The sequence below is a fragment of the Rudanella lutea DSM 19387 genome (assembly GCF_000383955.1).
GTDB lineage: Bacteria > Bacteroidota > Bacteroidia > Cytophagales > Spirosomataceae > Rudanella > Rudanella lutea.
Genome location: NZ_KB913013.1, coordinates 3,359,037 through 3,416,707, shown reverse-complemented (window position 1 = coordinate 3,416,707; position 57,671 = coordinate 3,359,037). Strand labels below are relative to the sequence as shown.

Genomic DNA, 57,671 nt, shown 5'->3' with positions numbered 1-57,671 from the left:
TTGCCGACAAGTGGTCGAAGGAGATTCTGGATAAGAACGCCGAAATTGAAAAATTACAGCGCGCTTATCAGGCCGAAGAGATTCTGCTAACCGACGATATGAAACGCGAGCGGCAGCGCGTCATCAGCGATAAGGAGCGGGAAGCCCGAGATTATAACAATAAGATTTTCGGGCACGAAGGCCTGTTGTTTCAGAAGAAAAAAGAGCTGATTAAGGTACCCATGGAACGGGTCAACCGGGCGCTGGAAAAGGTAGCCATTCAGAAAAAACTTGACTTCCTGTTCGACAAAGCAAGTGACTTTGTCATGCTGTACACGAACCCCAAACACGACTACACCGATTACGTGATGGAAGAAATGGGGCTCGATACCGATAGTAAACCTAAAAACAACGCAGCCGCGCCGAATCCGGCTGTTCCCGCAACGCAATCAACCGCAAAACCTAAATAAATTACAAACAAACAGTCCAATGAAGAAAAACATTGTCATGGCGTTCGTAGCCGCTCTCTTGTTTGGTGGTATCAGCGCTCAGGCACAAGCCCAGGCCTCTACGCCGGTAACTACAGCCACGGCTGCAGGCCCGTTGAAGCTGGGGTATACAAGCATGGATTACCTTTTGTCGCAGGTACCTGAAGCAAAGGACATCCAGAACCAGTTGACCATCCAGCGTACGCAACTCGAAAACGAAGCGAAGCGGCTCGAGAAGGAGTTTCAGGACAAACTGCAGGCTTACGAAAAAGGAGCCGCTCAGATGTCGGAAGTAATCCGTGCCGACCGTGAGAAGGAGTTGCAGGGTCTGCAAACCCGCTATCAGGAGTTTCAGCGCAACGCCGAGTCACAGCTGCAAAACAAGTATCAGCAGCTGGTGAACCCCGTACTCCAGAAAATTCAGAAGAACGTAGACGCCGTAGCGAAAGAAAATGGCTACAGCTACGTATTCAACCTTGATGCGGGTGCAGGTACAGCCGTTATTCTGCTGGTAGCGCCTGAAGAAAACAACATCACTGACATCGTTCTGAAGAAAATGGGCGTAACGCCAGCTCCGTCAACACCCGCCAAAGCAGGTGCTGGCGCTGGTACGGCTACTCCGCCGGCCAACACACCGGCTCCCAAGAAGAACTAAGCTTAAGGAATACATACACAACGCCCCGACCAGCATCTGGTCGGGGCGTTGTGCGTTTGAGGGATTTAGTTATAGATCGCGCTCCACGATTTTTCCGCTCGTTTTCTCTTTCAGGATTACCTTGTGCCGCCCGTCATGGGTCACTTCTTCTTTGATCAGGTAGTGGTCGGCATCGTATTCTGTCAGGGTTTGCTGCTGGGTGAGGCCCTCTTTGCCACGCCATACGGGCAGTTGCACCGGTTCCCATTGCTTTGTTTCGGCTGATCGGTAGGCCGCATCCAGAATAGCGTTGACCACGTATCCGTCGTAAAAGGTTTCGGCTGGCTCGCGGCCCTCTTCCACAGCCCTAAACATATCGGTAAACATGTGATTGTACCCCAGGTCATTCACCTCGTCGCCCACCGGGAACAACCACCCTGCGGTCGATTCGGCTTTTTCGGCTACGTAATCGGAGGCCTTGCCAGAGGTAAACATTTCAAAGCCTGTTCGCAGAAAATTATTGATCCAGATGGTACCCTCAGTGCCCATCACCTCGTCGCGCAGGTCCATACCGCCCCTGAACGTCCAGCTTACTTCAAACTGCCCGATGGCCCCGTTCTCATATTTCACGAGGGCAATGGCATGGTCTTCGGCATCAATCGGTTTTACCTGCGTAGCGGCCCAGCACATCACCTCAACCGGGCGTACATCTTTGCCGATGAAGTTGCGGGCAATCTCAACGCAATGACACCCAAGGTCGAGCATGCAACCGCCACCGGCCTGCTCTTTATCCCAGAACCAGTCGGAGTGCGGACCGGGGTGCGTCTCGCGCGACTTAGCCCACAGAATACGACCCAAAGCTCCGTTTTTGACGGTTTCGAGCGCTTTCAGAAATTTGGGCGAGTAACATAAGTCTTCGAGATAGCCACCGAAAATACCGGCTTCCTCTACCAGTTGCATCATGCGCAGCGCTTCGGCGGCCGTGCGGCCGAGGGGCTTGGTACAGATTACGTTTTTCTTGTGTTTGGCGCACAACTCAACAGCGGGTGCGTGCAGATTATTCGGGAGAGCAATGCACACCATGTTCACATCGGGGTGGGCAATCACTTCCTCCATATTCGTCGACCAGAACGAACAGCCATAATCATCGGCAAATTTGCGGGCCGTTTCTTCCCGACGGGCGTAGATAGCCACCACCTGGTCGCGGCTGCGTTGGCCGTGCAGTGAGTCGGCATAGAAGCGGCCGATAAAGCCACCCCCCAACATGGCAATTTTTTGCATCATGGTTTATGTAATTTGCACCCATAAAAGGCTTACCTCCGTCTGGTTCTTACGTTTCATGCCCAATATTTTCGACATCAGCAGTATTTTCTTCACCGTTTGGGGGTATCCAATGAGCTACCTCGAATTTTTTGGGGTTGTGACCGGCGGAGTGGCCGTTTGGCTTTCGACCCAGGCCAGTGTCTGGAGCTGGCCCGTTGGGGCGATAAGCGTAGTGCTGTTTTTCTTCCTTTTTTACCAGATTCAGCTCTACCCCGACATGTTTTTGCAGGTTTTCTTTCTGGTTACCAACATACAGGGCTGGTGGCGCTGGACCCACCCCAAGCCCGACGAAGCCATTCGGGAAGGGACAGCGCACGTAGGCGAGCTGAAAATAAGCCGCACACCCACCCGGCAACTGGTCATCTGGTCGTCGGCAGGGTTGCTGGCCACGGGGCTGCTGGGCACGTTTGCCAACAACCTGCACACCTTGTTTCCGGTACTGTTTAGCCAACCGAGTGCCTTCCCGTACATCGACTCATTTACGACCACCATGAGCGTTGTAGCTACGTTTCTGATGATTCAGAAACGGGTAGAGTGCTGGTATGTATGGCTCGTCGTCGACATTGTGCTCACGTACATCTACTTCGTGAAAGATGTAAAGCTGGTGGCGGCCGAGTACCTGATTTTTTGTTTTGTAGCCTTGCAGGGTGCCTGGCTCTGGACCCGCGAGTATCAGGCTTACAGACAGTTAGATGACGTGCCACATTAAGCTCCAGATAAGGATATAAGTTTGATAGAATTTATAAATTAACAAAAAACTATTTGTATAATAAAAAGAATATACGTCTCTAATAAGCTAATAATTAGGTTATTAGTTTGCGAGGTATATAATTTTGCATTGAACCAAACAACCGATTCGTATGGCATTGGCCAAACAATTTCTCAAGAGTAAGCCTGTAGCTAAAGTAACGTTTGAACTGCCTGCTGAGGCTGTCAACGGCGCTAAAGTTGTGTCTCTGGTGGGTGATTTCAATGATTGGGACGTAGCTGCCCAGCCCCTCAAGAAACAGAAGGATGGTTCTTACAAAACAACCGTTGAATTGCCCGTGGGCAAAGAGTACCAGTATCGTTTTGTGATCGATGGCGAAAAGTGGGAGAACGACTGGGCCGCCGACAAGTACGTGGCAAGCGGTGTTTCGACCGATGATAACTCTGTTGTAGTTCTGTAAAAATAGAGAGAAGGGAAAAAGGAGAAAGGGCTTATTCCTTTCTCCTTTTTCCCTTCTCTCCCTTACACCGTAAAGCTATCCGATTCGATGTAGGCCTGAATCAGGGCTTGCTCGCCTTCCTTACCGGGTCGGGCGTTGCCGTGCTCCATACCCCAGATAAACTCTTTGTTTTCGGCCTTGGCCTTCTGGTACACGTGCTTGAAAATATTCTTGTAATTTATTTCGCCCGTGGTTGGCTCCTTGCGGCCGGGGTTGTCGCCGATCTGAAAATACGCAATCTCGTTCCAGGCCCAGTTGATGTGCGGAATAATATGCCCTTCGTTTTTCTGCATGTGGTACACATCAAACAGAATTTTGCAGGCCGGGCTGTTTACCCCCCGGCAAATCTCGTAGGTCTGATCGGAAGTACGCAGGAATAAATTGGGCGTATCGCTCAGGGGTTCAAGTACCATCACGAGCCCGTGCGGCTCCAGAATTTCAGCCCCCCGACGCAGGGCATCGATTACGTTGCCGGTCTGAATACCGATGGGCAGGTTACGCTCAAAATCGCCGGGGACTACGGTCATGTATTTGGCGTTGCACCGCTTAGCCACCTCAACGGCCCGGCGGCAGCCGTTCAGGAAAATATCAATGTACTCCTGTTTGCCGGCCGCCAGCGAGTTTTGCGAATTACCACCCTTATCGACCACAAACACGCCCATTTTCATACCCAGGCGGTTTAGCTCTTTGCCGATTTTCTCCTGTAACTCCACCGGGCGGCCCATCATGCCGTTGTCTTCCAGCGCCGTAAAACCCTGATCGGCCATGAACTTAAGCTGATCTATGGGGTCTTTACCTGCGCTGTTTTCGAACATCCCGAAGTGCGGGGCGTAGTGAAGTTTGAACTTGTTTTTGGTTGGATTGGCGGCCAAAGCGGCTCCCGACAGCGTGGTGCCTGTAGCAGCCGAAGCCGTGGCCAGGGCAGCCGATTTGATAAAATTGCGACGAATCATTCAGGTAAAGGTTTATTTCTTTTTCAAACTCGCCAGATACTCGACAAGGTCGACGAGTTCCTGCGTACTCATGTTGTCCTGCAAACCCGACGGCATCATCGACGAATCCATTTTCTTCATCGACGTTACGTCGGCCATTTTGTAGTTCTGCACCACCCCACCGGGGAATTTCAGTTGCAGATCGGTTTCGGTCTTGCTCGATACCACGCCCGAGGCCGTGCTACCATCCTTGAATTTCACCTCGTAGCCCTCGTAGCCGAAGCTGATGCCCGCATCGGGGTGCAGAATAGCCAGATATTGCCCTTCCTTTGGCAGTTTGCTACCAATTTCGGAGAGCTTAGGGCCGAAATCCATCCCCTCGCCATTGACCTGATGGCAAATAGAGCAGTTCGTTTTGAACACAGTCAGGCCGTTGGCCGAATTTCCTTTCATGGCCAGCAACTCGGGCATGGGCGGCAGTTTTTTGGTGGCGGCTGCTGTGCCACCGTCCAGATAGCTGGCGGCTTCCTGCCGAATGCTCTTGCGCCACGCACCCGACACACCCTGCACGGCCGCGGCTTTCAGGTCACCTTTCAGCTCACCCGATTTTAGCATCGCCACCACCATCTCTTCGCCATCCCAGCTACCCCCGATAGCCCGGGTTGCATCGCGCCGGAGACCCAGGGGCCGCTTTTCGTCGAGGGCAACTGTTTTCAAAATTGCCAATGAGGGTTTGCTGCCCACCCAGCGCAGGGCCGTCAGCATCCGCGATGCCGACTCCGTATCTGCCCCATTGATGGTTTCCCAAACCATCGGCTCACCACCCTGCTTCATGAGCTGCCGGGTAGCATCGCGGGCAATGGCATCCGTGTATTTATCGAGAATAAGCGTACGCAGACGGGTGTTCTCAGACTTGGGCTCGTACCGTTGCACCAGCTCCATGTACTCCTTAGTTCCGTAGGTTTCGTCCATCAGCTTTTGTAAAGCCGCCAGAGCCGGTTGGCTCGATTGCACAAAAGCGGGGTCGAGGTGACGTAAGGCCAGCTTCGTAATATCGGCGGAGTTGGCATTGGCTTGCAGAATACCCAGCAGGGCTGTCGATTTTTCAGTAGCACCGGGGTTAAAATCGAACGCCCGGAAATAGCGCAACCGTTGTTTGAGGTCGACGCTATTGTCGCCCGCAAGTTTGGCCAGCATGGGCACAGCATCTTTGGTGCGCGACCGCCACACAATATCGCGGCCACCCGCATTAGCGAGCGGGTCGTTGTTCATTTGCTTGACGTAAGCCGCATAAAACGAGTCCCATTGGCCGTGTGCACCAATCCCCAGAGCCTCCAGATACCAGCGATCCTTACCATCGTGTCGGCTTGCCAGTTGCGCCCACAAGCCCGGAGCCTCAGGCGACTTGTTCAGGTGCAGGGCCAACGCGCACTCCCGGCGTACCTGCGGGTCGGCATCGTTGACCAACTGCCGAACAGCCGCAATGGCTTGGTCGTTACCCAGCTGCCGGGCCGCACGCAGGGCCGTCATGCGGAGGTTCGCATCGGGGCTCTTCAGGCCTTCGTTCACATATTTTACCCCTTTACCATCGGGCAGCTTAGTGAGCAGCCAGAGCGCACGGGCTTTCATCCGCGGATCGGGCGCCGATTTATAAAAGGCCGCCAGTGCTTTTTCGGCTTTGGTACCCTCGCCGTGAAGTTTGTTCCAGGCCTGATACCGGATATTCATGTTGGGGTTCTGCAAAGCCTCCAGCGCACCCGCCGTCGTGCTCAAATCCACTTTGGGCAGTTTGTACGGCGTTTGGGGTGGAGCTACCCGGTAAATACGGCCACGCTGCTGATCGCCAGCCTGATGCCCACCCACGCCGGGGTCGTACCAATCGGCAACAATGAGCGAGCCATCGGGGGCTACGCATACATCGGCCGGCCGGAACCACTGATCGCGGGCACCTTCGAGCAGGTTCAGGATCGACGCTTTATAGCCCGCACCGTCGTTCTGCACGGGGTAAGCCCGCACCACGTTGGGGCCAGCATCGCAGTGAATCACCTGATTACGGAACGGTTCGGGCAGTAACTTTCCTTCGTACACGATAATACCCGTGGGTGAGCCGGCCCCTGTTTGCAGGAGGTTCGGGATGGAGCCGGGGTCGTTCTGATGCCAGTGACGGACCGGAATTTCGGGTTCAATGTTGGTTCGGTTCGCCTGCCAGCCAGCCCCGGTCAGCTCATCGGTATAGCCATAATTGCCATACTCCATCACGTAGTTGATCCGAACGCCCTTGTTGCCATCGTCGTCGTTGTCGGATTGCCAGAGCGTACCGTACGAGTCGGGAGCGATTTCGTAGTTGTTGCGGAAATTATGCCCGAGTACCTCCACGTTTTTGCCATCGGGGTCGCAACGAAACGCCATACCCTGCCGGAAATTGGTGTGATGCACCGGTAGCCCGGTCACTTTGTCAATGACGGGCTTACCATCTTTATCGAGCAGTTTGCTACCGGAGTTCCCGAAGTTGAAATACCATTTTCCGTCGGGGCCAAACACAAACGTGTGCATGCCGTGGTCGTGCTGCTCCCCTTCGATACCCTGAAACAGAATCTCTTTTTTATCGGCTTTATCGTCGCCATTTTCGTCCGTCAACACCCAGACGTACGGGCTTTGCGACACAATTACCTTGTTGCCCTGCGCCCAGATACCGAGCGGAGCGTTGAGCGAGGGGTCCTGATAAAACACCTTGCTGACATCGGCTTTACCGTCGCCATTCTGATCTTCCAGAATCACAATCCGATCACCCTCGGTATGGGTTGGGTTGCCGTTGATACCGGGCCGATAGTTGTACGCTTCGCACACCCACACCCGCCCTTTGGCATCTACATCGATATTGGTCGGGTTGGTGAGCATAGGCTCGGCCGCAAACAGCGTAGCTTCGAGCCCCGGCGCAATGTTCAGGCTTCCGACGGCATACTTCGGATCGTGTTTGTCGTCGTCAGGCAGAGAAGCAAACAGCTTTGTCAGATAAGGCCGCGAGGCCTGCCCCAGATTGGTGTTTTGATAGGCACCGATCAAGGCTCCGGTAGCGAGCAAACCGGCCGCCGAGAACGCAAGTGCACGGTAACGAAGAGAAAGTAAACAATTCATGAGCAGTCGAATCAGGGATACGTGAAGAGTGTGCCAGGCCCTAAAGCCTCTCTTCGGGCCCCGGCTGCTCTACCGCTATAGAAACGATTTAGAGGCCCAGCTCTACCTACCGTTTAGAGTAAGAATTTCATCATCTGCTGTTTAGGACAGCTTTGGCAGGCGAATGAAGCCGGGTTGCCCCAAACAAGCGGTACTTTTTGGCCGGAGCGTAGGGGTAACGGGCGGCTCGGTTGTCATGGGTTCGATTGCTATAAACACAAAGACAATGAAACGCCTTTTTCTGTATGTTCTCGCTCTGGGGCTTTTTGCCCCCCTATTCACCAGCTGTATTATCGACCTCGGCCCCAACGGCGTACTGGGAGACTACGACGAAGAAACCACCACATTCGCCTTGAGCGACTTCGACCGGCTCAATATGGGCAGCGCATTTATCATCAATGTAACACAGGGGCCAACCTTCTCGATTACCGCCCGGGGCGACGATGATGCCATCGACGATCTGGAGGTTTATACCCGCAGCGGCACTCTGTACGCTCGGTATCGCAACAATCGGATTCGGCGGCACCAAACCCGTTTTACCATCACGATGCCCACCCTGCGCGAGGTGGTATTTACGGGAGCCAGCAAGTCAGACGTATCGGGATTTCGGGGGCTGAGTGCGCTTGATGTTGACCTGTCGGGAGCCTCAAAAGGAAATTTCAGCGTACAGGCCGACCGGCTTGACGTGAACCTCTCGGGCGCATCGAAAGCTCAGTTTTCGGGGAATGGCAACAGCCTGCGGGCCGACGTATCGGGGGCGTCGGAGCTGGAATCGTTCAACTACTCGTTTGCCAATGCCGTACTCGATGTATCGGGGGCGAGCCATGTTTACGTCACGGCGACCAACTCGCTCGACGTAACAGCCAGCGGAGCCAGCAAAGTGCGTTACCGGGGCAACCCATCACTTCAGCAGCGGGTCACGGGCGCGAGTAAAGTGGAGCGCGACTGATTTTTATACGCCCTTGCGAACACCGCCTACCGGAATGTTCGCAAGGGCGTATGAGCCGCTATCAGATCAAAATCACTATCGTTGTGAACGAGCAGAACGTCGTAATGAAGTGCCGTCTGAGCAATAAGGCAATCCGTGCTTTTGCGAACGGTTACACCTTTTTTACGAAGGCTAAAATACAACCAGGCAGCCTGTACTGAGATTTCGGCCCGGTCGGGAGCCAATATCGGAAAGGCTTGCAGAATGGCACGAGTACGGTTAAAATCCGTTTCTGTACGTAGCCCTTGTAGTATTTCCTGCCAAATCGTGGGAGTCAATAACACAAAATCCGCCTGTTGGCGGATCGTGTGTTCGAGCCGTTGTGTCTGTCGACTATCAACGCCCTTTATGAAGTCTACCCAGACGGTTGTGTCGAATAACGTAGGTTCCATTAATCCCGACGCATTTCGTCCAGATTTCCTTCCCAGATGTTTGTTCCTTTTAAGCGTAAGGCCTGTTGCTGCCGGAGTTGACGCAAATAGCTGCCCAACGCTTCGTTCACAGCTTCTTTTTTACTCTTGAACCGCTTCATCTCCATGATTTCGGCCAGAGTTCTATTATCGATATCGATATTCGTTGCCATCGTTTGCAGCTCTTCTGCACAAAAATAATTCATTTTTTGCACAAAAAGAGCAACTCAATTAAAACACAATCTCGTAGCTCACAGCCCCTTTCACGGGCAACCGGAGCTCCTGCTGGCCGTTGATCGTGCTTAGCTGGGGCTTGAGTTTCGGGTCAATGCGGATGTAGTAGGCCCGATCGTTCACGGCGTAGAGCCCTTTTTCCACTTCCTCAATCCGGCTGCCAGCCGCCAGTCGGCACACAACCGGGTTTTGGGTTGTCCCCGACAGGGTAAGTGTGCGGGTCAGGCCGTCGGTACTCGCCCGTACGGCATCAGTCACGGTAGCCCCCGACAGGCCATACTCAATGGTAGGCATCCCCTGCTTGTCGATCACCGTGCCCCGATACTGCAAAATCGTTTCGCTCACGCTATCGGGCCAGGCAGCCTGCGGGTCGCTCAGGGGCATCAGGGCCGTTTGGGGGGACAACCGCACATTTACGCCCATCGGCTTGAGCAACTGAGGCTCGCCACGCTCGTACCACATCTCGGTCACATCGGCAAACGGACCTTTCCAAACCTGCAACAGGGCCATCTGGTTCAGGTCGAGCGTAAAATGCTTACCCGCCGGGGTTCCGACCGACAGGCTGTGGGTACGCTTGAGTTTTTCGCCGGGCAACTGCACAAATGATCGAATCAGCTCCGGCCGACCGTTGGGCTGGATGGCGATTGTCCCGATCGGATCGGGCTCGGGCAACGACACCAGCGTGTGCAATGCCTGCGGGCGGGTATCGGGCAATGAGATAAATAAGCCCAAACCGGGGCGTTGCCAGGCACGGGCATACAACACCTCAATGTCATGCGTACCGGCCGTGAGGGGCACCTGTGCCGTTACGTAGGCTCCCAAGTCCTTGTAGTCGGCTTTGGCCACTTCTTTTCCATCGATACGAAGGTCGGCACGGCCGCCGTAATCCAGATCAAACTGGTACGTAGCCGCTTCGGGAATATTTAGCTTACCCTGAAACAACATGGTAAACCCGCGCGGCTTAGTGCCATACGACGATTCGTAGCTGATTGCCGATGTCGTATCTTTTTTCAGCACCTTGAGTTTTGGCAGGTTGGCGCGGTCAATGGTTTCACCATCGTACACGGCATAAGTGAGCGGCCCCGCCCACCGGGCTATAGTGCGGTTAGCCAGTGCCCGATAGCCAATGTTTCGCAGGGCTACGGTGCCATTGGTTACGGTGAGCAACAACGGCCCCTTTGTGTTGGAGCGCGACAAGGTTTGTCCCTCCCGAACCGTAACTCCGTTGATGGCCAGCAAGTCGATACTCGCCGGGCGGGCAATTGTAGCCGCGCGGTATCGGAGGCTCATCGTTTGCCACAAACCTGGCATTTTGCTCAGTTGGGGCTCTACCAGCGGAATAGTCTGCCCCGAAGGCAGGGTAAGCTGGGCCGTAGCACCGGCCGACAGCAGCAATTCCGTTTGCAAGGCAAAATCGGTTGGGTTTGCCACCAGCGTCAGCGCATCGCCCGCCTTTCCAACCAGTACGGTGGTACCCGCAACCGCTTTCAGGCTTGCTTCACTCGGTGAAGCCATGACTCCCCCCGCCCGCTGCCAGTTGGCAGGCAAAGCCAGTTTGTCGGTAGGAAGGCCGGGCAGGCCTCCCGAAGCCGTTTGTGCACGCCCGGTCGACGAGAGAAGGATACCGGTCAGCAGAACGGGTAACCCGCAGCGAAATACCGGATGAGACTTAGTCAGCATATCAGGATAAACGAGAATCCGTATTTTATTGGGGTAAAAGTACGGGTTTGTGCTTTTCTCACGGTATCGCTCCGATATTTCGCCTGATCTCTGGTTGTGCTGTTTCTGTTTGCATCACCCTTGCGCGGGCTGTTTTGTCTGCCATATATGGCCAAAAGTAGATGTAGTTGCATAGAAACTTGTTTGAGATGATGTATCTTTGATACACTCGACGGCAACCTCTTTCCTTGTTTGAAACAAGTTTTTATCGACACTTCCTCACATGCTGTTCAACAGCTTTCCTTTTGTACTATTGGTACTGGTCACATTCGGCCTTTACTACACCCCGGCTCTCCGGCGCTGGCAGGTACCGCTGCTCAGCATTGCGAGTTTAGTCTTCTACGCGTACAATCAGCTCAACCTCTTGTGGCTGTTGCTGTTATCGGTTAGTATTAATATCGTTGCCAGTTATCTGGTGGTGTACGGAAACCCCCAAAACCGAAAATTTCATGCTACCTGGGGAGTAGTGGCCAACCTGCTCATCCTGTGTTTTTTCAAATACGGCCCACTTTTGGGGCGCACGTTTCTACCGGCCGATGGGTCGGTGGGGGCCTGGCTGGTGAGTTTGCCGCTGCCTATTGGCATCTCATTTTTTACGTTTCAGGGTATCAGTCTCGTGGTCGATACGTACCGGAACCGCGACGTAGCGGCTTACCGTTCGCTAATTGCCCGGAATCTGGCCAAGCATACCCAAACAGTGTTCTTCTTCAAGGCTTTTTTCCCGCAGCTGGTGTCGGGCCCGATTGTGAAGGCTCACGATTTTCTGCCGCAGATTTCGGCCAAGTTTTACCGCGACATTCGGTGGGAGTACTGTTTCCGAACGCTGGTGCTGGGGTATTTCCTCAAAATGGTCGTGGCCGACAACCTAAAGGACCACACCCTGATGATTACGTACCCGTACTTCGAAAACCTGTCGTCGTTTACCCTGCTGGTATTACTATTTGGGTACTCCATGCAAATCTTCGCCGACTTTGCCGGGTATTCGCTTATTGCGCTTGGGCTGGCGGCTTTGTTTGGCTACCAGTTTCCAATCAACTTCAACTTCCCGTACATCGCCAGTTCGTTTTCCGACTTCTGGCGTCGCTGGCACATTTCGCTGTCGAGCTTTTTGCGGGAGTATCTCTACATTCCGCTTGGAGGCAACCGCAAAGGCCCGTTTCGAACGTACGTCAATCTGATGCTCACCATGATTCTGGGCGGCTTATGGCACGGGGCCGCCTGGAGCTACGCGGTTTGGGGGTTTGCCCACGGATTAGCGCTGGCCGTTGAGCGGCTTCTGAGCGATTACGGTCTTTTCCGGGTTAAATCGTCGGCCGCCGTTTTGCTTAAATCGATCCTGGTGTTTGCGTACGTCACGGCCGCCTGGCTCCTGTTCAAATTACCGGAGTTTCACCACGCCCTGGCTTACGTAAAAGCCATTGCAACCAACCTGAACAAGCCCCACGACTCACTCTCGATCAGCTTTATTGCACTGTACTCGGTACCGGTTGTTGGGTACCATTTATTTGAACTGGCCCGGCAATTGCGTACCACCGAGCTGGGAACTACCGAGCCTTTTTTACCCCGACTGCATACGGCTTTATACAGCCTCATGCTATTTCTGATTATTACCAATAGCGGTTCTGGCGGGGAGTTTATTTATTTTCAGTTCTGATGATCAAGCGCGTTTTACTAAGCACTCTGGCGTTGCTGTTGGTATATAGCTGGTTTATCAGCCAGTACGGGGCGGGTATCAGCCGCACGGGCCAAACCACCGAACAGCGTAATATGGTGAAGGCCGAAGAGTTTCTGTTCGAAGCCAGCACCCGGTACGATACCATCATCGTGGGGTCGTCGATGAGCGACCGGCTCAATACGGATAGCCTGTCGGCGGCCTACTACAATCTGTCGCTCGCAGGTATGTCAGCCCAAGACGGCCTGCAACTGATTGAAATGAGCGGCCACCTGCCCCATGTGCTGTTTGTTGAAACCAATACCCTCACCCGCGACGAGCCCTCTCCGCTCATGGAATCGCTCAACGACCCGACCTGGATCTGGCTAAAGCGGCACCTGCCTTTCACGCGGCAGAAATTCCAGCCCGCCGGGGTTTTTAAAGCCATGCTACGCGACTGGTCGCACGGAAAAGGGCAGCCCGTTGTTCCCGAAACCGCCATGTACGTCGATACGGCTTTTCTGAACAAAGCCGTAGCCGACCGGATTCAGGCCGCCATTCCCCCACCCGACTCGGTGCTGCATGCGTCGCTCGGTAAGGTTCGCAACCGGCTGGACCAATGGCGTCGGCAGGGTGTTCGGGTTGTCTTTTTTGAGATACCGATGGACCCGCGCCTGCAAGCCATGCCGATTCAGGGTCAGGTTCGGCAACTGGTTCGGCGGTACTTTCCCAGTCCCGATTATGCCCACCTTGCGCTCCCGGAAGGTGCGTATCAAACCACCGATGGCGTTCACCTCACTTATGGCGAGTCTAATCGGTTTACAGGGTACCTACGGCAACAGATTCAGGGTTACATAGGCGGTCCCTATCTGGTCAAAAAAGAATAGCCAACGACTGGCTTTATCCTCTATGCGCCCAACTGCATTCTTCGCTTCGGAACATAGCGCCATTCGGTCGGTGGCCTGCATAGGTACCGATCCCGAAAAAGGTGTTACGTACCTCGACGACCGGCACTTTACCGCCCTCAAGCAATTGGCAGGGTTGCCCGAAGCCGAAAGTGTACTGTCGTTTTTTTACCAGAAAGGGCTCGAAACCATCCGAACCGGCTCGTATGCAGGCCTGATTGGGCTACCGGGCGGAGCCATTCTTGAAATACTACCCCGGTTTAGCACCATCGACCCCGCCGGTACCGACCCGGCCCACGCCCGGAAAGCCTTGCTGCGTATGCTTCGGCATTTGCCCGGTAGCCCCTTCCGTACCCTCACCGAGGCCCATTTGGGAGCCACTCAAATGCCGATCTGGAACGTGTTTGTACAGGCCTTTCTGGACGCCCTCTCGGTAGTGAGTCGGCAGGGGCTGCAAACAGCCTATCAAAGTGTTGAAGCCAATCAGCCGGTTATACGGGGGCAGTTTCAGCCCGCCCGAAACCTGCGCCAAAATCTGGCTCATGCCGAACGGCTGGCCATCCGGTACGATACCCTTTCGCTCGACATTCCGCCCAATCGGGTTCTGAAAACGGCCCTGGTACACGTCCTGCCCCGCGTTGGAACGGGTACCCTCGAAACCCGGCTGTATCAAATGCTGGCTATACTGCACGATGTGCCGACCTCGGCCGACCTGCATGCCGACCTCCGGGCGGTTCGGTCGCTCAACCGGCTCTTCGACCGGTACACGCTTGCCCTGCAATGGGCCGAGTTGCTACTCACAGGTCGGGCACTGGGGCCCCGGTCGGGCTCAGTATCGGCCTTATCGTTGCTGTTTCCGATGCAGCGCGTGTTTGAAGAATACGTAGCCCACGGCTTTCGGGCGTTCTGGCCCACGGGCGAGGTAAGCACCCAGGAGTCGTCGGCACATCTTGTAGAGGAACATGGCGGCACCCCGAAGTTCCGGTTACGGCCCGACGTCCTTGTCCGGCAACCTGACCGGACGCTGGTGTTCGACACGAAATGGAAGCGCATTGATGGGCAAAACCGGCAGGGACAGTACGGGATTGATTCGGGTGATCTGTACCAGCTTTTCGCCTATGGCAAAAAATACGAAGCCAACGACGTATTTCTCATTTACCCGGCCACGCCCACGTTTACGGCCCCGCTCGACGTGTTTGGGTACGACCCCGCCATGCGCCTACACGTGCTGCCGTTCGACGTAAGCCAGCCCCTGCGGCATGAAGTAGAAAAACTATACAACTACGTTTCCCCGTAGAGACCTGTTTTGCTATTCCTTTATTCCGAACCCCCGACCACCCACTATGCCCCTGATTCTGACCCTGCTCGGTATTTTAGGCCTGATTGTGCTCATTGCTTTTGTCAAGCTCGATGCGTTTATCTCATTTGTGCTGATTTCGCTGGCCATCGGGCTGGCTTCAGGGATGGAGGTAGTGGCCGTTGGCAAGTCAATCCAAACAGGTATTGGCGGTACCCTGGGTGATCTGGTACTCATTATCGGCTTCGGGGCTATGCTGGGTCGGCTGGTGGCCGAGAGCGGGGCCGCCCGGCAAATTACCAACGTACTGATTGGCTGGTTTGGGGTCAAAAACATCCGCTGGGGACTGGCGTTGGCCGGGTTTATTATTGGTATCCCGTTGTTCTACAATGCCGGGTTCATCATTGTTGCCCCGCTTATTTTCACCATCACGCTGTCGTCGGGGTTGCCGTTGCTGACCCTGGCCATCCCGATGCTATCGGCCCTGTCGGTGGCGCACGGGTACCTCCCCCCGCACCCATCGCCAGCCGCCATTGCCGGACAGCTGAACGCCAACATTGGGCTGACGTTGTTTTACGGAATCCTGGTCTCGATTCCGGCCATTATTATCGCCGGGCCAATTTTTGGCAAAACACTGGGGCGCTTCCGGCCCAAGATTGACCGGGAGTTGTTCAACATCAAGGATGTACCCACCACCGACCTGCCGAGTGTAGGCATCAGCTTTTTTGTGGCCTTGTTACCGGTGGTGTTGCTCACTTTATTTGGTCCGCTGAAGGCGTATCTGCTCACAGCCCCAACCGGACAAATTCCCCTGCTCGATAAGACCTCTGTAGCGGGCAAACTCATCACGCTCATTGCCGAACCCTACATGGGAATGCTGCTGTCGGTGCTGGTGGCTGTCTGGACACTGGGATTACGACGCCGGGCCGACGGTACCCGTCCCACCATGAAGTCGGTCATGAAAGAGCTGGAGGAATCAATCAAAGCGGCTTCGCCTATTTTGCTGGTCATTGCGGGGGCTGGTGCTCTGAAACAGGTATTTGCCGATAGCGGCACGAGCACGTATCTGGGCAGTTTGCTCACCGGCGTGTCGTTACCTCCGCTCATTCTGGCGTGGGGGATTGCCGGGTTTATCCGAATCTGCGTGGGGTCGGCTACCATTGCCGGGCTCACCACGGTCGGTATTATTTTGCCGGTTATTCAGGCGCAGCATGTAAGCCCGGAGTTGATGGTGCTCGCTATTGGAGCCGGGAGCCTGATGTGCTCGCACATCAACGATGCGGGTTTCTGGCTCTTCAAAGAGTATTTTAACCTCACTATCCCCGAAACCCTCAAAACCTGGACCGTCATGGAAACGCTTGTTTCGATCATTGGTCTGGCGGGGGTTCTGGTGCTCGACGCTATTCTGTAGAACTGGCGCTCACAGCAGGTTTTTCAACGCGTCGAGGTTGGCGGCTTTATCAAAAACAGCGCGTACCGGAATGGTGAACTGAGCCACCGAAAAACTCCGAATCTGGTCTTTCACCGTGCATTTAGAGACCAGTTCATAGGCCGTTGTATCGGGGTCAATGCGATATTGTTCAATGTGTTGGCGGGTAGGGTCCACAATCCAGTATTCGGCAACACCGTGGGCGGCATAATCCTCAAACTTCACTTCCCGGTCGGTCTTCTCCGTGCTTTTCGACAGCACCTCAACCACTAAATCGGGTGCGGGATAATACAACTGATCCGGTTGGATGGTAGCCGCTTTGGCTGTGCCCCAAAAGCAAACATCGGGTTCGTAGCTATTCCGGGTAAGCTCAACCAGGGCCTTCTCTGCACGCACTATACCCAAACCACGGCTAGTGACATACACATTTAGCAATAAGCTCAAGTGCATCACCGCTTCAGTATGCCGGTCTAGGGCGGGCGAATGAACAACAACCTCGCCGTTGATAAACTCGGCTTTCATTTCATCGTCGAGCCACTCATAAAACGCCTGTCGTTTTTGCAATTCGTTATTGAGTATAGCCACGGCTTGCTGAATAATGAGCGGAGCGCGGGGGGTATCGAGCAATTGATAAAGTAGTTCAGACATGGCGCTGCGTTTATCTACCATCAAATATAACTAATTGGGGTCTGTTTTCCAGACAGGCCCAGTATTCGCTAACACCCCTTTTTATCGGCATGTTTATTCGTCTTTCGTTTGTAGCCGCGCTCCTGATTGGGCTGGCTTTTGCCCCGGCCAAACCCCGGCGGGTTATTTTCTTTGGTGACTCCATCACACAGGCTGGTGTGAAACCCGGCGGGTATATCAGCCGCCTGACCGAGATGCTGGGCAAACAAAATAAAGGGGCCGATTACGAGCTAATCGGCGCAGGTATTGGTGGCAACAAAGTGTACGATCTGTTTTTGCGCATGGACGACGATGTGCTCGCCAAGAAGCCCGACCTGGTCTTTGTCTATATCGGCGTCAACGATGTGTGGCACAAACGCACCCACGGCACCGGCACCGATCCCGATAAGTTTCTGAAGTTTTACGAGGCCATTATCCGTAAGCTACAGGCCGCCAATGCGAAGGTAGTACTGTGTACGCCCGCCGTGATTGGGGAGAAAACCGACTTCTCGAACGAGCAGGATGGTGACCTCAACCAGTATAGCACCATGATTCGGGAGTTGGCCAAGCGGCAAAACCTACCTCTCTGCGACCTGCGGCAGGCGTTTCTGGATTACAACCTCAAAAACAACCCCGAAAACAAAGCATCGGGCATCCTGACCACCGACCGGGTACACCTCAACGACACCGGCAATCAGTTTGTGGCCGACCTGATGATGAAGTATTTGTAAACCACCCCAAATACAGAAGCCGCTCAGGCAACAGCGTGTGAACTTCGCTATTGCCTGAGCGGCTTTCTTTGTTAGATGGCCCTACCGGTTACGACCCCTGCCGGTCGGGGAATTTCTCGACAATTCGGCGGACTTCACGCGCCAGCCGCTCGTTGATCCGGGCCGGGTTGTTGATGGCGTCCTGCACCGAACCACGCCATACCAGCCGTTTGGTCCGGAAATCAACCATATCAACAACCACCGTACCGGCCTGATACTCCTCCTGCATATACTGCGGGCCGAAGGAGTTCCAGCCCCACCAACCGGGACCCCAACCCGCGTAGCCCCAACGGCCCCAGCCGTAGAATGGCCCGTACAAGCTACCATAAGGCCCGTTGTTGGTGGCTACGCGCCGGGTTTTCTCTTCCACAAAAAAGTGGTAGCCGATAAGCAAATCGGGCCGACGGCCACGCGCTACTTTCTGTAAACCTTTTTGTGCCAGCTCATTCTCAATCGTAGCCTCCACATTCTTAGAAGCTATGTCGTTATAGTAGAGCGGATTTTGTCCGGCTTTCACGTCGGAATTCATCCAGGCAAAGGTGCGGTACTTGCTAAAATTCACGTTTTGGGCCGTATCAACAGCCACTCGGGGGCTACAGCCCACAGAGGCCAGGATTAAACCGGCCATTATCAGTATGTTCTTCATGTCTATTGAGTAAGTGTATCAAATAGAAAAACAGATAGATAGACAAAAAAGTTGGCTTTTGCCGCCAGTTTTGTCCTACTTGACTCTCTGATGTACGGCCCGGCAGAGACTTAAATCAGGAGAGTAAGTGCCGGGATCAATTGGCGGGACTTTCACACCCTGTCGCTAAACCTTGTGCCCAAAAAAAGGTCAAACTCGTGGAATTTGGCCTTTGAAAGCATCTCATTCACACACGCACGATCATGCAAAAATTTCGTATATTGATAGGAATCGTTGGCCTCCTGCTCACGGTTTCGTTTATCCTCGCCAAACAACCTAAACCCATTCCGTTGCCTAAGACCTACGAGGCTGCCTGGAAACAAGTGGATTCACTCACCCAAAAGGGATTGTTCCAGACGGCCCTTACCCAAACCAACGCCCTCCGCGACCGGGCGCGCACCGACCGCAACTACCCTCAACTGGCCAAAGCGAGCGTGATGCGGGGCAACCTGCTCGCCCGGCTCGACCGGGCGCTGTGGCCTACGCATATTCAGACTCTCGAAGCCGACATCCGACAAACGCCCGAACCCGCCCGCTCGATACTGCAATCGATACGGGGCGAGGCCTACGCGACATTTTACGGACTAAACCGCTATCGGATTTACAACCGCACGCAAACGGCTGCCCCCGACCCGTCGGCCGATAGCACCGACATCAGCACCTGGGATGGCCCCCGACTGGCGCGGGCGGCACAGGAGGCTTACCGGGCGTCGCTGACAGCCGAACGCGAACTCCAGCAGACACCCATAACCGAATATAAAGTGGTGATTCGGCCGGGCACCCGCGAAGGCGAACGGCTACGCCCTACCCTGTTCGATCTGTTAGCGCATCGGGCTATCGACTTCTTCGAAAACACCGAGTTTGAGACCCAAAACAACGTTTTCCGCTTTGAGCTCGACCAACCCAGCTACTTTGCCGATCCTGAAACCTTTGCTGCTCTTACCCTCATGCCCCCGGCCAACGCGGGCGAAACCGGCCGGATGTATGCCCTACAGACCTACCAGCGTTTGCTGCGGTTTCACGGGAAACAAACCGACAAAACGCCCGATGCCTTTGTTGATACGGATTTAGACCGGCTCCGGTTTGTACGCCAGTACAGCACCCTGACCAACAAAGACTCTTTATTTGCGCAAAACCTGGAGCGGCAACGAGTCCGCTGGAAAGGCAAACCCGTAGAGGCTGAGTATGCCTTGACTCTCGGCCTGTTGCGAAAAGAGCAGAGTGCACGCTACCAGGCCCTTACCGACACCACTACGCAGCGGGCCGCCAAACAGGCTGCCGACCTTTTCAACGACATTATCAGCCGTTACCCAACTTCACGAGCGGCCAAACAGGCCACCCTCGAACTAGCCGAGCTGACCAAACCGAACCTTCAGGTCCAAACAGCGGCCGTCAACGAGCCCGATAAGCCATTTTTAGGGCGGGTAGAATACCGCAACGTACCCATGTTGCACTACCGGCTTTACAAAATCAGGCCCGACGAGTTTTTTACGTTCGAGAACTTCGACGCAAGCAGCGACGGACGCAACCGGCGGCTGAATACCCTCCTGACCAAGCCCATTGCTACCCAAGGCGAACTCCGCCTGCCCGATAATGGTGACCTGAACGAACACGCCGTCGAAATTCCGATCAAGGCCGTGCCGCCGGGACAGTATGTGTTGCTGGTATCGACCACCCCTGTTATCTCGACCAAAGCCCCGTACCTATCAGCCGCCGTGCTGACCGTTTCTCGGCTTGGCTTTGTCATCGAGAGTGGGTACAACGATCGCGACGCGCAATCGGTATTCGTGACGGACCGGGTAACGGGCGAACCGCTGAGTGGGGTAAACGTACAAGTAGTAAACAGCCCGGAGCCTTTCGGCAATGAACCCCGATATACTCTGGGCGAAACCCGGAAAACCGACGCCAACGGGCGGGTAAGCTGGCCCAAAACCAGCCTGCCAAACAACCGTCAAACCCGGTTTCGGCTTGCGCAAGGCAACGATGTACTGTACACGGGGACTCAATACATCCACAATTATGGACAACCCCAGGCGCAGCCCATTATCAAACAGGCGGTACTTTTCACCGACCGGGCCATATACCGGCCCGGTCAGCCGATTTACGTAAAGGGCTTAGTGTACGCCGGTAAAGACAACCAGTTTGAGGTCAGTGCCAATGAGCCCGTTGAGCTCTCGCTTATGGATGGCAACGGCGAAAAAGTGGCCGACCTAACCCTAAAAACCAACGCCTTTGGCTCGTTTACGGGCACGTTTACGGCACCGGTCGGGCGGCTTTCGGGCCAAATGACGATTGCCAGCCCATACGGCCAAACACAGATTCGGGTGGAGGAATACAAACGGCCCACGTTTGCCGTCGTGGCCGACTCAGCGCGGCAAGCGATCAAGCTGGGGCAAACGGTGCGCGTTTCGGCCAAAGCCCAGACATTTGCCGGGGCCGCTGTAGATGGAGCCAAGGTGCAGTACCGGGTAACGCGGTCACGGCAGTGGTGGCCCTGGGAAGGGGGGTTCTGGGGCCGGAGCATTTGGCCACCCCGCCCGGTTCAACCCACCGAAATCGCTCAGGGCGAAGCCAAAACAGACGCCAACGGGGCCGTCAGCCTTAGTTTCGTAGCTGCCCCTGACCCGACTATTCCGCGTAGTGAAGAACCCACATTTCGCTACGAAATTACATTTGACGTAACCGACCGCTCGGGCGAAACCCGGAGCACCACCCAAGCCCTCGACATTGGTTACACCGCCCTGCGGGCTACCCTGTCGATTCCGGAACAGGTATCCAAAGGCGAATCCCAAACGTTTGCCGTGAAAGCCACCAATCAGGCTGGCCTCACGGTAGCCATCGGGCAGGGCGAAGTGATTATTTCGAAGCTCACCCCACCGACCCGGCCGCTGCGACCGCGCCTGTGGGACCGCCCCGACCGTCAGTTGCTATCCGAAGCCGAGTTCAAGGCACTTTTCCCGAACGATGTGTACGCCGATGAAGACAACCCGACCAAATGGGCGCGGCAACGTGTAAAAACGGCCCAACCGGGCGCGGTGTCGGTGGGCGACCTGCCCCCCGGCGAGTACGTGGCCGAGATTTCCGTGACGGATGCCACCGGCCAACGAGCTACGCAGCAGCAGTACTTCAGTGTGGTGGATGAGCGCACGGCATCGGCTCGTCCTAATGCATGGGCGCGACTGGCCAAGGCCGAGGTAGAGCCCGGTCAGGAAGCTGTTTTCTTTGTGGGCAACGCGCAACCCGGCTGGGTGCTCATGGCCGTTGACGAAAACGGCAGCCCGGTGCGGTACGAGTGGATTCGGACCGACGGCACTCCCAAACGCCTAACCCTGCCCATAACCGAACGGCAGCGGGGCGGCTTTGTGGTCATGTTCACGATGGTGCAACAAGGGCGTATTTACACCGAGAAACTGCCGGTTCAGGTGCCATTTACCAACAAGCAGCTCACGATCGAAACCCTCACGTTCCGCAATAAACTCAAGCCCGGTGCGCCCGAGGAATGGACCCTTCGGATAAGCGGGCCGGGTCAGGATAAAGTGGCCTCCGAATTGGTAGCCGCTTTGTACGATGCCTCGCTCGATGAGTTTGTGAAACACACCTGGACTCCTGCGTTTTACCAGCCCTACAGCGGCAACGGAGACAACTGGATGCTAAACGGCTTTGGTACACTACAAGCGAACCCAATTCTCGAATACGTACGAACGTCCGATTACCTCCCGCCCATTGAATATCCGAGCCTGCTGGGCGTGCAAAGTAGTCCCAATAGACCTGGTCGGGGTATGCGGCTGGCAAAAGGGGGCGTCGAGGTGGCTTTCTCCATGGCGCCACCGGTAGCCATGGCCGCTGATATGGCCGAAAGCAAAGTTGCAGTAAGCCCTCAGGCAGCCAACCAGAACGGCGCAAATGCTCCCAAAACGCCTGTTGGGCCACCACCCGTTATCCGCAAAAATTTCACCGAAACAGCGTTTTTCTTTCCGCAAGTACAAACCGATGCCGAGGGGCGTGTCCGGCTTACGTTTACGATGCCTGACGCCCTCACGCGCTGGAAACTGCTGGCCTTTGCCCACACCAAAGACCTCAAAACGGGCATGCTCACGCGTGAAATCGTGACGCAGAAAGAGCTCATGGTATCGCTCAATACGCCCCGGTTCCTGCGCGAAGGCGACAACATAATGCTGTCGGCCCGTATCAATAACCTCACCGACAAACCCCTCAGCGGCACCGCCCGGCTCGAAGCCCTCAACGCCCTCACCAATACTCCATTGAGCCAATCAGTGGGACTATCGGCCACGCCGGTCTCGTTTTCGGCGGCTCCCAACGGCAGCACGGTAGCCACCTGGAGTATGCGTATCCCAACGGGCTTGCCAACAGTGGTGTTTCGGGTATCGGCGACGGCCGGCTCGTTTACCGATGCCGAAGAGCGTACCGTGCCCGTACTGCCCAATCAGATGCTCGTAACCGATGCACTGCCGTTTTGGGTGAATGGCCAGGAAAGCCGGAGCTTCAGCCTGTCGGCGCTGACGGGCCTGACGCCCAACAGCCCGGTGCGGCACGAGCGGCTCACGGTCGAAGTGACCAGCAACCCCATCTGGACAGTCCTGCAAAGCCTGCCCTATCTGATCGAAAATCCCTACGAAAACGCGGAGCAGTTGTCGAGCCGGTTGTACGCCAACTTCCTGGCAGCCCACCTCATCGGTAGCCGACCGGAGTTTCGGCGGGTGGTTGACCAATGGGCCGCCAATCCGCCCCAAAGCCCGCTTATGGCCAATGCCGAGCTGAAAGCGGTGACCCTCGAAAATAGCCCGTGGCTGGCCGAAGCCCGCTCCGAAACCGAACGCACGGCGCAACTGGGCCAACTGTTTAACCAAAACCGGCTGGCCGCCGAGCAACGGGAGGCTCTGACTAAGCTGCAACAGCTTCAGGCCGACAATGGTGGGTTTGCGTGGTTTAGCGGCATGCGGCCGAGCCCGGTAATGACCTTGCACGTGCTCACTAATCTGGGTCGTATGCAACGCCTACAACCAAGCAGCGTAAAAACTGACCCCGACCTGAGAGCCATGCAATTGAAGGCGGTTCGGTTTGTGGATGCCGAAATAACACGCTGGATTGCCGAGCGCCGGAAAGAAAAGAAGCCCAGCCCCTGGGTGTACCCGGCCATTCATTACCTGTACGCCCGCAATATGGTCGCGGACGCGCTCCCCCTCGAAGAGGCTACGCGTACGTACCTGCTTGAGCAGATCGACCGTCACTGGCTCACTGCGAGTTTGCAGGGGCAGGCTATGGCCGTAGTAGCCTTGCATCAGCTGGGCAATGGGCAGCCGGGAGCTCCAAAACAAGACGCCAACCCCGCCAAAACGGCCCGTACTATTCTGGCGTCGCTGAAAGACCGGGCCAGGGTGTCGGACGAGTTGGGCATGTACTGGCCCGAAAACCAGTGGGGCTTTGCCTGGTATCAGGCACCGATTGAGACACAGGCGTACCTGATTGACGCTTTCGCCACGGTGGGCGACGATAAACCGGCGGTGCAGAACATGCTGAAGTGGTTGTTACGGCAAAAACAAACCCAGGCGTGGCCCTCCACCAAAGCCACCACCGAAGCCGTCAACGCCCTGTTGCAAAACCGGGCCGGGGGGCTTTCGATGCCGCTCGATATGGGTGCCACCGCTACTGTTCTCGTGGGCGGACAACCGCTCACCCCGCTGACCCAATCGGTAGTTGCGTCGGTGCTGAGTTACCAGAAAACCACCTTCAACCCGGCCGAAATAAAGCCGGAAATGGGCACGGTAACCATCAGCAAGAAAACCGATGGTTCGGCCTGGGGAGCCTTGTACTGGCAGCATTTTGAGCCGCTCGACAACGTCAAAAGCGGCAACACGTCGGTATCGGTGCAAAAAACACTTTACCGGCAGCGCAACACCGCCAATGGCCCCGTGATTGAACCCGTGGCCGAAAAAACGGTGCTTCAGCCGGGCGATCAGCTGAAGGTTCGGCTGGTGGTTAAAAATGACCGGCTCATGGAGTACGTACACCTGAAAGACAGCCGAGCATCGGGCTTTGAGCCGTTGGCGGCCCTCTCAGGGTACAAATACCAAAACGGCCTTGGCTACTACGAAGCCCCGCGCGACGCCAGTACTGATTTCTTTCTGGATGCGCTGCCCGTGGGCACACACGTGTTTGAGTATGGGTTGCGCGTAGTGCAATCGGGCAACTTTACGGCGGGTGTCGCCACCATTCAGTGTTTCTACGCGCCTGAGTTCACGGCCCACTCGGCTGGGGGCCGCGTAAGCGTTCGGTAAGGGGTGTAGGACAAGTTCTTTGTGATAGGTTCGACAGAAGGTTTTTTTCTGACAGGATTACAGGATAAACAGGATTTTTTTGGGCTCAATCAATCCTGTTTATCCTGTAATCCTGTCAGAAAAATAAACTTGTCTTACACCCTTCGGTAAGTATAGGATTAGGGGATTGGAGCCAATTGGGTATCTTTATGCTTCATCCCCTAAACCTGTCGTATCTCCGTGTTGACCTTTACGGCCTTGCTCGAAAAATTCGGGACAAAAGGCGAAAAAACTGGCTGGACGTATGTTTCTATTCCCCTCGACGTTTCCGAAACGCTTCGGCCGGGCCAGAAAACCTCATTCCGCGTAAAAGGTCAGCTCGACGCGCTGCCCCTGAAGGCGGTTGCGCTTATTCCCATGGGAGACGGTACGTTTATTCTGCCCGTGAATACCGACATACGCCGACAAATTCGCAAAGAAGCCGGAGCTACGGTACAGGTGCAACTGGCGTTCGACGACGATCCACAACTCGAATCGGCCGATTTACTGGCCTGCCTTGAAGACGATCCGCAGGCGCTTGCCTTTTTCCAGACCCTGCCGCGCGGCCATCAGAACTACTTTTCGCGCTGGATCGAAAGCGCCAAAACGCCCGAAACGAAGGCGACCCGCATTGCCCGCACCCTGCACGGCCTGTCGATGCGCATGGGGTACAACGAGATGGTGCGGTACTACAAAAATCGGGAATAGCTACCGGCAGTGCCCCCGAGAACCGGATGGAGCACCCACTCGGTATGGCTCGCTGCAACGTCGAATCTTTTTGGGCTGTCGTTTGTCTTATCTAAGGCTACACTCCCCATTTATGTCGCGCTCCGAAAAACTCCTGCTTCTGGTTCTGGCCTGCCTCAATTTCACGCATATCATGGACTTCATGATTATGATGCCGATGGGGCCGCAATTGATGCGTTTTTTCAATCTCAGTCCACAGCAGTTCAGTTTCATTGTGTCGGCTTACAGCCTGAGTGCGGGTATTTCGGGTTTCTTATTCTCATTTTTTGCCGACCGTTTTCCGCGCAAATACATTTTGCTGATTGCCTATGCCGGGTTTGTGATTGGTACCCTCGGTTGTGGGCTGGCGCCTACGTACAACCTGTTGGTAATAGCCCGCACGGCGGCCGGTATGTTTGGCGGTATCATTGGCGCGCAGGTGCTATCCATCGTGAGCGATACGTTCCCCTACGAGCGTCGGGCGCAGGCCATGTCGATTGTGATGACGGCCTTTTCGGTGGCATCGGTGGTGGGCGTGCCGGTCGGGCTTTATCTGGCTACCGAGTTTAGCTGGCACGCGCCGTTTCTGGCCGTGGGCGCGATGGGGCTGGTCGTGATTGGGCTGGTTTGGGCCTACGTGCCCCTGCTCGACGGCCACCTGCTCCGGGGCGAGCAACGACCCAATGCGTTTTCGGTGATTACCAACATCTGGCACAACCCCAATCAGCTGCGGGCGCTCTGGCTTACGGGCACGATCATGCTCGGGCACTTTAGCATTATTCCGTTTATCTCGCCCTATCTGGTGGCCAACGTGGGCTTCAGCGAGGGCAATCTCTACCTGATTTATGCCGTAGGGGGCGCTCTTACCATTTTCTCGGCACCGGTAGTGGGCAAAATCGCTGACAAACGCGGAAAACTGCCTGTGTTTACGGTGTTCGCCGTGCTGTCGTTGTTGCCCATTTATCTGATCACCAGCATGCCCCCGGCTTCGCTGACCTACGTTTTGTTTGTGTCGGGGCTGTTTTTCATCTTCTCCAACGGTCGCCTGATTCCAACGCAGGCCATGACCGCTTCGGTGGTTACCCCGCAGCAACGGGGTGGTTTTATGAGCATCAACCAGTCGTTGCAGCTGCTCATGCAGTCAGTAGCAACGTACGGAGCGGGGCTCGTTATTCAGAAAAGCCCCGATGGTCAGCTACAGAATTATTGGCTGGTAGGCCTGTTGGCAATGGCTGCCATTTTCGCCAGCATCTTCATTGCCCGGACGGTACAACCCATCGACGCCCCCATCTCCGAACCGGCCGAAGCCTAAATTCCAGCATCGCTCCTCTGTACTGGAAATTATTATGCTTGCATACTATCGCAGATTGTTCGTAGTTTTGTACAATCACCGCGACATGATACAGACGAGCATGAAAAAGGAGAAAACGGTTGATTTTCACATCAAATGGAGCTGGCACACCATCTCCAGGATGTACAATGCCTACGCAGCCCGGTACGACATGACCATGGCCATTGGCTATGTATTGTTGAATATCGATACAGAACACGGCACCCCGGCCACCAAAATTGGGCCCACGCTGGGAATGGAACCGCGTAGCTTAGTCCGTATGCTCAAAAGTCTGGAAGAGCGAGGCTGGGTACGTCGGGAAATTGATGATAATGACAAGCGATTTGTCCGGATTGTCTTGACCGAAGAAGGTCGCCGTCGGCGGGAAATGGCCCGCGAAGGGGTTATTCAGTTCAACCAGATGATTCGCGAACGAATACCGCTCGACAAGCTGGTGGTGTTTTTCGACGTGATTAAAGACATTAACCGCATCGTAGAAGAAGAAAACCAGAAGCTCAAGGCCAACGAAACCGAAGAACTAACACTGGAGTAAATGCTAACGCTGGACGAACATAACGCCACGAGTAACCTGATGCAGTTCGTTAGGCTCATGGTGGTGGTCAACAGCCTGTATATAGCCAATCCGAATAATTCTCCGAAGTCCATGGATATTAGCCAAGATGATGTAAAAATGCTCTTCGAGAGCCTGAACCGCTATCAGGTGCAGTATTTATTGGTTGGCGGGCTGGCCGGGGTTGTTCATGGGCACATTCGGGCCACGCAGGACCTGGATCTTTGGATTCGGATTGGTGACGATAATAAGGATCGCTTGATTATGGCCCTACGCGAAAACGAAGTAGCTGGGGCCGAATTATTGAAAAATACGCCTTTGCTCTTCGGCTGGACGAGCGTCGTGACGGGCAAGTATGGACTAACGCTCGATATGGGCCATGCGCTCAAAGCATTTGGCGAGGTAGATTTTGATGTCTGTTATGAACGGGCGGTTAATGCCTCGTTCGATGGGGTACCCTTTCGGGTGATTCACCTGAATGATTTGATTAAGGAAAAGCAAACAACCGGCCGGTTAAAAGACCTGGCCGACGCGGAAGAACTTCAGAAAATAAATAACGAGAGAAACACGGATTGAACCACTTCGTGTTCCCATCCTAATCAGCAACTATGGAAGCAACCCTGCAAAAACCAATCACTCAAACTAAAAACCGGACTATCCGGCGCGTAGCCGTGCTGGGGTCAGGCATTATGGGCTCGCGCATTGCCGCGCACTTTGCCAACATCGGCCTCGATGTACTGCTGCTCGATATTGTACCCAACGCGCTGAACCCAGCCGAAGAAGCGAAAGGCCTGACACTCGAAAACCCGGGCGTGCGAAACCGGATCGTGAATGATGCCTTCCAGGCGATGCTGAAAGCGTCACCGGCGGCCCTGTACAGCCCCAAGTTTGCGAGCCGTATCAAGCTGGGCAATTTCGACGATAACCTGAAAGAACTCGCTCAGCAGGACTGGATTATCGAAGCCGTGGTAGAGCGGCTCGACATCAAGCGGTCGCTGTACGAGCGTGTAGAAGCCGTGCGCAAACCCGGCACGCTGATTACCTCCAACACCTCGGGCATTCCGATGCATTTGCTGGCCGAAGGTCGTTCGGAAGATTTCCGGCGGCATTTCTGCGGTACACACTTCTTCAACCCACCCCGCTACCTGCGCCTGCTCGAAATTATCCCCGGCCCCGATACCGACCCCGCCATCATCGATTTCCTGATGAGCTACGGCGACCTGTATCTGGGCAAAACCACGGTGCTCTGCAAAGACACGCCCGGCTTTATTGCCAACCGGCTGGGTATTCAGTCGCTGGTGCAGACCATCCGCGTAGCCGAAGAGCTGGGCCTGACCGTAGAGGAAGTGGATAAACTGACCGGCCCGGTGGTAGGCCGACCCAAGTCGGGAACGTTCCGGTTGTCGGATGTGGTGGGTCTGGACACGACGGTCAATGTGGCCAACAACCTCGTCAAGATGGAGCACGACGAGTCGCGCGAGTCATTCCAACTGACGCCATCGATGCAGAAATTGATGGAGCACAAGTGGCTCGGCGACAAAACCGGTCAGGGATACTACAAAAAGACCAAAGACGCCAACGGCAAAACGGTTATTCTGGCACTCGACCTGAAAACGTTCGAGTACAAGCCGTCGCAGAAGGTAAAATTCGCAACGCTCGAAAGCACCAAAGCCATCGATAACCTGCGCAAGCGGTTCTCAGTCCTGCTGGCGGGCAAAGACAATGCCGGTGAGTTTTACCGACGCACGTTTGCCGACGGATTTGCGTATGCCACGCACCGCATTCCCGAAATTTCGGACGAACTCTACCGCATCGACGCGGCCATCACCACCGGCTTCGGCTGGCAGCTGGGCCTGTTCGAGACCTGGGACGCCATTGGGGTGCAGAAGGGCGTTGAACTGATCGAAGCCCAAGGCAAAAAACCCGCGCAGTGGGTGTACGACATGCTGGCGGCTGGTTTTACGAGCTTCTACAAGTCGGAAGGCGGCAAGAAAAAATACTACGACATTCCGACGAAGAGCTACAAGGTGATTCCTGGAACGGAGTCGTTCACGATTCTGGAAAACCTTTCGGACAACATCGTCTGGAAAAACGCCGGGGCTGCCCTGTACGACATCGGCGACGGTATCCTGAACCTCGAATTCCGGTCGAAAATGAACACCTTTGGGGCCGAAGTGATTGAGGGCCTCCAGAAGTCCATCAGCCTGGCCGAAAAGGATTTCCGGGGTCTGGTGATCGGAAACGAATCGACCGAAGCGTTTTCGGCGGGAGCTAACCTCGCCACCTTGTTCATGTTTGCTATTGAGCAGGAGTTCGACGAGATCAACCTTATGATTGCGCAGTTCCAGCAAACCATGATGCGGGCCCGGTACTCGTCGATCCCGGTGGTAGGCGCTCCCCACACCCTCGCGCTGGGTGGCGGCTGCGAGCTAAACCTCCACGCCGACCGCGTGGTAGCCCACTCCGAAACTTACATGGGTCTGGTGGAAGTGGGGGTGGGTCTGATTCCGGCCGGTGGTGGCACCAAAGAGATGGCCGCCCGCGCCAGCGACCTCTACCAAACCGGCGACCCTGAACTGAATATACTCCAGAACATATTCATGAACATCGCTACGGCTAAGGTATCAACCTCGGCGCAGGAAGCGAAAGAAATGAACTACATCCGGCCCACGGATCAGATTGTATTGAACCGGAGTCGCCTGATTGCCGAAGCCAAGCAGGCCGCTATTGAACTTGCTGAGAACGGCTACGTACAGCCCAAACCCCGGACAGACATCAAGGTGCAGGGCAAAACCGGTATTGCGTTGTTCAAAGCGGGTATCACGGCTATGCACATGGGCCGGTACATTTCGGATCATGATCTAAAAATTGCCGAGAAACTGGCCTACGTGATCTGTGGTGGCGATTTGAGCGCCCCGCAGACCGTAACGGAGCAGTACCTGCTCGATCTGGAGCGCGAGGCCTTCTTGTCGCTCTCGGGCGAGAAGAAAACCCTGGAGCGGATTCAGAGCCTGTTGCAGGGCGGCAAGCCGCTGCGGAATTAGGAATCTGCCAAAAATTGAAAGATTGATATCAGAAAGACGGTTGTACATACAGCCGTCTTTTTTGTTGTTTCGGGGTTCGATCAGCGATGGCACACCGTGACGTTTCATTGATCAAGTCCGTCGATTTGGTACAACTTCCCGGGTCTAAATAAGCTTAGCCCTTATTTTTGCCCCATGATGCAGCTTCTTCGCCACAACCGGTCCTACTTTATCAGCTACGCGGTTTTGTTTCTGGCCGTTGGTATTCTTCAGCTCCTCTACACGCAGGAGCAACTGATCCGGTGGGTCAACGCTCACAATACCCCCGAGGCCGATTTTCTCTTCCAGAACTTTACGTACCTCGGCGATGGCGTTTTCTTCGTGGTAATGGCCCTGTTACTATTTATCCGCTCCAAACGGCACGGGCTGCTGGCCCTGGGCAGCTTTGCGGTCTCGTCGCTCACGTCCATTTTTCTGAAACAGGTGGTGTTTCATGGTCGGCCGCGACCGGCGCTCTTCTTTGCCGATTCGGGCTGGGAATATCACGTGATAAAAGGGCTAAATATGGCCACAATCAACAGCTTTCCATCGGGCCATACCATTTCGGCGTTCGCAGTTTTTACGTTACTCACCCTGTTCGATGAGCGCAAAGCCCGTGGCTGGGCCTTACTGATTCCGGGGGTACTGGTGGGGTATTCACGCGTGTATCTGTTCCAGCACTTCACGCTCGATGTGTTTGCCGGCTCGTTGATCGGCGTACTTTCGTCGGTACTGGTGTACTGGGGCTGGGAAAAACAAAAACAGCGCCGAAACCAGACGGCGGCCTGACATAGCCTGCCTCTGATCTCGGCGCTGCCCCTTGAAATAGAACAACTACCGGAAACGCTCCGATTCGCGCACTTTACGTTCGTCGCGCCGGATAGCCCGGTTGGCGAGCGTGTTCATCACCAAAGCCGCAATGATGGAATAAAACCCGAACAGGAAATTGCCCTGATCCGCTGGGTTGCCAAACTCCTTGCCTTTGTACAACGTCGTGTACAGCACCACGCCCATCACGCCCGTCATCAGCAAGGCATTCACGGCGCAGATCATCGACTGACGGAGCCGGTTGCGGTATTGCGTAATGGCAAAAATAGACAGGACAACTACCGCCAGAATGAGCAGCCCCAGGTACCAAACCGGCGACACGTTGGTAGTAACCCCTACTTTTTCTGAATATTCGAGAGCCGTCAGCCGGGCCATATCGGAGGGATTAGCCCCTGATTTTTCCCAGATCGGATTAGCCAACGCAATCCCCATAGCTAAGGCTAACAGAAACAAAAAGACGGTTTGAATTCGTTGAAGCATGAACGTAATAAATGATTGTTAATGGGCCCGGCCTGGGCTTAATGAATACCAGACAGCAACGACGCCAGTTGTCGGTGCTTATCTCCCGTTTTATCGTAACAAAAGTACCCTAAAACCGACGATTATGGAAACAACAAGCTGGTTAGTGCTCACCGCCGATGGCTCACACTCGTTCTACAACGCACAGATAGACCAATACTATCACTCGGTACACGGTGCCCGGCAGGAGTCGGAGCGAGTATATATCGAACTGGGCTTACTGGCGGCCTTCGACCGGTTTTCGGCCCAGCCGCTTCGGGTGTTTGAAATGGGGTTCGGCACGGGTCTGAATGCTCTACTGACGGTAAAGACCGCCGAGCAACTGGGCCGCACCGTCGATTACGAAGCCGTTGAACTCTATCCGCTCTCGACCACCGACGCCAGCGCCCTCAACTTCGATCAACTGCTGGGTACCACTTCATTGGCCCATCTGCACGAGGCCCCCTGGGGCGAAAGTACGTTCATTACCCCCTATTTCAACCTTACCAAACACCTGACACGGCTGGAGGATTTTCAGGCTACCCAGGCGTTTCACGTCATTTTTTTTGATGCCTTTTCGACCAGATGCCAGCCTGAATTATGGACGCCCGAAGTATTCAGTCACATGGCGTCTTTGCTGGTTCCCGGCGGCCTACTGACTACCTACTGCGCCAAGGGATACGTGCAGCGTAACCTCCGGTCGGCCGGTTTTCAGGTCGAAAAGCACCCCGGCCCGGCCCACAAACGCGCGGTACTCCGTGCGGTGTTGCCCGCCTAACACGAAATGCGTTATTTCGCAGAATAAATAAGGCCAGCAATCGGTTGCACTTGGTACACTATCCGCTGTTTGGGTAGCTAGACCAAACAGCCTCCCGCGTTGGGGCACTGGCGTTTCCCCAATTAAACCCCTCCTCCAAATGTATCTTCTCGGATTTGACCTGGGTAGTTCGTCCGTCAAAGCGTGTCTGATCGATGCCGAAACCGGTGGCGTAGTGGCGTCGGCTTTTTATCCCGAAACCGAAATGGCAATTGAGGCCCCCGAGCCGGGCTTCGCCGAACAAGACCCGAATCGTTGGTGGGAGAATGCCTGCCTGGCCTCGCGTAAGGTTATGCAGCAAGCCAACGTTCGGCCCGAAGCCGTGAAGGCAATCGGCATTTCGTACCAAATGCACGGGCTGGTGGTAGTCGACAAGGATTTTCAGGTGCTCCGGCCGTCGATCATCTGGTGCGATAGCCGGGCCGTTCCGTACGGGAAAGCCGCTTTTGATGCGCTGGGTGCCGACCGTACCATGCACCACCTGCTCAACTCGCCGGGCAACTTCACGGCCGCCAAACTGGCCTGGGTCAAAGCCAACGAACCGGCTGTTTACGCCCAAATCGACAAGTTTATGCTGCCGGGCGATTATCTGGCCGCCCGCATGACCGGTGAGATTGTGACCACAGCCTCAGGCCTGTCGGAAGGAACCCTTTGGGACTTCCAAAACGGACAACCCGCCGATATGCTCATGAACTATTTTGGGTTCGATGCATCGCTGATGGCGCCCCTCCGGCCCACGTTTGCCCCGCAAGGTGAGCTGACAGCTGAGGCCGCGGCCGAACTCGGCCTGGCGCCCGGTACGCCCGTAACCTACCGGGCGGGCGACCAACCCAACAATGCCCTATCGCTCAATGTGGTAGAGCCCGGGCAGATTGCCGCTACGGCCGGTACGTCGGGCGTAGTGTACGGTGTGAGCGACCGGGCTCAGTACGACCCGCAATCGCGCGTAAATACGTTCCTGCACGTGAGCCATACACCAGAGGCCCCTCGGTATGGCGTGCTCTTGTGTGTAAACGGAACGGGAATTCTCAACAGCTGGCTTCGCAACACGCTTCTGCAAAAAAGCATCAGCTACAACCAGATGAACGAGCTGGCCCTGCAAGCACCCGTGGGTGCCGACGGGCTGAGTTGCCTGCCGTTTGGCAACGGTGCCGAGCGCGTACTGGCCAACCAGGATCTGGGCGCATCGTTTCATGGACTGCAACTAAACCGGCACGGGCTGCCGCACCTGCTTCGGGCAGCTCAGGAGGGCATTGTGTTTGCGCTGTATTACGGCATGGAAGTCATGCAGCAGGTAGGCGTGGGACTCCGCACGATTCGGGCGGGCGAGGCCAACATGATGTTGAGCCCCCTCTTCCGCGACACGCTGGCCAACCTGAGCGGCTGTACAATTGAGCTGTACAACACCGATGGGGCGCAGGGTGCCGCCCGGGGTGCCGGTATTGGTGCTGGGATCTACAAAAACTACGCTGAGGCCTTTGCGGGGCTGCACGTAACCCGAACCATCGAGCCCGACACCCGCGCGCACGGTGCTTACCGCGAAGCCTACGAGCGTTGGTTGGGAGCCTTGCCGACTCAGTCATAAACCGAGTGGATTTCTTAGCGCCGATGCCCGATGCAGTCTGTCTGTATCGGGCATCGGCCGTTTATCATATAGTCAGTACCTCTCGTATATACAAGCAAATAGTTATTTGTATATTTAGCCAATGATTATTTGTTGGCCCATAGCCTTTACACAGCTACTGATCAGCTATTTAGTGCACAAAATTGTAGGTTGCTGGGGATAGGCTGTACGAACTGGACAGATTTCGATACCGAACGCTCACCGCCTGCCCTGAGCGCTTACTTCTCCAACTTTAAACCCTTTTTCCACCTTTTAACGTAAACAACATGGCTTTTCTGGGAGGTATCGGATTTACTGAAATCACTACCATATCACTGGTGGCTGGTCTCATTTTGCTCTTTCCTATTTTCGTTCTGGTGAGTGCCCTTCGGGCAACGTTTCAGGACTCGACCACCAAGCTGATGTGGGTGCTGGTTATTTTGTTTCTGCCTTTTATCGGGCCTTTACTTTATCTCATTATCGGGCGCAACCAACGCATTGCATGAAACATATTTTTACACTTTTTCTGGGGTTGGCAGCAGCCCCGGCTTTTGCCCAGTCGGCAACCGATGAAACGGCTGTTCGGGGTGCCATCACGCAATTTTTTGATGCCATGCGCAAAGCCGACTCCACCGCATTGAAGGATGCCGTTTTGCCCGGTGCCCGGCTACAAACCGTACTGAACCGGCAGGGGCAGGTATCGGTCAAAGACGATGACTTTAGCAAGTTTGTAGCCTCGGTCGGGAAAGCCAAGCCGGGCGCACTCGATGAGCGACTGGGCACCTACGATGTCAAAATTGACGGTGATCTGGCCACGGCCTTCACGCCATATTCGTTTTACTACAACGGGCAGCAAAGCCATTGCGGCTCCAACGCGTTTACGCTGGTTCGGATCAATGGAGCCTGGAAAGTACAAGCCATTATCGACACCCGGCGGAAATGTAATTAAAAGGGGAGGAAGGGAAGAAAGGAGGAAAGGGAAAAAGGCATTCCTTCTCCCTTTCCTCCCTTTTCCCTTCCTCCTTTTTCTTATTCCCACTTCGGCGCGCGCTTTTCCAGAAATGCAGCCATTCCTTCTTTCGCGTCGGGGGTTTGCTGAATCAGTCTAAACTGTTCGTGCAGAAATGCCTGCCAATCGGTGCGGGGTAAGCCTTTGAGCTGCTGGTACGCCCGTAATCCAAACTGCATGGCCGTAGGCGAAAACGCTGTCAACTCCGCCACCAGCTCCTGTACGGCCGCTGTCAGTTGCGCAGCCGCAACCACCTCCGTCACCAGCCCCTGCCGCTGGGCCTCTTCGGCCGATACCACACGGGCCCGGAGGCACCAGTCGATCACCGTACGCGGGGGCAGAATTTCGAGTAGGCTGGCCATGACCTGAAACGGGTACAAACCGCGCTTCACTTCGGGCAAACTAAACGTGACCTCCTCCGCTGCCACCACGTGCGTACAACCCGCCACCAGCAGTAAACCACCCGCCAGTACCGGCCCCTGCACTTGTCCAATGCACGGTTTGTGCAGGCCAGCCATCAGCTCGCCAAGCCGCACCGGCCCCGATGGTTCGGGCACCGTGGGTTCTTCCCGGCTCCCTTCCGACAGACTTTTGAGATCCATACCGGCGCAGAAAACAGTGCCTTCAGCCGCCAGCACAACCAGCCATACCTCGGGCGTGTGGTGGGCATACGCAAGCGCAAAAGCCAGTTCGTTGAGGAGCAGTGGGCTCAATGCATTCTTTTTTTCGGGCCGATTGAGCCGGATTGTCAGCACGTGATCATCAACCGAAGTAAGCAGGTAACGGAAGCTGATTTTGTTGAAATGGGCAACCTGCCCGGCGGTGTAAAGCATGGAATCTGACGATTAACAAACAAATGAAGTGTCACTATACGAAAGATATAGGTTAGGCAGTTAGTAACATAACGTTTCCTTCCCAATCCCTATCACATCATGAAAACGGTTACCGTTTGGGCTTTGTGTTGCGCCTTAGCCCTGCCAACTTGTGCGTCGCATTTACTCGGCGGGCAGATTCAGGCCCGCAACACCACAGGCAACACCTACGAGATTACTGTTGTTTTGCTCCTCGACGGCACTAACGCGCAGGGGCCCGCCGAAACCAGCACCATTCCGCTCTGCCCAGGCGATGGCAGCACCATAACCCTCACGCGAGCGGGTCAGCGTTTGGTCGAACCGTCTATCTCCGAAAACGTGTACCGAGCCTCCTACACCTACGCCGGGCCGGGCGTGTACCGTCTGAGTATCCAGCTTCCCAACCGCACTACCAACATCAACGCCAGCCCGCCGGTTGAGGCTCCTTTTGTGCTGTCTACGACGGTTCAGGCCACGGGAAACCTCCGCAACGCAACCCCTGTTTTTGAACCTACGACCGATTTCTGGCAGGTAAGCACCAACCAGCGCACCAGCCTCCGGTTTCGTTTTGTTGATGCAGATAACGACAGCCTATCGTATGCGATTGCGCGCCCACTCAGCGCGGCAACGGGCAGCGGCTGTACTACCCCCGTTGCGCTTAATGCCTACCAGTTTCCAAACGATGTGGTCCGCGCTGGCACATACAAGCTCGACAGCCGAACGGGTCAGCTGATTTGGGACGCCCCCACCCGCGCCGGGCAGTACAGCGTCGCTGTAGTGATTCGGGAGTGGCGAAACGGAGTACAAATTGGCGAAACATACGCCGAAACAGTGGTGCGGGTGCAGGATAAAGGCGGCCCAACGTCGACCCTCCCCCCCTACGAACCGGCTACGGAGAATAGCCTGGTTACGGGCACCGGCCCCGACTCGAAAGTGGCCTTTTGGGCGTCGCCAAACCCCATGCAGCACCAGCTCACGGTACAACTTCAGCTCAATGCCGCCCAAACGGTCTCGTTACATCTTTACAGTCTCGCGGGACATTCGGTAGCCTCGGCCGAGCTCACCACTCCCCAACGCGACCATACGCACACATTTGAAGTAGGCAACCTGCCCGCAGGTCTGTATATTTTGAAAGCAAACGTAGATGGACGTGTTGTGAGCCGGACCGTATTGAAACAGTAATCAGAGCAACGACTTCCAGGTGCCTTTGATCCGGTTGTACTTCAGCGTACTGGGCAGGGCTTTCCACCAGTATTTGGAAATCTCGACGGCGAAAGACGGCTGCATGTAGCAGTTGATCGCGCAGCCCTCGCATTGCGGCAACCGGCCCTCCAGCGCCACCAACTCCTGCACCTCAGTTGACCGATAGAGGTCGTACAGCTTCCCTTCGATTGGAAACTCCTGTAAACCAAGATGGTAGCACGGCAGCACCAGCTTGTTTTCGGGCGAAATCACCAGTGTAGTACTGGCGGCCCGGCACACCGGCTTGTCAATGTGGTTGCCGCCATCGCGCCGGAGCTGCACAAAGCCGTCGTTGAGGTACACATTTTTTCGGCGGCCCCACTCGGTTAGCTTGCGCAGGCTTTCGTCGGAAAACTGTCCGCCGGTAGCCACCTCATTGTACGCAAAAACCGGATTCAGGATTAAAACGAGGTTGTTAGGCTTGCAGATGGTCTCGTAAACCGCGCCAATCTGATCAATGTTGTGCTCAAACACGGTAAACAGAATGTCGGGGCGCTCACCCAACGAACGGGCCACCGCAATCGACTCCATCACCTTATCGAAACATTTTACGCCCCGCAGCCGGTCGTGTTCTTCGGCAATGGGCGAATCGAGCGAAAAGTGCAGCATATCGACCAGCCCCCGCAGCCGCTCAGCCTGTTTGGGGTACAGCAATCCGTTGGTCGTGACGGTTGTAATAAATCCCTGTTTTTTGGCCTCAGCCAGCAATCCGTCGAGCTGCCGGTGCAACAGCGGTTCGCCCCCCGTAAAGTCGACCACCCGCACCCCCAGCCGACGCAGGTCGCGGAGGTTTTCGGCCACATTTTCGGGAGTTACATAGGGCGAGGGCCGTTCCCAGATGTCGCAAAAACCGCAGGTCGCATTACAGCGATACGTGACGTAGTAATTGCACAAAACCGGATGACGAACCAGGCGCATAAACGGGGAGAAAAGAAAAGGGAGAAGGCATAAGGGCAAACGGGCATGAATCCCTTCGCCTTTTTACCTTCTCCCCTCCGGCAATTATTTCAGCATCTGCAACAGGCTCGACAGCTTGTCTTTCAGGTCTTTCCGATCAACAATAAAGTCGAGGAAGCCATGCTCAAGTACAAATTCAGCGCTCTGGAACCCTTTGGGCAGGTCTTTACCGATGGTTTCGCGGATAACCCGCGGGCCGGCAAAACCGATCAGGGCACCCGGCTCGGCAATGTTGAAATCGCCCAGCATGGCAAAGGAAGCCGTTACGCCCCCCGTGGTAGGGTCGGTCAGCAGAGAGATGTATGGAATTTTTGCTTCGGCGAGCAGCGCCAGCTTGGCTGATGTTTTGGCCATCTGCATGAGCGAGAAGCCTGCCTCCATCATCCGGGCACCACCCGAGCGCGAAATCATCAGAAAAGGCGTATTGGTATTGAGCGAATGATCGATAGCCCGGGCAATTTTCTCACCCACCACTGAACCCATTGACCCTCCGATAAACCCAAAGTCCATGCAGGCAATGGTGATCGGCGCTTCGTTCATAGGCCCGTAAGCCGTCCGGACGGCATCGCGCAGGCCCGTTTTACTGATCGTGCTTTTCACCCGGTCCGGGTACGCCTTTGTATCGACAAAGTTGAGCGGATCGGCTGAGATCATGGTTGCATCCAGTTCGGTAAACTGATTGTCGTCGAACAGGATAGAGAAGTAGGCGTCCGAGCCGATTTTTTCGTGAAAATTGCAGTGTACACAGGTGTACGCGTTGAGCTTATGCTCGCGGGTGTGCATCACTTTTTTGCAATTCGGGCACTGGTACCACAACCCATCGGGGGCTTCCCGCTTCATTTCGGTCGGGGTTTGGATACCCTTATCTTTGCGTATAAACCAAGACATTGATTTCGGTAGTTGAATCGTTCCGGGGCGACAAAGATACGCTTTTCTTAAGAGCGAAAGAGCGAATCGCCGAAAGAGTGATTGTAGAGACTACCCAAGCCACCCCACGCAGCCTGGTAGCTATGTCTCAAAGCATCAGATAATACTGCCGCTTCCCCGGCTCGAACCGCTCAATGGCATACCGCAGACTGGTGCGGGGCAATTGCCGGATATGATCGTGCAGAAACTCTTCGAGGGCTTCGGGGTTCCGTTTACCAGCTTCGCGCAGCATCCAGCCGATTGCTTTATGGATCAGATCATGGCGGTGGCTGGCCATTCGTTCGGCCAGGGCGAAGGTGTCGGTGAGTTGCCCTTTTCGGATAAACGCCAGCGTGGAAACCATCGCTATCCGTTGGCTCCAGAGATGCCCGGTGTCGGCCAGGGTGTATAATAACGATCGGTCTTCGTTCAGCAAGGCCTCTCCCACAATAGCCGGACAGCTCGAATCGACCAGATCCCAGTTGTTTACCCATGCCACGCTCGCCAGATACCGTTCCAGAATTTCGGTTTGAGCCACGGGGCCACCTTTTCGGCTTTGTTGAACCCATATCAGCAACCCAACCATCCGGCATTCATGGTAGCTATCGCGCACCAGTTGTTCCGTTTGCTCCATAGGCAACTGACGGAATTGGCGTGCTATAGCATGTTGTTGCGGCATGGATAACCCCAGAAACTGGTCGCCCTCGGCGTATTGGCCCGGCCCAGTCTGGAAATACCGGGCCACAAACGACGCTCGTTCAGGCTGTTGCAGGGCCATGAGTTGTCTCTTTACCTCGGCGGCATTCATTTACGTAGGTTCTGCTTTGGATAACTTGTCTAAAGGTCGTGATAGACGCAGCCCCACCCCGAATGAATGACCCATCTACACGAAAAAGCCCGCTCGAAGTTATTCGAGCGGGCTCAGGAGGTATGTTAGTCGTCTTAGTCGCCCAACCGGTACCGCACCAGCTCCCCTTCCGGGATCAGCTGCATGTCGTACAAGGCAATTTTATGACGCAGGTAAGCCGGTGTTTCGAGATCACGCTCGGGAATCCGGTTATTATAAAAATCGTCGATCATCCGCTGGATATGCTCATTGTCGCCAGCGTTGTGCACTTCAATCAACACCTCAGGCGTGATTTTGTGCGTCTGCGGCATCCGGTCGCCCCGGCCGGGCACCACAATCACATCAGCACCCACGTTCACCGAGCGAGTTGGAATCTGGTCTTCAAACACGCCGGGGAGCGCCTTTTCGTTCGCTTCCTCTTCAATGGCGGCCAATACCAGTTTCTCCGACTCAGCGCCCCCCAGTTCAATTGGGGCCTCTGCCACAGGCTCCTCGTCGCGGGTTGCTACTGTCGTCTTTTCGTCTCGGGCATCTGTCTTTTTGTCGTCTACGTTCTCGCTGGGGGTTATGCCATTGGGCGTCAAAATCTGCCCAATGTCATTGATTGGCTCAAAGCCAGCGGCAATAATCGTGACCCGCAACTTAGAGCCCAGAGTCTTGTCCACAATGGCACCAACTTTCACCATTTTGGCCTCGGCCTGGATTTTCTCGGCCACGTACTTCGAGATGATGGTCATCTCGTTCATTTTCATGGCGTGTTCTTTGCTTGAGGCAATCGTCAGCAGGACTTTTTTGGCCCCGCGAATGTCACGATCGTTCAACAAAGGCGAATTGAGGGCAGCTTCAATGGCCGACAGCGCCCGGTTTTCACCGTCTGCTTCGGCCGACCCCATCACCGACTGACCGGCATTGCTCAACACCTTCTTCACGTCGGCAAAGTCGGCGTTGATATCCCCCTGAGTGGTGATGATCTCGGCAATACTTTTCACCGCATTAGCCAGCACGTTATCGGCATGACCATAGGCTTCGGTCCAGTCGAGATCGCCATAAAGCTCGGCCAGTTTATCATTCAGTACCACCAGCACCGTATCGCAGCTTTCTTTGAGCCGCTCGATGCCTTTCATGGCCTGTTCTTTCTTTTCAGTGCCTTCGTACCAATACGGTGCCGTTACAACAGCCACGGTCAGCAGCTTCAGTTCACGCGCCACTTCGGCCACAACCGGTGCAGCCCCCGTACCCGTACCACCGCCCATACCGGCCGTGATAAAGACCATTTTGGTTGGTGCAGCCAGCAGGTTACGAATCTCGTCGATTCCATCGCGGGCGGCTTTCTCACCGGCTTCGGCCTCTGTACCAGCCCCCAGTCCGTCGCCCAACTGAAGCTTAGTCGGAACAGGAGAGGCCATCAGTGCCTGCCGGTCAGTATTGCAAACGGCAAAACTGACGTCTTTAACGCCCATTTTCCACATGTGCTTAACGGCATTGCCGCCCGCACCACCCACACCAATGACCTTGATGATCGGGCCGTTTTCGTCCGGAATTTCGTAAGCGTATCCGTGATCAAGCATCGTGTTCATAGGGTGTCAGTCGTTCTGGTATGAGGTACAAGTTAATAGGTGTCCTTCTTTTCAATGAAATCATCACTTGAAAAGATCCGTTTAAGTTTGGCGAACCAGCCTTCTTTGGGGGCCTCTTCGGGCTCTGCAGCAGGCCGGTACGGTTGTTTGGCCGTTGGTGGAGTACTGGCTTTGGGGGCTTCAGAGGTCCGGGCGGGGTCGCTGATAAAGCTTACTCGCTCATCGACCTGCCGGAAACCAGCCCAAACCAAGCCCAATGCCGTTGCGTATGCCGGATCGCTCACCAGATCAGCCCGGCCGTTGTGCTCCAGCCACTCGGGGTAACCCACGCGTACATCCATCCCCGTGACCCGCTTAAAAATGGCCTCGATGTTGGGCGTCGATGCGGTTCCTCCCGTCAGAACAATACCCGCCAGCAGTTTATGCTCAAAACCTGACCGCAGAATTTCGGCCTGTACCAATGCCGCAATCTCCTTCAGCCGATCTTCCATGATGAGCGACACATTCCGCAGCAGCACATCCTTATGTTTGCGATTGACCAACCCCGGCACCGAAACTACCTCGTTCAGGCGGCTATCGGTCGGGTTAGCATTCCCAAACTGTACTTTGATCTGCTCGGCATGGTTGCTCAATACCTTGCACCCTTGTTCAATATCGTTCGTCAGGCTGTTGCCGGCCCACGGTAAAATCGAAATATACCGCAACACATTGCGGTGATAAATAGCAATATCCGTTGTGCCGCCACCAATGTCGACCAGCGCCACGCCAGCCTGCTTTTCGTCTTCGGTCAGCACAGCCATTCCCGACGCCAGCACCGACAGCACGAGCTGATCGCGTTTCAGGGAGCTATTCGCGGCCCGCTCAATGCACTTCTTGGTGTTCAGTGCGGCATTGGCCGGGGCCATAATAATCTGAAAATCGGCCCCCAGCTTTACACCATTCCGCCCTACGGGGTCTTCAATACCCGGCTCACTATCGACCGTAAAGTCCATGGGCAATACATGCACGATTTCGTTACCCGGCGGAATTACCGTCTTGTACATATCGCGCAGCAAATGATCGATGTCAGTCGGTGTTACTTCGTCGCCGGGCGAACTCCGGGTGATACTGCCGATCTGACGACGCGCACTAATGGTGTTGCTACTAAAACCAACGTTGACAATACCAATGTCTATATCAGCCTGATTACCAGCCTCTTCGATAGCCTGGTTAATGGCTGACACCGTTTTGTTTATATTGACCACGGAACCCCGCGTTACACCGCCCGATTCTACACGTCCGACACCCAGAACCTCCAGCGTGGGAAAGTCCTTATTACGGATCAGCCGACCCGCAACCGCACACACTTTGGTGCTGCCAATGTCAAGTCCAACAACTATTTTATCATTCATCGACGCTGTCATTCGCACACGATTTGATTTCGGTACTGCACGTTCACCCGACTGTATCGATCCCATCCCCGCGAGGAAAGGATTGATTTATAGAACAATTTCAACTTCTTAAACTTCAATTCCAAATTAATGGGCAGGCCCATTTCAATCCGATGCTTGCCATACGTCGGCCACATCGTGACGGCTCCCTGCGCATTCACGTCAATGTCGGTAACCTGAGCCTGCCAGAAGGCATCGTTCCGAATCATGGTCAGCAACTCAATCAACCCGCGACTACTGGAGTCGGTCAGGCTGGTATGTTTGGTGAAGTACGCACCCGATAGTATGGGTACGCGCACGGTGTGGTTCATCGAAATCGGAAAGAACCGTCCCTCTTCGCTTACATACTGCCCTTCCAGGTACCCCAGGCTGTTATCTGACGATATCAACCGGGCCAATGGCTGGGGCTGCTGGATGCTGACGATCAAGTTACCCATCAAGTCACGCGAGACCTGACAATTTTTCACCAACCCGTGCCGTTTGAGCCGCTGCTCCAACTGCCGAAAGTCGATCTGGTCAAACGACTCGCCGATCACCGGATCGCTGCCCTCGTTGGTCAGGTAACCCGTTACATCCCGGCGGGTCAGAAATTGATGCCCATCCACTTTGTCGAGCTTCACCACCACCTCGCGGCAATGCTTTTGCTCCTGCCGAGCCTCTGTAAATGCAATGACGGCGAACAGAGACAGACCGCCCCCCAGCGTCCAAAGCCACTTTCTTTTATGGTTAAAAGTAGAAAACATCTGGCTTTAAGGTCGACAAAACTGGTAATATATTTATTTACTGGCTAAAAGGCTATCCTTGAGTACCGGGAGCATCTGATCAATGTCGCCAGCACCAATCGTAACCACTACTGCCGGGGACTTTGTTTCCCGCACAACGCCGGTCAGTTCGGCTTTGGTGCACAAATTTGCTGTTTTCGACTGTACGTTCCGCAGGATAAGCTCCGAGGTAACTCCCTCGATGGGTAACTCGCGGGCCGGATAGATGTCGAGTAAGCGTACGTGGTCGGCAAGAGAGAGGCTTTCGGCAAACTCATCGGCAAAGTCGCGAGTGCGGGTAAACAGGTGCGGCTGAAAGATAGCCGTAATCTCCCGTTCGGGGTACAATGCCTTCACCGACGACAGAAACGCCTTGACCTCTTCGGGGTGGTGCGCATAGTCGTCGATCAGGATAGCGTCTTCAGTTTCCAGAATATACTCGAAACGGCGCTTAACCCCCCGATAGGTGCTCAACCCATCGCGGATGGCCTCGGGCGATAGACCGAGGGTGAGGGCAACGGCTCCGGCAGCAATCGCATTTTCGACGTTGTGAAAACCCGGCACCATCATTCTGATATCCGTAATTACTCCGCCGGGATACACCAAATCAAACACGAACCGGGCCTTTTCGATGCGCAGATTCTGGCTGTGATAAAGCCCCCCGTGCAATGAATACCCCCGAACTTCTGCTTTGGTCTGCCCAGCCAGGGAGAGCCCCTCCTTCTGGAAAAAGACCCCGCCCGCGTCGATCTGACTCACAAAAGCGCCAAACGAATGCAGCACGGCATCTTTGTCGCCATAAATATCGAGGTGATCCGCATCGGTCGACGTCACGATGGCCAATTGCGGGTAGAGCGTCAGAAACGACCGGTCGAACTCATCGGCCTCTACAACGCAGATAACCTGGCTCAAGTCGTCGGCGGGTTCATTGAGCAGGAAGTTTGTTCCGTAATTCTGCGTGATACCGCCCAGAAAAGCCGCACAGTTTACGCCCGCATCACGGAGTATGTGGGCCACCATGGATGAGGTAGTTGTTTTGCCATGGGTACCGGCTACAGCTACGGTTTTCATTCGACCCGCCAATAACCCCAATACCTGCGACCGTTTCTGAATCTGAAAGTTATTTTCTGTTAAGTATATATACTCAGCATGATTTTTCGGTACAGCTGGTGTGTACACAACGAGAGTTTGGGCCGGGTTCTCGCGGAAGTGAGCGGGAATCTGATCCACATCTTCCGTAAAGTGTACAGCCATTCCTTCGGCCTGTAACACATCGGTTAAGGCCGTTGGCGTTTTATCATAGCCAGCCACTTCGTAGCCATTGACCCGAAACCATCGAGCCAGTGCGCTCATACCAATTCCTCCGATACCGAGGAAATAAATGTACTTGAATTGATCCATACCTAAAGCGGAAAAGAGGTGGGGGCCTTTTTGCTTACGCAAAAGTAACCATAGAATCACATTCTCCTTTCGTATCTATTTTAATTTCATAATTTCCTGTGCGATATCCCGACCAGCATCGGGCCGGGCAAGCAATTTGATCTGACGGGTCAGAATAGCCCGCTGATCGGCGTTACCGAGCAGGCTCAGCGCTTCGGTCACCAGGGTAGTGCGGGCCTGGCTATCCTTAACCAGCAAAGCCGCATTCCGATCCACGAGGCTCATAGCGTTTTTGGTTTGATGGTCTTCAGAAGCCGCCGGAAACGGTACCAGAATAGCTGGCCGACCGACAATACAAAGTTCTGAAACCGACAAAGCCCCCGCCCGCGACACTACGGCATCGGCTACGGCATACGCCTGATCCATCTGGTAGATAAAATCATATGGCTTAATCAGCTCAGAGCCAGTTGCCTGCACAGCCGCCCGTGCCCGCTCGATGAACGCCGGCCCCGTTTGCCACACTACCTGCACACCTGCCGCGATGAACTGCGGCAGTCCCTGTTCGATGCTTTCGTTGATGGTTCGCGCACCCTGACTACCGCCAATAATGAGTATCGTAGGTTTGTTGGGATCCAACCCAAACGCCTGCCGCCCTGTCTCAAGCTGCGTGTCGGCCAGCTGAATATCTTTCCGAACCGGGTTGCCGGTCAAAATAATTTTTTCGGCAGGAAAAAACGCTTCCATCCCCGGATACGCTACGCAAATACGTTTGGCCCAGCGTGCCAGCACCTTGTTGGTTAGTCCGGCGTAGGAATTTTGTTCCTGAATAAGCACCGGAACCCCGGCCATACTGGCAGCCAGCAAGGTAGGCCCGCTGGCATACCCACCCACGCCCACCGCTACATCGGGGCGAAACCGACGCACGAGCTGACGCGCGCGCCAGAGGCTGCGCCCCAGTTTGAGCGGAAATGCCAGATTGTCGAGTGTCAGTTCCCGCTTGATACCTACCACCGGTAACCCCTCGATCCGGTAACCCGCCCGGGGCACCTTCTCCATTTCCATCTTACCCTCTGCGCCTACAAACAAAATATCGGCGCCTGGGTCAATGGCTTTTAACTCGTTGGCAATAGCAATAGCCGGGTAAATGTGCCCACCTGTGCCTCCACCGCTGATGATGATTCTCATCGGAAAAAAGTTTACAGTTTACAGCCCTCTGTTTTCAGTTCCTAGTGGCTTATCGTTTGACTCGCTTCGTACCACTGTTCCCTGGAAACCGAAACCTGTAAACGTTTTATAATTTGCTTTCGTCGGCCTCATCCCGACTCACACTCAATACAATCCCGATGGCTGTTCCGGTAAACAGTAGCGATGTACCACCCATACTCAGCAGCGGCAACGGCAACCCTGTCACAGGAGCCAGCCCTACTGCTACCGCCATGTTGATAATGGCCTGTAGCACGATACTGAATGTCAGTCCGGCCGATAGTAATCCTCCAAAAGGTCGGGTACTTTTCCGGATGGCCCGAAGCCCCCGCGCCAATAACCACAGGTAAGCAGCTACTACAGCTATACCTCCAATCAAACCGTATTCTTCCACGATAATGGCAAAAATAAAGTCGGAGTAAGGGTGGGGGAGGAAGTTGCGCTGGTGGCTCTGCCCCGGCCCCTGCCCTGTAATGCCGCCATTGGCCATCGCAATGTAGCCCTGATGCTGCTGGAATACAGTGGGGTCGTCGACATCCTTTCGCTTTTCGTTATTGGCCGAGCCCTGCAACTGCCCCACGAACGTTTTGATTCGGTTGGTGGCAGTACCCAACCGCTGTCCGAGCACCAGACCGATGCCTCCTAACACAACGCAGACCACCACCATACCCGCCAGATAGCGAGTCGGCACCCGCCCAATGTACATGAGCAGAAAGCAGGTGAGCCCCAGCAGGAGTGCCGTAGACGTGTTGGAAAGTATGATAAGGGCGCAGATAGCCCCGATCCAGACAATCATATTCACCAATACGCGGGGCTCGTAGACCACGCGCTGACGCTTGGCCAGCATAGCCGCCAGATTGGATATTAAGGCCAGTTTGGCTAAATCCGACGGCTGGAACGTCTGGTTAATGAGCGGGATTGTTACCCAGCGCGACGCGTCGTTGAGATTGGTTCCCTTAAAAAATGCCCACAGCAAAAGCGGCACAGAAAGCCACATCCCAAACCGCGACAGGCGGGCGTAGTACACGTAGTTGATCCGGTGCGCGAAGTACATACACACCAGCCCCAGCAAGACCAGCGAGCCGTGCTTGAGCAAATACGACTCCGTATTGCCCTGCATTTTCTGGTAAGCCATGGTGCCGGTAGCACTGTACACCACCAGCACGCTCATGATGGACAAAAACAAAACCACCCACCAAATCTGGCGGTCACCCTTGAGGTTGTCCCGTATCCAATCGCGAAGCGAAAAGGTCATAATTTGTGTGTAGAGACGCAAGTATGCGTCTCATTAGCGTCAGCAAAAATTAGAACAAAAGCCATCCGGTCAGGAGACGCAAATATGCGTCTCTACAGGGCTTTTACTGCTTGTTTGAATTGTTCGCCACGGTCTTCATAATTGCGGAAGAGATCGAAGCTGGCACAGGCTGGCGACAACAGTACCACCTCGCCGGGGGCTGCCCATTCGAGCCCTTTCTGCACGGCTTCGGTCATACTTTGCGTTTCGAAAATCTGCGGTACGCGTCCCGTGAAATGGGCGACTAACTTCTGGTTATCCACGCCCAGACAGATCAGCCCCTTCACTCGTTCGCTCACCAGTGCATCAATCTGGCTGTAATCGTTGCCTTTGTCCTGCCCACCAGCAATCCAGACGGTGGGCGTGGTCATGCTAGCAAGAGCGTAAAATACCGAATCGACATTAGTCGCTTTGGAATCGTTGATGAACGACACCCCGTTTATTTGACCCGCCGGTTCGAGCCGGTGCGACGCGTTCTGGAACGTACGAAGCCCCTGCGCTATGGCGTCGGCCGAAACCCCAACCGACTGGGCCGCCAGTATGGCCGACAACATGTTGATGGCATTGTGCGGTCCTTTCAATGGCAAATCGGCAACCGGGAGGGTAAACGCATGATCACCATTCTGCGCCACCAGTTCACCGTTCTGAAAATAGCCGCCGGGGCTCAGTGCTCGCTCCAGCGAAATAGGCAAATGGCGAGCCGGTATCGACCGTTTGGCCAATTCGCGTTTAATGGGTTCGTTTCCGTCGAAATAAATGAAGTCATCGTCAGACTGCATATTCTGCACAATCCGAAACTTCGAGTCGACGTACTGTTGAAATTCGTAGTTGTAGCGATCCAGATGGTCGGGGGTAATGTTCAGCAACACCGCTACATTGAGCCGGGTATCGAACATATCATCGAGCTGGAAGCTACTGATTTCCAACACAAACCAATCAAATATATCGTTAATCACCTGCTTGGCGAAGCTATCGCCAATGTTACCCGCGAGCCCGACATTCAGGCCAGCGGTTTTCAGCAGGTGATAAATGAGAAGCGTGGTCGTGGTTTTACCGTTGCTTCCGGTAATACCAACCAGCCGGGCACGGGTGTATCGGGCCGCAAACTCAATCTCCGAAATAACGGGCGTCCCCTGAGCTTTCAGCTTCTGCACCAAAGGTACCGTGCCAGGAATACCGGGGCTTTTTACCACCAACGTAGCCTCCAATACGCGCTCTTCGGTGTGCGTACCTTCTTCAAAATCGATCTGGTTTGCCTCCATTTCGGCGCGGTATTGCTCTTTGAGGCCTCCCCGGTCAGAGAGAAATACGTCGTATCCTTTGGCCTTACCCAGCAGAGCGGCTCCAACACCACTTTCTCCGCCACCCAGAATTACTAATTTCTGCCTATCCATACGGGCAAAAATACGCAAAACAAAAAGCCCCGACCGCGATGGCCGGGGCTTTTGATCGTATTTAGGTCGAATTACGCTTTCGACTCGGGGCTCTCCGACGCCCGCAAGCGGTTAGCTGCTTTTACAACCATGAAAATAACCCAGGCAATAACCAGAAACTGAATCACCACATTCACGAAATTTCCGTACCGAATGGCCACTTCGGGCGTTTCCCCAACGGCTTCTTTCAACACAAGTTTCAACTGGCTGAAATCAATACCGCCTATTGCAAGGCCCAGAATTGGGTTGATAATGTCTTCGACGAGCGAAGTCGTGATTTTGCCAAAGGCAGCCCCAATAACAACCCCTACGGCCAAATCCAGAACATTACCCTGAGCGATAAACGTGCGAAATTCTTTTAACATACCAGGTAGCTTTTAAGATGATTAACAGGACTTTGAGACGGCGAAATATATGAATAGTCTACAAGCTTGCCGACATTTTAACAGTTATTTCATCACTCTCTGCCTCAATACCCTGCCGAGCACCTTACTTCTTGCGGAATGTGGTCACGTTATACGACAGGCCAATAGCCAACGTTTGCTGCAGCTGCCAGTTCTCTGAAAAATCCTTGTCGAAAAGCGCAATTACTCCCAGCGTAGTGCTGAGGTACTTATTTATTTTAGCCGCAACAGTCAGATCGAGCCGATGATCAATCGCATCAAGCGTCTGGTAGTTGGCATACGTCTGATAGCGGGCGTTGATGTTAATATTGTCCGTAATATTTTTGTTTAACGCGGCCTGAAGCTGCAATGCCAGCCACTCTGTCCGGACAGATTTGCCAGCCACCACCCCAAAAGCAGTAGCGGTTGGGTCGGGCCGCACGATTCCGTCGGCACCGGCCCGTACCCGTACGGCATCGTCGGCCACGAACGTAAACCGGGGCGCAAATGGACTCAGTCGGAGCGAAAACCAGTCGTTTGGCCGGTACGCTACCCCCCAGGCAAAGGTCAGTTGAGCTGGCGCGAAAAAGCCGGAGATCTGCTGCCGGGTACGATTGGCAGGTAGTTTGTCGTATTGATAACCGGGAGCAAAAAACGTGTTGAAAGTGCCCGATGCAAACATATCCCACTTGGGGGCAATCTTTTGACCCAGCACCGAGTTGAGAAACAGCTGATCGGCAGCTTTGCGGCTCAGACCTCGCTGATTCACGTAGCCAAGCTGAAAATCGCCCGTATTGTCCCACGACGTTCGCCCCTTTTCGTATAACGCGCGGGTACTGATCACCAGTCCTAAGGCTACGGAGTTGATACCGCCCCCCGTCCAGTTGCTAAACGAAGCCTGATTGAAATTAGCCCCCCCGCTAAATGATCGCTGCCAATAGGTGGTATCCTTTTTGACTTTAAGGGTATCGCCAAAATTTTGAGTGACCACAGGCGTCTCCTGCGCCCGTGCCGTGCCGATGGCTAGTAAAGCCAGTCCAGCCAGTATACTCTTTTTCATACAATTATGGTGGTTACTCTTTTACAAAAGACCCCGCCTGTGGGCGGGGTCGTACTCAAAACACTTGCACTTTTTGCGATTGTAGCGCCTGCAGCGGAATAATCGTGGTGGTTTCGCCTGTTTGCAGCGTCAGCGAGGTATTATCAATACTGATGATGGTACCTTTCACTTCCTCAATCTGAATGATCTGACCTTCTTTGAAGCGGTTTTTCGAATAGAATGAGGACAGAATATTAGCCATTACATCGCGGGAAGCAATACCGTAGCCCACCGCAAACGCGAAGATGATTCCCCCAATCAGCAGGTTAAAGCTCGACTCCAGCAACTCGGTATTGATACCAGCCTGCCCCAAAGCGCTGATTATGGTGATGATCAGGAAGAAGAAGAACACAATCATGCCGAGCAACTTCCCAGAGGCAACCTTAAACGTCTGGCAGATAGAGATGACCGCTTTTTTCAAGGCATCGGCCAGCAGTACGCCAATTTGCAGCATAATTGCAGCCGCCACCAGCTTGGGGATAAAATTGACCAGCGACAGCACCATGTTAGTAATGGCGGCAATACCCAGTGTCTCGGTCGCTGCGGTAATAAATACCAACAGAATAAAATAGTAGAGTACTTTGGCAACGATCTCGCTGAGCTTGATCTCGGTTTGCAATTGCCGGATCACATCAATATCATTGAGTTTATCGCCGATTCGGTCGAAGCCCACTTGTTTGAGCACCCGGCTTACGATAGCCGCCACCGATTTGGCCACCAACACCCCAATGGCCATAATAACAATTGCCCCGATCAGCTTGGGTACAAAGTCAACAAATTGATTGATCAGGGTCTGAAACGTGTTAATCAGGATTTCGGTAATGTTAGGTAAATTACTCATCGACGGTGGTTGGTGATACAGGAGAAGAAAACATCTGGGAAATAACGTTCAGGAAGTCGCCCACGTAGAGCTCAGTTACCCGCAAACTGTTTCGAATCAGGTCAATCTCCGAAATCAGCTCATCTTTCAGATTTGGCGGGCAAATATCTTCGGGTTCGAGCTCTTTAAAGTTCTGCATGGGTACACAAGGTTAGAAGCGCAGAGGCCATTTCGTAGTTATATATTTCAGGGCCAGCAGAAGCCACATCACGATTCCCTCCAGATAGTGTTTGCGCAGTTTATCTTTCGCTCTTTTTAAGCGCATTTTAACTGCACTCTCGGTGATGTTCGACATGTCAGCGATGTCGCGGATACTGAAATCGTCCTGATATTTCATCATCAACAGACTCCGCTCATCGGCATTCAGTCGGTCCATTGCTTTTCGCAACCCGGCTGCTTCCATCTCGGCTACTTCGGCCTCGTCACTATCCCCATAATCGGGCAAAAGCTCCATGTTTTCAGCAAGCACCTCGCCCCCCCGACGCACCCGAGTGTGATCAGTGCAGTAGTTGTAGGTCACTGAGAAAAGCCAGGTCGAAAACTTCGCCTGCTCCTTGAAACCGCCCAATTTGGTAATCAGCTTCAAAAAAATGTCGTGCGTAAAGTCTTCCGCTTTCGCGGGATCTTTCGTAAACGATAGACATTTACGATACACTTTATCGCAGTAACGGACGTACAACGCTTCGAAGTACTGGTTCCGTTGCGTCTCGACATAAAGACGTACCAGCTCTTCGTCTGACAACTGTTTCATCGGTGGAGATTGCCCTATAAGACCGGGATAAGACCAAAAAGTAACGCGGTTCTATGTAGAAGGTTGGGCGAGGGGAGACTCAAATATACTAACCTATCTGTATACAAACAAAGGCGCCCAACCGGTATCGGTTGGGCGCCTTTACGTTCTATGAGTTATGGCTTAGCCGATAGCGACCCGCTTGAACGACGTGATCGTCAAGCCTTTCGACGTTTTGTCGAGCAGTTGTGCAATCGTCAGGGAGCTGTCTTTCACAAACTCCTGGTTCAGCAGCGTGTTGTCTTTGTAGAACTTGTTCAGTTTACCAAGAGCAATCTTCTCGAGCATAGCTTCGGGCTTACCTTCGGCACGAGCCTGCTCTTTACCGATCTCGATTTCGCGCTCCACAACCGTGGCATCAACACCGTCTTTGTCGAGAGCCAACGGCTTCATAGCGGCTACCTGCATGGCTACGTCGCGGCCTACTTCGGCAACATCAGCACCGTTGGTGTTCGTCATAGCTACCAACACACCCAACTTACCGTTTGAGTGGATGTACGATACAACTTTCTCGGCTGACACGTTTTCGTAAGCGACAACGTCGATTTTCTCACCGATTTTACCCATCAGATCCGTAATGTGCTCCTGCAGGGTGCGGCCGTCGGCCTGTGCTGTAGCCAACAGAGCCTCTTTGCTGTCTGCATTGGTCGAAACAGCGGATTCGATTACTGCATTGGCCAGATTCTGGAAGTCAGCGACCTTCGAAACGGGTTCTGTCTCACAAGCCAGGGCGATAATTTTACCGTTGTTCCCTTCGGCGTTCACCTGAGCCAGTACGATTCCTTCTGCGGTCGTGTTGTCGGCCCGCTTGTCAGCGATTTTCTGACCCTGCTTCCGCAGAATCTCTTTCGCTTTTTCGAAATCGCCATCAGCCTCAGTCAGGGCTTTTTTGCAGTCCATCATACCGGCTCCGGTCTCTTGCCGAAGTTTGTTTACGTCTGCTGCCGTAATTGCCATAAGAATTGTATGTGTATTAAACGATTGTCAAAAGAAACCGCACCCGTCGATCGGATGCTAATTATAATGAAGTAGCCCATAGCGGCTGACTACGGGCTACTTTTTTAGTTTACAGTTTTCAGTTTTCAGTTGGCTAACGTCTGATCATGACGCTTTGCGTTAACTGAAAACGGAAAACTCTAAACTGAAAACTGTATTATTCTGGCTGCTCGTCGGCAGCTTCGGCTACAGGGGCTGTAGCTTCGGCGGCCGGAGCCTCATCGGCACCTTCGGCAGCGGCCTGGCGCGAATCGCTGGCACGCTTTGCCTCTTCTTCTTCCTGCAGACGCTGATCGTCTTTATCCTGCTTCCGCTCCATCAGACCTTCTTCGATGGCCTTACCGATGGCAAGCGTAATCAGAGCAATCGACTTGTAGGCGTCGTCGTTTGCAGGAATCGGGAAATCAACCTCATCAGGATTCGAGTTCGTATCGCACATGGCAAACACAGGGATACCCAGCCGCTTGGCTTCGGCCACCGCAATGTGCTCGCGCTTTACGTCCACGATAAACAGGGCGGCAGGCAGACGGGTCAGGTCTACGATACCACCTAATACACGATCTAATTTTTCTTTGTCACGCGACATCGTCAGCCGCTCCCGCTTGGCAATGTTGCTGGCCGTTGTTTCGTCCTTCAACATTTTGTCCAGTGTCTGGAGCTTCTTCATCGACTTACGCACGGTAGCGAAGTTCGTGAGCATACCACCCAACCAACGGTCGGTTACGTACGGCATTTTCAGACGACGCGCTTCTTCCGTTACGATCTCCTGAGCTTGCTTCTTGGTAGCAACAAACATCACTTTCCGGCCTGAGCGAACAATACCTTTGATGGCGTTGCAAGCGTCGTCGAGGCTGGCGAGTGTTTTGTTTAAGTCAATAATGTGGATACCGTTCTTCTCCATGAAGATATACGGAGCCATCCGGGGGTCCCACTTACGCGTCAAGTGGCCAAAGTGCACACCAGCGTCTAAGAGGTCTTTATATTCAACTTGTGCCATTTTCGTTTTGAAAATATGGTTTTGATAATGTGTACGCAGCACCGTTCGTCGGCATCATCTAAGAACGGTCTGGACGAATTTTTTTAAAGTTTTCAGTTTATTGTTTACGGTTTGCAGTTATGCGAAGCGGTTTATAGGCGCAAGCCAACTGAAAACGATAAACAGAAAACCGTAAACTCTATTAACGCTTGCTGAACTGGAACCGCCGACGGGCCTTGGCACGTCCGTATTTCTTCCGTTCAACCATACGCGAGTCACGCGTCAGGAAGCCCTCTTTCTTCAGAGCAGGGCGGAACTCAGCATTCAGTTCAACCAGTGCCCGTGAGATAGCCATACGCGTAGCTTCAGCCTGACCGGTGATTCCACCGCCCCGAACGTTTACTTTCACGTCGTATGCGCCTATTCCGTTGACACTCGTAAACGGCTGGTTCAAAATGATTTGCAGAATTTCAGATGGGAAGTACTGCTTGTACTCTTTTCCATTCACCTGAATGTTTCCGTTACCGGCCGACAGATACACGCGCGATACGGCGGTTTTCCGGCGACCAATGGCATTGATACGGTCCATTTTTTAGATGTTAGACGCTCAGACCTGACCCCTACACGCTTCACAGCGTACAGCTATATGGCCCGAGACCGCTATTTAGAGTTGAATTTCTTTGGGTTGCTGTGCAGCATGCGGGTGCTGTTCGCCAGCATAAACGTGCAGGTTGCCGTACATTTTCCGACCGAGCCGGTTTTTAGGCAGCATACCTTTAACGGCCATTTCAACAAGGCGCTCAGGGCGCTTCTCGAGCAATAACCGGGGCGTAGCGAAACGCTGACCACCGGGGTAGCCGGTGTGGCGTACGTAAACCTTGTCGGTTAGTTTCTTACCCGTCAGGCGCACCTTATCGGCGTTGATGACGATTACATTGTCGCCACAGTCAACGTGGGGCGTGAAGTTGGTTTTGTGTTTGCCGCGGATTACAGAGGCAATTTTGCTGGCCAGCCGACCCAACACTTGTCCCTGAGCGTCAATCACAACCCAGTCCTTCTGCACCGTATCGCTATTGGCGGAGATGGTCTTATAACTGAGTGTATTCACTGTTTGTATTGATAATTGGTTGATTGCTAAGAATTTGCGCCAAAAAAGACGCACCCCGCCTAAAAACGGGAGTGCAAATATAGATGATAGTAGACTGAAAAACAAGTAGAAAGCAGAAGGAATGAAGGAAGTGAGGAGGTAGGAGCGAGGAGTGAGAAGTTGCTGGCGCGTAAGCAATACTCGTGCGTCAGCAACTCCTCACTCCTCGCTCCTACCTCCTCACTTCTACTATCTTTGTTTTATTCTTTCTTCAAAAACTAAAACCATATGCCCGAAATCCAATACACCGTCGACCGGGATGTCGCTCTGATCACCTGGAACATGAGTTCGTCACCCATGAACGTACTCAACGACCAGTCGATCCCCCAATTTGAAGCCGCCCTACAACAGGCCTATGCCGACGAGGCCGTCAAAGGAATTATCGTCACTTCGGCCAAACCCGAATTTGTAGCCGGGGCCGATCTGAAGATGATTCTTCGGAACAACGATAAAGAACCTGCCGAAATGCTGAAGGTATCAGCCGAGCTGAACCGGATTTTCCGGCAAATGGAAGTGTGCGGTAAGCCCGTGGTGGCCGCCATCAACGGCACAGCCCTGGGGGGTGGGTATGAAATCTGCCTGGCTACACACTACCGGGTGGCTCTGGACAATCCAAAGACGCAGATTGGCCTGGTGGAGGTAACCATTGGCCTGCTACCGGGTGCAGGCGGTACGCAACGGCTCCCACGTATGATCGGGATGCAGGCTGCCCTGATGCTCATCACCGAAGGCAAAAAACTGGGTGTTCAGGAAGCTAAAGCGCAAGGCCTGATCGACGACATTGCCCCTACCCCAGACGCGATGATGGAGATGGCCCGCGCGTACATTGCCGCCAACCCAAACCCGGTAAAGCCCTGGGATCAAATTGATAAAAAGACAGGCAAAATTGTAGCTCGCGACAATTTCAAGGTTCCCGGTGGCAACGTGCAAAGTCCCGTAGGTGCGCAGATTTTCACGGCGGGCACGGCCATGCTGATGGACAAAACCCGTGGCAACTACCCCGCTCCGCTCGAAATTATGGCCTGCGTGTACGAGGGGCTTCAGGTAAACATCGACCGGGCGCTGGTAATTGAAGCACGGCATTTTGTAAAAGTAGCCACCTCCAAAGTAGCCAAGAACCTGATCGGAACGATGTTTTTGGGCATGAACGAGGCCAACAAGGGTGCCAGTCGCCCCAAAACAATTCCGAAAACCGACGTTCGGAAAGTGGGGATTCTGGGCGCGGGTATGATGGGCGCGGGCATTGCTTACGTATCGGCGCAGGCGGGTATTGAGGTGGTCCTGAAAGATGTATCGCTCGAAGCCGCCGAAAAAGGAAAAGAGTATTCTCGCGGGCTACTCAAAAAAGGGGTGGAACGCGGCAAAGTAGACCCGCTGAAGGTCGACGGTATTCTGAGCCGAATTAAGCCCACGGCCGATTATGTCGATATGCAGGGGTGCGACCTGATTATTGAAGCCGTTTTTGAAAATCGCGAACTCAAAGCGCAGGTGACCCGCGAGGCCGAGCCCATGCTGGCGCAGGACAACCCCGCCGGGCCGGGCGTATTTGGCTCAAATACCTCGACCTTGCCCATTTCGAGCCTGGCCGAAGCCGCTGCCAAACCCGAAAACTTCATCGGCATTCACTTCTTCTCACCCGTCGACAAGATGATGCTGGTCGAAATTATTATGGGTGCGCAAACATCGGACTATGCCCTGGCCGTAGCAATTGACTACACCCGCAAAATCCGCAAAACGCCCATTGTCGTGAACGATAGCCGGGGCTTTTACACCTCGCGCTGCTTCGGCACGTACTCTGCCGAAGGCATGGAATTGTTGAAAGATGGGGTGTCGCCCATTCTGATCGAAAATGGCGGCAAAGATGCCGGTATGCCCGTTGGACCGTTAGCCGTAACCGATGAGGTTGCGCTCGATCTGGTCTACAAAATTTCGGGGCAGGGTATCAAAGACGGGGCTTTGAGCGAAACCGACACAAGCTATCAGGTGGCCAAACAGTTTGTAGAACTGGGCCGACTGGGCAAAAAAGCCAAAGCAGGCTTCTATGAGTATCCCGAAGGAGGTTCGAAAGCTCTTTGGCCCGGCCTGGCCAAGATTTTCCCGGTATCAGATACGCAACCAACCATCAACGAAGTGAAAACCCGCCTGTTGTACCGGCAGGCCATCGAAGCCGTTCGGTGTTTTGAAGAGGGCGTGGTGCTGACAAAGCTCGATGCCGACCTGGGCTCTATTCTGGCGTGGGGATTTCCGGCTTACACGGGGGGCGCCCTGT

The 57,671-nt window shown here is 54.3% G+C and carries 52 protein-coding genes (2 of these 52 cut by a window edge); 23 read left to right on the top strand and 29 right to left on the bottom strand.

What is annotated here, in order from left to right; translation table 11 throughout:
- Positions 1-449, top strand: partial view of an OmpH/Skp family outer membrane protein gene (locus tag RUDLU_RS0114035; protein ID WP_019989023.1) — the 3' portion only. 145 nt of this gene lie to the left of the window's left edge; 449 of the gene's 594 nt are visible here — the last part of the coding sequence; the start codon falls outside the window, past its left edge; the stop codon is at positions 447-449.
- 19 nt (positions 450-468) lie between these two features.
- Complete coding sequence (locus tag RUDLU_RS0114030) at positions 469-1,122, top strand: OmpH/Skp family outer membrane protein (RefSeq protein ID WP_019989022.1); 654 nt, start codon at positions 469-471, stop codon at positions 1,120-1,122.
- A gap of 69 nt (positions 1,123-1,191) precedes the next feature.
- Here RUDLU_RS0114030 and RUDLU_RS0114025 read toward each other — a convergent pair whose 3' ends face one another.
- A complete protein-coding gene (locus RUDLU_RS0114025; protein WP_027303057.1) occupies positions 1,192-2,382 on the bottom strand; it encodes a Gfo/Idh/MocA family protein in 1,191 nt (396 codons plus the stop codon).
- Positions 2,383-2,440: 58 nt separating this feature from the next.
- On the opposite strand from RUDLU_RS0114025, the gene pnuC reads away from it, so the two are divergent.
- Together pnuC and RUDLU_RS0114015 are read left to right on the top strand one after the other, a co-directional pair.
- Entirely contained in the window at positions 2,441-3,133 is a 693-nt protein-coding gene (pnuC, locus tag RUDLU_RS0114020) for a nicotinamide riboside transporter PnuC (RefSeq protein WP_019989020.1), read from the top strand.
- A gap of 151 nt (positions 3,134-3,284) precedes the next feature.
- Positions 3,285-3,593: an isoamylase early set domain-containing protein gene (locus tag RUDLU_RS0114015; RefSeq protein ID WP_019989019.1), complete on the top strand. Its 309-nt coding sequence runs from the start codon at positions 3,285-3,287 to the stop codon at positions 3,591-3,593.
- A 62-nt stretch (positions 3,594-3,655) separates the two neighbouring features.
- On the opposite strand, the gene RUDLU_RS0114010 is transcribed toward RUDLU_RS0114015, so the two are convergent.
- Entirely contained in the window at positions 3,656-4,585 is a 930-nt protein-coding gene (locus RUDLU_RS0114010) for a hydroxypyruvate isomerase family protein (RefSeq protein WP_019989018.1), read from the bottom strand.
- A gap of 12 nt (positions 4,586-4,597) precedes the next feature.
- On the bottom strand, positions 4,598-7,699 hold the full coding sequence (locus RUDLU_RS0114005) for a PVC-type heme-binding CxxCH protein (protein WP_019989017.1): 3,102 nt from the start codon (positions 7,697-7,699) through the stop codon (positions 4,598-4,600).
- A gap of 265 nt (positions 7,700-7,964) precedes the next feature.
- On the opposite strand from RUDLU_RS0114005, the gene RUDLU_RS0114000 reads away from it, so the two are divergent.
- Positions 7,965-8,687 carry a head GIN domain-containing protein gene (locus RUDLU_RS0114000; RefSeq protein ID WP_027303056.1) on the top strand — a complete coding sequence of 241 codons (723 nt, stop codon included), beginning with the start codon at positions 7,965-7,967 and terminating at the stop codon, positions 8,685-8,687.
- A gap of 26 nt (positions 8,688-8,713) precedes the next feature.
- On the opposite strand, the gene vapC is transcribed toward RUDLU_RS0114000, so the two are convergent.
- Genes vapC through RUDLU_RS0113985 form a run of 3 tightly spaced genes read right to left on the bottom strand, consistent with a single transcriptional unit; the run spans position 8,714 to position 11,050 of the window.
- Positions 8,714-9,118, bottom strand: coding sequence for a type II toxin-antitoxin system VapC family toxin (gene vapC / locus RUDLU_RS0113995; protein WP_019989015.1), 405 nt, complete (start codon positions 9,116-9,118; stop codon positions 8,714-8,716).
- On the bottom strand, positions 9,118-9,309 hold the full coding sequence (locus RUDLU_RS0113990; RefSeq protein WP_027303055.1) for a type II toxin-antitoxin system VapB family antitoxin: 192 nt from the start codon (positions 9,307-9,309) through the stop codon (positions 9,118-9,120). Before RUDLU_RS0113990 ends, vapC begins: the two co-directional genes overlap by 1 nt.
- A gap of 58 nt (positions 9,310-9,367) precedes the next feature.
- Positions 9,368-11,050: a hypothetical protein gene (locus RUDLU_RS0113985; protein ID WP_019989013.1), complete on the bottom strand. Its 1,683-nt coding sequence runs from the start codon at positions 11,048-11,050 to the stop codon at positions 9,368-9,370.
- A gap of 262 nt (positions 11,051-11,312) precedes the next feature.
- Here RUDLU_RS0113985 and RUDLU_RS0113980 point away from each other — a divergent pair, with 262 nt between their 5' ends.
- From RUDLU_RS0113980 to RUDLU_RS0113965, 4 genes are read left to right on the top strand one after another with little or no spacing between them, the layout of a single operon-like run.
- Positions 11,313-12,743 (top strand): MBOAT family O-acyltransferase, encoded by a 1,431-nt coding sequence (locus tag RUDLU_RS0113980; RefSeq protein ID WP_019989012.1) that lies wholly within the window; start codon positions 11,313-11,315, stop codon positions 12,741-12,743.
- Positions 12,743-13,627: a hypothetical protein gene (locus RUDLU_RS0113975; RefSeq protein WP_027303054.1), complete on the top strand. Its 885-nt coding sequence runs from the start codon at positions 12,743-12,745 to the stop codon at positions 13,625-13,627. Before RUDLU_RS0113980 ends, RUDLU_RS0113975 begins: the two co-directional genes overlap by 1 nt.
- 22 nt (positions 13,628-13,649) lie before the next feature.
- Positions 13,650-14,942, top strand: coding sequence for an McrC family protein (locus tag RUDLU_RS0113970; protein WP_019989010.1), 1,293 nt, complete (start codon positions 13,650-13,652; stop codon positions 14,940-14,942).
- Between the two features lie 46 nt (positions 14,943-14,988).
- On the top strand, positions 14,989-16,353 hold the full coding sequence (locus tag RUDLU_RS0113965; protein WP_019989009.1) for a gluconate:H+ symporter: 1,365 nt from the start codon (positions 14,989-14,991) through the stop codon (positions 16,351-16,353).
- Positions 16,354-16,362: 9 nt separating this feature from the next.
- On the opposite strand, the gene RUDLU_RS0113960 is transcribed toward RUDLU_RS0113965, so the two are convergent.
- Positions 16,363-17,019, bottom strand: coding sequence for a Uma2 family endonuclease (locus RUDLU_RS0113960; protein WP_027303053.1), 657 nt, complete (start codon positions 17,017-17,019; stop codon positions 16,363-16,365).
- A gap of 89 nt (positions 17,020-17,108) precedes the next feature.
- Here RUDLU_RS0113960 and RUDLU_RS0113955 point away from each other — a divergent pair, with 89 nt between their 5' ends.
- Positions 17,109-17,768, top strand: coding sequence for an SGNH/GDSL hydrolase family protein (locus tag RUDLU_RS0113955; RefSeq protein WP_019989007.1), 660 nt, complete (start codon positions 17,109-17,111; stop codon positions 17,766-17,768).
- Positions 17,769-17,856: 88 nt separating this feature from the next.
- On the opposite strand, the gene RUDLU_RS0113950 is transcribed toward RUDLU_RS0113955, so the two are convergent.
- Positions 17,857-18,453: a DUF4136 domain-containing protein gene (locus tag RUDLU_RS0113950; protein WP_027303051.1), complete on the bottom strand. Its 597-nt coding sequence runs from the start codon at positions 18,451-18,453 to the stop codon at positions 17,857-17,859.
- A 242-nt stretch (positions 18,454-18,695) separates the two neighbouring features.
- Here RUDLU_RS0113950 and RUDLU_RS0113945 point away from each other — a divergent pair, with 242 nt between their 5' ends.
- The 7 genes from RUDLU_RS0113945 to RUDLU_RS0113915 all read left to right on the top strand — a co-directional run bounded on the left by RUDLU_RS0113945 (position 18,696) and on the right by RUDLU_RS0113915 (position 31,284).
- Complete coding sequence (locus tag RUDLU_RS0113945; protein WP_019989005.1) at positions 18,696-24,788, top strand: alpha-2-macroglobulin family protein; 6,093 nt, start codon at positions 18,696-18,698, stop codon at positions 24,786-24,788.
- Positions 24,789-25,007: 219 nt separating this feature from the next.
- Positions 25,008-25,514 carry a YdeI/OmpD-associated family protein gene (locus tag RUDLU_RS0113940; protein ID WP_027303049.1) on the top strand — a complete coding sequence of 169 codons (507 nt, stop codon included), beginning with the start codon at positions 25,008-25,010 and terminating at the stop codon, positions 25,512-25,514.
- Between the two features lie 112 nt (positions 25,515-25,626).
- Positions 25,627-26,844, top strand: coding sequence for an MFS transporter (locus RUDLU_RS0113935; RefSeq protein ID WP_019989003.1), 1,218 nt, complete (start codon positions 25,627-25,629; stop codon positions 26,842-26,844).
- Positions 26,845-26,944: 100 nt separating this feature from the next.
- Complete coding sequence (locus tag RUDLU_RS0113930; protein ID WP_019989002.1) at positions 26,945-27,415, top strand: MarR family winged helix-turn-helix transcriptional regulator; 471 nt, start codon at positions 26,945-26,947, stop codon at positions 27,413-27,415.
- Positions 27,416-28,009 carry a hypothetical protein gene (locus RUDLU_RS0113925; RefSeq protein WP_019989001.1) on the top strand — a complete coding sequence of 198 codons (594 nt, stop codon included), beginning with the start codon at positions 27,416-27,418 and terminating at the stop codon, positions 28,007-28,009.
- A 32-nt stretch (positions 28,010-28,041) separates the two neighbouring features.
- Entirely contained in the window at positions 28,042-30,477 is a 2,436-nt protein-coding gene (locus RUDLU_RS0113920; RefSeq protein WP_019989000.1) for a 3-hydroxyacyl-CoA dehydrogenase/enoyl-CoA hydratase family protein, read from the top strand.
- A gap of 174 nt (positions 30,478-30,651) precedes the next feature.
- Positions 30,652-31,284 carry a phosphatase PAP2 family protein gene (locus RUDLU_RS0113915; RefSeq protein ID WP_019988999.1) on the top strand — a complete coding sequence of 211 codons (633 nt, stop codon included), beginning with the start codon at positions 30,652-30,654 and terminating at the stop codon, positions 31,282-31,284.
- Between the two features lie 45 nt (positions 31,285-31,329).
- Here RUDLU_RS0113915 and RUDLU_RS0113910 read toward each other — a convergent pair whose 3' ends face one another.
- Positions 31,330-31,803 carry a DUF4293 domain-containing protein gene (locus tag RUDLU_RS0113910; RefSeq protein WP_019988998.1) on the bottom strand — a complete coding sequence of 158 codons (474 nt, stop codon included), beginning with the start codon at positions 31,801-31,803 and terminating at the stop codon, positions 31,330-31,332.
- A gap of 124 nt (positions 31,804-31,927) precedes the next feature.
- Between RUDLU_RS0113910 and mnmC2 the strand changes: the two genes are divergently transcribed.
- The 4 genes from mnmC2 to RUDLU_RS0113890 all read left to right on the top strand — a co-directional run bounded on the left by mnmC2 (position 31,928) and on the right by RUDLU_RS0113890 (position 35,190).
- Positions 31,928-32,599 (top strand): tRNA (5-methylaminomethyl-2-thiouridine)(34)-methyltransferase MnmC2, encoded by a 672-nt coding sequence (gene mnmC2, locus RUDLU_RS0113905; protein WP_019988997.1) that lies wholly within the window; start codon positions 31,928-31,930, stop codon positions 32,597-32,599.
- Positions 32,600-32,738: 139 nt separating this feature from the next.
- Positions 32,739-34,223: a xylulokinase gene (locus RUDLU_RS0113900; RefSeq protein ID WP_019988996.1), complete on the top strand. Its 1,485-nt coding sequence runs from the start codon at positions 32,739-32,741 to the stop codon at positions 34,221-34,223.
- A gap of 305 nt (positions 34,224-34,528) precedes the next feature.
- The gene (locus tag RUDLU_RS0113895; RefSeq protein WP_019988995.1) at positions 34,529-34,747 is read left to right on the top strand and encodes a PLDc N-terminal domain-containing protein; all 219 of its coding nucleotides are present in this window, start codon (positions 34,529-34,531) and stop codon (positions 34,745-34,747) included.
- Complete coding sequence (locus tag RUDLU_RS0113890; RefSeq protein WP_019988994.1) at positions 34,744-35,190, top strand: nuclear transport factor 2 family protein; 447 nt, start codon at positions 34,744-34,746, stop codon at positions 35,188-35,190. The genes RUDLU_RS0113895 and RUDLU_RS0113890 overlap by 4 nt, the downstream gene beginning before the upstream one ends.
- Before the next feature lie 80 nt (positions 35,191-35,270).
- On the opposite strand, the gene RUDLU_RS0113885 is transcribed toward RUDLU_RS0113890, so the two are convergent.
- Complete coding sequence (locus RUDLU_RS0113885; RefSeq protein ID WP_019988993.1) at positions 35,271-36,083, bottom strand: enoyl-CoA hydratase/isomerase family protein; 813 nt, start codon at positions 36,081-36,083, stop codon at positions 35,271-35,273.
- A gap of 99 nt (positions 36,084-36,182) precedes the next feature.
- Here RUDLU_RS0113885 and RUDLU_RS0113880 point away from each other — a divergent pair, with 99 nt between their 5' ends.
- Positions 36,183-37,283 carry a T9SS type A sorting domain-containing protein gene (locus RUDLU_RS0113880; RefSeq protein WP_019988992.1) on the top strand — a complete coding sequence of 367 codons (1,101 nt, stop codon included), beginning with the start codon at positions 36,183-36,185 and terminating at the stop codon, positions 37,281-37,283.
- Here RUDLU_RS0113880 and RUDLU_RS0113875 read toward each other — a convergent pair whose 3' ends face one another.
- From RUDLU_RS0113875 to rplM, 19 genes are all read right to left on the bottom strand, one after another.
- Positions 37,284-38,261 carry a radical SAM protein gene (locus RUDLU_RS0113875; protein WP_027303048.1) on the bottom strand — a complete coding sequence of 326 codons (978 nt, stop codon included), beginning with the start codon at positions 38,259-38,261 and terminating at the stop codon, positions 37,284-37,286. It lies immediately after the preceding gene.
- Positions 38,262-38,345: 84 nt separating this feature from the next.
- Complete coding sequence (gene accD, locus RUDLU_RS0113870) at positions 38,346-39,188, bottom strand: acetyl-CoA carboxylase, carboxyltransferase subunit beta (protein WP_027303047.1); 843 nt, start codon at positions 39,186-39,188, stop codon at positions 38,346-38,348.
- Between the two features lie 127 nt (positions 39,189-39,315).
- Positions 39,316-40,014 carry a DNA alkylation repair protein gene (locus RUDLU_RS0113865; protein ID WP_019988989.1) on the bottom strand — a complete coding sequence of 233 codons (699 nt, stop codon included), beginning with the start codon at positions 40,012-40,014 and terminating at the stop codon, positions 39,316-39,318.
- 134 nt (positions 40,015-40,148) lie between these two features.
- Positions 40,149-41,630, bottom strand: a complete 1,482-nt coding sequence (gene ftsZ / locus RUDLU_RS0113860) for a cell division protein FtsZ (protein WP_019988988.1) — start codon at positions 41,628-41,630, stop codon at positions 40,149-40,151.
- Positions 41,631-41,662: 32 nt separating this feature from the next.
- Complete coding sequence (gene ftsA / locus RUDLU_RS0113855) at positions 41,663-43,033, bottom strand: cell division protein FtsA (RefSeq protein ID WP_019988987.1); 1,371 nt, start codon at positions 43,031-43,033, stop codon at positions 41,663-41,665.
- Positions 43,030-43,803, bottom strand: a complete 774-nt coding sequence (locus RUDLU_RS0113850; RefSeq protein ID WP_019988986.1) for a cell division protein FtsQ/DivIB — start codon at positions 43,801-43,803, stop codon at positions 43,030-43,032. Before RUDLU_RS0113850 ends, ftsA begins: the two co-directional genes overlap by 4 nt.
- Positions 43,804-43,836: 33 nt before the next feature.
- On the bottom strand, positions 43,837-45,222 hold the full coding sequence (gene murC / locus RUDLU_RS0113845; RefSeq protein WP_019988985.1) for a UDP-N-acetylmuramate--L-alanine ligase: 1,386 nt from the start codon (positions 45,220-45,222) through the stop codon (positions 43,837-43,839).
- Positions 45,223-45,297: 75 nt separating this feature from the next.
- Positions 45,298-46,386 (bottom strand): undecaprenyldiphospho-muramoylpentapeptide beta-N-acetylglucosaminyltransferase, encoded by a 1,089-nt coding sequence (gene murG / locus RUDLU_RS0113840; RefSeq protein WP_019988984.1) that lies wholly within the window; start codon positions 46,384-46,386, stop codon positions 45,298-45,300.
- A 106-nt stretch (positions 46,387-46,492) separates the two neighbouring features.
- Positions 46,493-47,659 carry an FtsW/RodA/SpoVE family cell cycle protein gene (locus RUDLU_RS0113835; protein ID WP_019988983.1) on the bottom strand — a complete coding sequence of 389 codons (1,167 nt, stop codon included), beginning with the start codon at positions 47,657-47,659 and terminating at the stop codon, positions 46,493-46,495.
- Positions 47,660-47,751: 92 nt separating this feature from the next.
- Positions 47,752-49,092: a UDP-N-acetylmuramoyl-L-alanine--D-glutamate ligase gene (gene murD, locus RUDLU_RS0113830; RefSeq protein ID WP_027303044.1), complete on the bottom strand. Its 1,341-nt coding sequence runs from the start codon at positions 49,090-49,092 to the stop codon at positions 47,752-47,754.
- A 71-nt stretch (positions 49,093-49,163) separates the two neighbouring features.
- Positions 49,164-49,496, bottom strand: a complete 333-nt coding sequence (gene mscL, locus RUDLU_RS0113825; RefSeq protein ID WP_019988981.1) for a large-conductance mechanosensitive channel protein MscL — start codon at positions 49,494-49,496, stop codon at positions 49,164-49,166.
- A gap of 124 nt (positions 49,497-49,620) precedes the next feature.
- Positions 49,621-50,574: a DUF3078 domain-containing protein gene (locus tag RUDLU_RS0113820; protein WP_019988980.1), complete on the bottom strand. Its 954-nt coding sequence runs from the start codon at positions 50,572-50,574 to the stop codon at positions 49,621-49,623.
- A gap of 55 nt (positions 50,575-50,629) precedes the next feature.
- Positions 50,630-51,454 (bottom strand): mechanosensitive ion channel family protein, encoded by an 825-nt coding sequence (locus tag RUDLU_RS0113815; RefSeq protein WP_019988979.1) that lies wholly within the window; start codon positions 51,452-51,454, stop codon positions 50,630-50,632.
- Entirely contained in the window at positions 51,447-51,632 is a 186-nt protein-coding gene (locus RUDLU_RS0113810) for a hypothetical protein (RefSeq protein WP_019988978.1), read from the bottom strand. Before RUDLU_RS0113810 ends, RUDLU_RS0113815 begins: the two co-directional genes overlap by 8 nt.
- Positions 51,633-51,644: 12 nt before the next feature.
- Positions 51,645-52,244 carry an RNA polymerase sigma factor gene (locus RUDLU_RS0113805; RefSeq protein ID WP_019988977.1) on the bottom strand — a complete coding sequence of 200 codons (600 nt, stop codon included), beginning with the start codon at positions 52,242-52,244 and terminating at the stop codon, positions 51,645-51,647.
- A 162-nt stretch (positions 52,245-52,406) separates the two neighbouring features.
- Complete coding sequence (gene tsf / locus RUDLU_RS0113800) at positions 52,407-53,240, bottom strand: translation elongation factor Ts (protein WP_019988976.1); 834 nt, start codon at positions 53,238-53,240, stop codon at positions 52,407-52,409.
- Between the two features lie 196 nt (positions 53,241-53,436).
- Positions 53,437-54,276 (bottom strand): 30S ribosomal protein S2, encoded by an 840-nt coding sequence (gene rpsB / locus RUDLU_RS0113795; RefSeq protein ID WP_019988975.1) that lies wholly within the window; start codon positions 54,274-54,276, stop codon positions 53,437-53,439.
- A 181-nt stretch (positions 54,277-54,457) separates the two neighbouring features.
- Positions 54,458-54,844 carry a 30S ribosomal protein S9 gene (gene rpsI, locus RUDLU_RS0113790; RefSeq protein WP_019988974.1) on the bottom strand — a complete coding sequence of 129 codons (387 nt, stop codon included), beginning with the start codon at positions 54,842-54,844 and terminating at the stop codon, positions 54,458-54,460.
- Between the two features lie 75 nt (positions 54,845-54,919).
- Entirely contained in the window at positions 54,920-55,363 is a 444-nt protein-coding gene (gene rplM, locus RUDLU_RS0113785) for a 50S ribosomal protein L13 (protein ID WP_019988973.1), read from the bottom strand.
- A gap of 267 nt (positions 55,364-55,630) precedes the next feature.
- Here rplM and RUDLU_RS0113780 point away from each other — a divergent pair, with 267 nt between their 5' ends.
- Positions 55,631-57,671, top strand: partial view of a 3-hydroxyacyl-CoA dehydrogenase NAD-binding domain-containing protein gene (locus tag RUDLU_RS0113780; RefSeq protein ID WP_019988972.1) — the 5' portion only. Its footprint extends 161 nt past the window's final position; the window shows 2,041 of its 2,202 coding nt (coding positions 1-2,041); the start codon lies at positions 55,631-55,633; its stop codon lies off the right edge, out of view.

Bases quoted from the DNA above. Each gene is read 5' to 3' on its own strand.
- RUDLU_RS0113950 (WP_027303051.1), bottom strand. From the start codon at position 18,453: ATGAAGAACATACTGATAATGGCCGGTTTAATCCTGGCCTCTGTGGGC.
- RUDLU_RS0113910 (WP_019988998.1), bottom strand. From the start codon at position 31,803: ATGCTTCAACGAATTCAAACCGTCTTTTTGTTTCTGTTAGCCTTAGCT.
- RUDLU_RS0113985 (WP_019989013.1), bottom strand. From the start codon at position 11,050: ATGCTGACTAAGTCTCATCCGGTATTTCGCTGCGGGTTACCCGTTCTG.
- RUDLU_RS0113980 (WP_019989012.1), top strand. From the start codon at position 11,313: ATGCTGTTCAACAGCTTTCCTTTTGTACTATTGGTACTGGTCACATTC.
- RUDLU_RS0113990 (WP_027303055.1), bottom strand. From the start codon at position 9,309: ATGGCAACGAATATCGATATCGATAATAGAACTCTGGCCGAAATCATG.
- ftsA (WP_019988987.1), bottom strand. From the start codon at position 43,033: ATGACAGCGTCGATGAATGATAAAATAGTTGTTGGACTTGACATTGGC.
- RUDLU_RS0113890 (WP_019988994.1), top strand. From the start codon at position 34,744: ATGAAACATATTTTTACACTTTTTCTGGGGTTGGCAGCAGCCCCGGCT.
- RUDLU_RS0113810 (WP_019988978.1), bottom strand. From the start codon at position 51,632: ATGCAGAACTTTAAAGAGCTCGAACCCGAAGATATTTGCCCGCCAAAT.
- rpsB (WP_019988975.1), bottom strand. From the start codon at position 54,276: ATGGCACAAGTTGAATATAAAGACCTCTTAGACGCTGGTGTGCACTTT.
- RUDLU_RS0114025 (WP_027303057.1), bottom strand. From the start codon at position 2,382: ATGCAAAAAATTGCCATGTTGGGGGGTGGCTTTATCGGCCGCTTCTAT.
- RUDLU_RS0113880 (WP_019988992.1), top strand. From the start codon at position 36,183: ATGAAAACGGTTACCGTTTGGGCTTTGTGTTGCGCCTTAGCCCTGCCA.
- vapC (WP_019989015.1), bottom strand. From the start codon at position 9,118: ATGGAACCTACGTTATTCGACACAACCGTCTGGGTAGACTTCATAAAG.
- murG (WP_019988984.1), bottom strand. From the start codon at position 46,386: ATGAGAATCATCATCAGCGGTGGAGGCACAGGTGGGCACATTTACCCG.
- RUDLU_RS0113935 (WP_019989003.1), top strand. From the start codon at position 25,627: ATGTCGCGCTCCGAAAAACTCCTGCTTCTGGTTCTGGCCTGCCTCAAT.
- RUDLU_RS0113885 (WP_019988993.1), bottom strand. From the start codon at position 36,083: ATGCTTTACACCGCCGGGCAGGTTGCCCATTTCAACAAAATCAGCTTC.
- RUDLU_RS0113945 (WP_019989005.1), top strand. From the start codon at position 18,696: ATGCAAAAATTTCGTATATTGATAGGAATCGTTGGCCTCCTGCTCACG.
- RUDLU_RS0113815 (WP_019988979.1), bottom strand. From the start codon at position 51,454: ATGAGTAATTTACCTAACATTACCGAAATCCTGATTAACACGTTTCAG.
- RUDLU_RS0114015 (WP_019989019.1), top strand. From the start codon at position 3,285: ATGGCATTGGCCAAACAATTTCTCAAGAGTAAGCCTGTAGCTAAAGTA.
- RUDLU_RS0113835 (WP_019988983.1), bottom strand. From the start codon at position 47,659: ATGACCTTTTCGCTTCGCGATTGGATACGGGACAACCTCAAGGGTGAC.
- murD (WP_027303044.1), bottom strand. From the start codon at position 49,092: ATGGATAGGCAGAAATTAGTAATTCTGGGTGGCGGAGAAAGTGGTGTT.
- RUDLU_RS0113965 (WP_019989009.1), top strand. From the start codon at position 14,989: ATGCCCCTGATTCTGACCCTGCTCGGTATTTTAGGCCTGATTGTGCTC.
- RUDLU_RS0113925 (WP_019989001.1), top strand. From the start codon at position 27,416: ATGCTAACGCTGGACGAACATAACGCCACGAGTAACCTGATGCAGTTC.
- RUDLU_RS0113955 (WP_019989007.1), top strand. From the start codon at position 17,109: ATGTTTATTCGTCTTTCGTTTGTAGCCGCGCTCCTGATTGGGCTGGCT.
- RUDLU_RS0114005 (WP_019989017.1), bottom strand. From the start codon at position 7,699: ATGAATTGTTTACTTTCTCTTCGTTACCGTGCACTTGCGTTCTCGGCG.
- RUDLU_RS0113805 (WP_019988977.1), bottom strand. From the start codon at position 52,244: ATGAAACAGTTGTCAGACGAAGAGCTGGTACGTCTTTATGTCGAGACG.
- RUDLU_RS0114010 (WP_019989018.1), bottom strand. From the start codon at position 4,585: ATGATTCGTCGCAATTTTATCAAATCGGCTGCCCTGGCCACGGCTTCG.
- rpsI (WP_019988974.1), bottom strand. From the start codon at position 54,844: ATGGACCGTATCAATGCCATTGGTCGCCGGAAAACCGCCGTATCGCGC.
- RUDLU_RS0113875 (WP_027303048.1), bottom strand. From the start codon at position 38,261: ATGCGCCTGGTTCGTCATCCGGTTTTGTGCAATTACTACGTCACGTAT.
- ftsZ (WP_019988988.1), bottom strand. From the start codon at position 41,630: ATGAACACGATGCTTGATCACGGATACGCTTACGAAATTCCGGACGAA.
- RUDLU_RS0113850 (WP_019988986.1), bottom strand. From the start codon at position 43,803: ATGTTTTCTACTTTTAACCATAAAAGAAAGTGGCTTTGGACGCTGGGG.
- RUDLU_RS0113960 (WP_027303053.1), bottom strand. From the start codon at position 17,019: ATGTCTGAACTACTTTATCAATTGCTCGATACCCCCCGCGCTCCGCTC.
- RUDLU_RS0113930 (WP_019989002.1), top strand. From the start codon at position 26,945: ATGAAAAAGGAGAAAACGGTTGATTTTCACATCAAATGGAGCTGGCAC.
- RUDLU_RS0113895 (WP_019988995.1), top strand. From the start codon at position 34,529: ATGGCTTTTCTGGGAGGTATCGGATTTACTGAAATCACTACCATATCA.
- RUDLU_RS0113920 (WP_019989000.1), top strand. From the start codon at position 28,042: ATGGAAGCAACCCTGCAAAAACCAATCACTCAAACTAAAAACCGGACT.
- RUDLU_RS0114000 (WP_027303056.1), top strand. From the start codon at position 7,965: ATGAAACGCCTTTTTCTGTATGTTCTCGCTCTGGGGCTTTTTGCCCCC.
- mscL (WP_019988981.1), bottom strand. From the start codon at position 49,496: ATGTTAAAAGAATTTCGCACGTTTATCGCTCAGGGTAATGTTCTGGAT.
- RUDLU_RS0113970 (WP_019989010.1), top strand. From the start codon at position 13,650: ATGCGCCCAACTGCATTCTTCGCTTCGGAACATAGCGCCATTCGGTCG.
- RUDLU_RS0113915 (WP_019988999.1), top strand. From the start codon at position 30,652: ATGATGCAGCTTCTTCGCCACAACCGGTCCTACTTTATCAGCTACGCG.
- RUDLU_RS0113975 (WP_027303054.1), top strand. From the start codon at position 12,743: ATGATCAAGCGCGTTTTACTAAGCACTCTGGCGTTGCTGTTGGTATAT.
- accD (WP_027303047.1), bottom strand. From the start codon at position 39,188: ATGTCTTGGTTTATACGCAAAGATAAGGGTATCCAAACCCCGACCGAA.
- pnuC (WP_019989020.1), top strand. From the start codon at position 2,441: ATGCCCAATATTTTCGACATCAGCAGTATTTTCTTCACCGTTTGGGGG.
- murC (WP_019988985.1), bottom strand. From the start codon at position 45,222: ATGGATCAATTCAAGTACATTTATTTCCTCGGTATCGGAGGAATTGGT.
- RUDLU_RS0113865 (WP_019988989.1), bottom strand. From the start codon at position 40,014: ATGAATGCCGCCGAGGTAAAGAGACAACTCATGGCCCTGCAACAGCCT.
- RUDLU_RS0113820 (WP_019988980.1), bottom strand. From the start codon at position 50,574: ATGAAAAAGAGTATACTGGCTGGACTGGCTTTACTAGCCATCGGCACG.
- RUDLU_RS0114030 (WP_019989022.1), top strand. From the start codon at position 469: ATGAAGAAAAACATTGTCATGGCGTTCGTAGCCGCTCTCTTGTTTGGT.
- tsf (WP_019988976.1), bottom strand. From the start codon at position 53,240: ATGGCAATTACGGCAGCAGACGTAAACAAACTTCGGCAAGAGACCGGA.
- mnmC2 (WP_019988997.1), top strand. From the start codon at position 31,928: ATGGAAACAACAAGCTGGTTAGTGCTCACCGCCGATGGCTCACACTCG.
- RUDLU_RS0113900 (WP_019988996.1), top strand. From the start codon at position 32,739: ATGTATCTTCTCGGATTTGACCTGGGTAGTTCGTCCGTCAAAGCGTGT.